Here is a 51,694-nt window from a genome sequence, read left to right as displayed (position 1 = left end):
GGACCGACTGTTGCACCATGCCGTTGTGGTCCAGATCGAGGGCGCCAGCTACCGGTTGCGCAAACATGCTGACCTGATCCCCGAGCACACCCGCGCCCATGCCAACATTGCACCGCCGCTCCCGCCGAAACGGCGCGGCCGGCCACCAAAAAACGGAGGTGCCGATCACCATCGCGGCTGATCGCCGAACCCGCGAGGTGGGGAAATTTGCGCCAGCACTTCCGGGGAAATTCAATCCAGCATTTACATATTGGTCAAGAACGGCCTGAGACCCGGCCACGGCGCGCCACCATCGAATGATCATTGCTATGCCTTCCCCAGTTCGACGGCCCGGTCGCGGCAGGCGGTCATTGCCTTTGCGATCACGTCCCCAAAGCCGTTCTCCTGCATCGAGACAATGGCCGCATGGGTTGTCCCGTTTGGTGACGTGACGCGGGCTCTGAGCACCTCTGGCGCATCTCCCTTGTTGGCCATGGTGGCAGCGCCAAGCGCCGTTTGCAGGGTCAGCGCCTTGACGTCCTCCGGGGACAGACCCAGGGTGGTTCCGGCCCGGATCATTTCTTCGATCATCAGGAAGTAATAGGCCGGGCCACTGCCCGACACCGCCGTGACAACATCTAGAAGGTCTTCACGTTCGACGGTGACGCAAATGCCGAAGGCCTCGATGATGGCTTTAGACGCTGCACATTGTGCTTCGGTCGTGTGTTCGTTTACGTAAAGCCCCGTCGCCCCTAGACCAAGCAGAGCTGGCGTGTTGGGCATGGTGCGGGCGATGGCCACCGGTCCAAAGAAGCTTTCAAGCGATGCAGTCGTAACCCCGGCGGCAATGCTGAGGATCAGTTTGCCAGACAGGTCGGCGTTGATTTGCTTGGCCACAGCGGCAATGACCTGTGGTTTGACAGCAAGCACGATGATGTCTGCGATAGTGGCATCGGCCGCATCCTCTGTCGTGAGGATGCCGTGCTCACTTGCCAGTCGATCTCTCTGTTCGGCATTCGGATCGACAACCGTGATCCGCGAGGGCGCCCACCCACTGGCGATCATGCCGCCAATGATGGCCGACGCCATGTTGCCACCGCCGATTAATGCAATCTTATCCATAGCTCAGAAGCTCGTGATGACGGTCGCGCCGACCGACTGGAACTTATCCATGTTCATCAATGCCTCTGGGGCGGCGTCGATGCTGATCTTGTCGCCGACAAGACGTGCAGGGTTCAGCTTGCCGCTTTCGACCATATCGAGCATTGCGCCATAGCGATGGGCTTGCATCCCGTGGGAACCGAGCAATTCGATCTCTTGACCGACGATCTTGGGCATTGGCACGGCTGGGGCAGCGTGATCACCCAGCATCAGGCCCACCTGGATGTGCTTGCCCCGTGGCCGCAGGCAGAGGATCGAGTTGGTCATAGTGGCGGGATGGCCAAGCGCGTCCAGCGAGACATGCGCACCGCCCTTGGTAATCTCCTTAATCGCCTCGACCACGTCGCCCTTGCCGTCGATGGCTGCGACAGCGCCAAGCTCCTTGGCCAGAGCCAGTTTCGCCGGGTCGAGATCGACCCCGATCACATTCGCCCCCGCCGCGCTGGCAATCATCACAGCCGACAGGCCAACACCACCGCACCCATGCACGGCGACCCATTGGCCCGCGCTGACCTTGCCCTGGTCGATTACGGCCCTGAACGAGGTGGCGAACCGGCAACCCAGACTTGCAGCGGTGGCAAAATCCATCACCTCAGGCAGAGCGACCACGTTCAGGTCAGCCTGATGGATCGGCACATATTCCGCAAAGCTACCCCAATGGGTGAAGCCGGGCTGTTCCTGATGCAGGCACACCTGTTGATGCCCGGCATGACATTCGCTGCAGGATCCACAGCCGCAAATGAACGGCACGGTAACCCGATCGCCTACCTTCCAGTTCTTCACGTCCTTGCCGACCGCCTCGACCACACCAGCCAGTTCGTGGCCGGGGATGTGAGGAAGCTCGATATCGCTATCGTGACCCATCCAACCGTGCCAGTCGCTACGGCACACCCCGGTGGCTTCCACTTTGAGGACGACCCCATGCGCTTCGGGCGCAGGATCCGCCACGTTTACGACTTTGGGGGCTTCTTGGAACTTCTCGAACAGGACAGCTTTCATGGCAGGATCTTTCGGCTTTATCGACTGGCTGAGCGGAAGCTATCACGTGACGGGGAAATTACCTTGCCATTCTGCCCTCATGTGTGATTATTTTGAGCAGAAAGCCCTCAACGTGAGGGGTAATTGAGGTAACTCTTCCCTTGTCCGGTATCGACACAGTCAACGCACAGATTCTCGAACTGCTTCAAAGCGACGGGCGCATGACCAACGCCAAACTGGCTGAGCACCTGAACATGAGCGAAACCCCGTGTTGGCGGCGGCTCAAGAAACTGGAAGAGACAGGCATTATCGAGGGCTACCAGGCCCACCTCAATCGCCGAAAGCTGGGGCTCGGCGTGATGGCCTTCGTTCAATTGAGCTGCTCAGAGCACGATCAGGCCGCGACTGCCGAGTTCCAGCGCATTATTGAGGTCACGCCCAATATTCTCGCCTGCCACAACACCACGGGTGAGGATGATTTTCTGCTTATCGTGGTCGCGCGCGATCTGGATGACTACAGCGCCTTTGTCGACAGCACGTTGCGGCGCTTGCCTGGTGTGACCAGCATTCGCTCGAACCTGTCACTCAAAGAGATGAAGGCGTCTAGTAAGCTGCCTGTGCGTGGTTCAGAGCGATGATCAATGCTCCACTCCGACAGCAGACATTTGTGCGAACGAATTGAAAGGCAGCTTGGTCCGCAGTGTGTAAATTCACCCAGCATCAGATTTCGGCGTCGCAGCGAATGTCCTGTGTGGATGGCTCCTGCATAGCAAGACATTTTTGATCTGATTTGTGCAATTGTCAGAAGCAGTCATGTGTCCGGCCTGTTCGCGCGGTTTCAACCGCTGGCCCTGATGGGTTCCGCAAACCAGGTCCCTTACAGCAATGCGGGCTATGACGCCCGGGACATTCGGCGGGGTGTCCTGGTTTTGGCGGCTGACTTATGNGCAGTGTGTAAATTCACCCAGCATCAGATTTCGGCGTCGCAGCGAATGTCCTGTGTGGATGGCTCCTGCATAGCAAGACATTTTTGATCTGATTTGTGCAATTGTCAGAAGCAGTCATGTGTCCGGCCTGTTCGCGCGGTTTCAACCGCTGGCCCTGATGGGTTCCGCAAACCAGGTCCCTTACAGCAATGCGGGCTATGACGCCCGGGACATTCGGCGGGGTGTCCTGGTTTTGGCGGCTGACTTATGCACCATCATCTCGCGGGTCTTGCTAACTCGTGGTTCCTTTCGTCTCAGGCTGCAGCGTGTGGGTTAAAAGGTTCGTTGCGGGTGAGCACCGCCCAGACGATCCGGGCGGTCTTGTTAGCCATGGCGACGGTTGCGACGCGAGCAGGTTTGCGTTCGAGCAAGGATGCCAGCCACTTGCTGGCGCGTTCGGGGTGTGACCGTGTTTGTCGGACCAATGATGTCATGCCTACGACAAGCAACGATCGCAAATATTGATCACCCATCTTTGTGATCTGACCTAGCTTCTCCTTGCCACCGCTGGACTTGGTCACCGGTGTCAGGCCCAGCCAAGCCGCGAACTCCCGCCCGTTCCTGAACTGATGCCCGTCGCCGATGCTGGCAATGATCGCAGAGGCTGTCACCGCACCAACGCCAGGGACCGTGCGCAGCAGGCGGACACGCGCGTCCTCTTTTGCAACTTGCTTCAGACGTTCTTCGTACCAGCGGACCCGCTGATGCAAAGCCATGAGCTGTTCTGACAGGTTACGGATCACCTCGTTGGCTATGTCTGGCAAGTCGAGCACTTCACCAAGGGTGATATCCTCAGCAAACCCAATCACGCGGGCCAGCCCTCTGGGGATGTAGATACCGAACTCGGCGACCAGACCGCGCAATCCATTAATCAATTGTGTCCTTTGGCGAACCAGTAGGTCACGGGCCCGATGCAGTGAAAGCAGCGACTGCTGCTCGACGGTCTTGATCGCCACAAAGCGCATGGTCGGTCGGGTCACTGCTTCGCAGATTGCTTCGGCATCAATGGCATCAGACTTCCCGCGTTTGACGTATGGCTTCACATACATCGGCGGGATCAACCGAACCTCGTGGCCCAGGGCCGTAAGTTCGCGGGCCCAATGATGGGCGCTACTGCAGGACTCCATGCCAATCAGGCAGGGCTCCAACTTCGCAAAGAAGGGCAGAAACTGCGCCCGTCGCAGGGGCTTATTGAACACCACGTCTTCAGTGGCAGTGATCCCATGGACCTGAAACACGTTCTTGGCCAGATCAACGCCGATTGTGGTAACTTGCATGGGGTGGCTCCTCTCAAAAGCAGATTTAGACACCTGCACTATGGCGCATCGCGACGCCGGTTGAAGCAGGAGCCATCCACCCCATCAGCAATTGCGGGCCGCAGTGCAGCGAAGGAACGCAGTGGCCAAAGGCAACAAAGGGCCGTTCTAACCGCTGGCTTGGGTCAAGGCGGATACTGCGCCGCATCCGAGGTCGGCTGCGAGCCCTCAACCGTCATTGCCTTGGGGGCGGCCCTTCGCTGGCGCAGCACGTCAGTCACAGCCCGGAGCAGACATAGACATGGTGGCGAGTGCCAAAGATGCTGTCCGTGCAAAATTCCATTGTGATTTTCCCGAAAACGGACCTTCGGCAGGGCCCAGCTACCTCATGTGATGCTGCGGGGTGAACCAGCGGCAGCGAAGCTGCAGGAAGCTGCCGGAGCAAAGTTGCGACCTGTGATCGCCCTTCAAGACGTGACCGGCCCACAACTGCCATTCAGCATTAAGCCGCATGTTGCCGCGCGGCCTGTCATACTGGCCATTCGCTGCAGGCGCGAAATTCTGATAACGCCAAATTCACCCTGTGCGGACATCATGGCACTACAGCGCGGACTGTGGCAGCATCCTGGCATGATCGAATTCCGCACTCTCGCCGATGACCATCCCGACCTCGCGCATTCTCCGCTGCTTCGGGGCGCTCTGCTTACTCTGCAATATGCGCAGAAGCACGGATCAATCGGTTTGACCAAAACCAAGGCCTTCAAGCGCGTCTTCGTCCATTGGGCCGTCGAGCATTTCGACTGGCCGGGGAGAAGTGCAGAAGAGATGTTCCGCTACAACAAGGTGATCAATGAGTATGAGTTTCCCCCGCTCGAGGTTTTGCATTTCCTGCTGATCTCCCTGCGCCTGGGACGTCACTTCAAGGGAGAATTTCGGCTGACCAAGAGTGGTACACAACTGGCACAAGCCCCTGGCCGCTTGTTTTCCAAGCTGATCCCATACTTTGTGTTCCGGATCGATCACGCTGCCTATGCGCGCTTCGACGACCGCCCCATAGGAGAATGGGACGTTTGGATGAACGTGATAAACGTAGAGGCTGATCAGGGAACGACCGAGGCTGCTTTGTTCGAAGCCTTCTACGGTGAGCCACAAGATTGGCACACCGCGGAGTGGCGAGAGATGGCCGCGTTCTCATCTTGCGTGCTGCGACCGCTCGGATGGGCGGGGTTGCTACTCGAGACCCGCGAAGACGGCCCTGCCAAGCAGGTGTGTCATGTGTTCAAAAGCCCGCTCTGGCGCAGCGCACTTAACCTTGACTCCGATGACATGCTGCGACCGATGTCCGTTCAGTGACGTGTTCTTCACTGCTCCGAAGATCCAAGGCTGATTGCGTATGATCCGGCCCGTTGCTGCCGTTCACGCACGCAAGCGATGCTGCGCTGCAGCTTCCCAAAAGCTGCCTTTTGCTCAGGCCTGCTAATTTTTGTCATGGATCAGCTTGAAGTATGCTTGTTGTGCGAGATTGAAGCCGCTTCTGAATGTCAGAGCGCGTTCCTGCATCAAGCGTCTTCGGTGTTCGTCACTCGGCCCATGAACAATAGCGGATCTAACATTATAGAATTTCTTCGCTGCGGCGCGAATTGCCGCATTGTGCTCCGCATCGGACGAAAGGAGGTCCGCTAACTCCGATACAAACTTTTTCCCAACATTGTTTCCACGGATTTCGAGCATCAGCTCAATGGACTGCGATACATCTAGAATTCGGTCGTCCAAAGCAAAGCGCCCCTCTCGAGCAAGCGACTCTGACAAACGTCGGCGGACTAATTCAAGTCGCTTAAAAGCTGACGTCTCCCGACGCTCAAAGACGCTAACAGCCTGCTGTATTGCATTCTCATGCAATTTTGGAGGGTTCCGAAAAGGATCGTGTCTCCAGTCGACAGTATCGACATGTACCTTGCTACCCGGACCTCGCAATTTTCCCAGTAGTAAGGTTGCGGCTTGATGAAGGCAGTCATTCACAAGCACAAAAGGGATAATCGGCGTCTGATTAGAAACAGCCAACAACTCAAGAAAACAGAACGCCTCCTCCTCAAAGCCGGGTCTCGAGGGCATCATTTTGTCGCTAGGTTTGTTCATTCGGGCCATGTGTGGCCGCCAGCGAAATGGCCGGACAATTGCTCCGATTTGCCTCCAGTCCCTGCGGTCAACGTGCTCAGGAAGGTAATCACGGATCCAACTTGGCTCGACCCATGCCTCTAGGGATGCGAAAGGCACTACCTTGAGTCCTGACTTCAGTTCTAATGGCCTATCGATTTTTGGTCCGGAGAACAGCAATGCGTCGTAGCCTAGGTCAAGATCACGGGGGACTTCGACGCTCAATGTTGTCATACTTGCGTTTAGAAGCGCGCCGAGTTCTTCCGCCGCACTTTCGAAACCTGATGTTGAAAACTCGCTGGCTCGCTGCATTAAACCAACCACAAACCAGCTCAACCAAGTAAGTGAAGCACCATTGGGCATCTCAACCATAAACTTGTCGTTTCCGACCATAGGTCCGAGAGCCCTGCTCAAGGCTGGGTGAGATCGCAAGATGCCGCGAACCGGATCGAGGGCGGCACGAAGTTTGCGGTAGTATTTAACCTCTTCGTTTCGTGTGGCTTCTAATGAGGTGTCGTAGAGCCAAAGCAGATCATCTTTAGGGTAAGGTGTCTCATCCCTACCGTTAAAGGTAACAACAACGGGATAGCCGTGCCTTCGCCAATACGCTTCCAGGAATGGGCTTTGCACCTCATGCAGAAGGTGAAGTGTATCGACAAGGCGATCACGCCAAGATTTGGTACAGAATGTCATGCTACCGAACTAACAAAAAGGATGGCGTTACAAAACGGCCCGTTCCGGACATAGGTCTGGTCAATGCCATGCTGCAGTGCGGCCCATCAAAGCGGACTTTCACGGCTTTGGTTGGGTTGCGTTAGCACGGTTTCTATTGTTGACCTATGTTTCTCAAGAAAGCTACTTTTCGCACGATCCATTGCTGCCCGCGTTCCCTCTTTTGTTAAAGAAAACGCCTCTTCGGGAAAGATGTCAGCTTGCACAAATTCCTTCCATAGGTCATCGCGCTCTGCTTCGGACCATAAACCGTGCAACTCGCAAATTCTTTCAAATGGGCTACTACGCCCACAGATATGAATAAGCTCATCATACTTTAGATCAGCACGAAGTATCACTTCACTTTGGCGGAACCTGAAATGGAAAAGCGCGTCAGAGCTTTCTCCGTTTCGAACACGGAACTGTTCGGCGGCGCTTTGAAACGACGGATCCTCCCATAGGGCGGGAATGTTCAGCAAAACCTCGTTTGGTTCCGGAATGTGAGAGAAGATGGCTGCAATTGTGCCTTCTCGGGTTGGGTCCTTAAACTCTTGTGCGAACTTTTTGTCGACAGTCCAACTTGCCACGCCTTCCGGAAGGACCCCATTTAGGAACAATGGGCCTAAATCACCACCATTTACAGGGTTGTTTGGCACCAAGAATCTCTTGCGATAACATTGTTCGTTAACGATCTGGAAGTTTTTGGGCAAGTCGGTGTCATCGATTGCCGCTTCTAATTCGCTGGCAATCTTCAAACGCAAGTTGGGCTGCTCTCGCCAACCTTTTTGCCACCGCCCCAAAGCCGAAAGGAACCTCTCACTAAACGCCAATCACTTCTCCTAAACTTACTCACGGCCCATAGCGGACACTAGCCGATGGACCTCGTCGTTGCGGTCCAGCCCGTCATTGCCGCCGTTCGCTGCGGCCGCAAAATCGCACGGAATAGTTAAAGACAGTGTCCTTGGACTTGTCTCTGAATATCAACGGTGAGAACCTCACAGGAGACTCTTCAACAAGATCCACTTGGGCATTGGAAAGAAAACGTATTGAGCAGATCTATAGACGTATCTGGCGCACCAGCTTCCAACGCCGGAGATGAATTTCATGAAGCCTGGGCACTCGGAAACGCCCTGAAACTGCTGGACCCAGCTACAGGCCTTACGGAACTTACAGTCGAGGGTGTCAGGGACGCTGCAGAAACCAATGACGACGCCAATTGGGACGGAGTGGACTGCGCATTATACTTTGACGACAACAAGAACCCTGAAAACACTCGCGTTGAACTTGTACAGCTGAAGTACTCGGTGACTGGTCAGAACAAAAGTTGGACACTGGCTCGTTTTTGCGCATCAACAAAGGCGACAGGCAATAACTCTGTGGCGCGGAGACTTGCAGACGCATTTAAGGGTGCGACTAAGGGCAAAAAACCTGGCCAGTTGGAGGCATCGCTGAGCATTAAACTGGTAACAAACCAGCCTATAGCGAAAAAACTGCAAAGCATTATAGAAAAGGCAAAAAGCAGTGAGTTGCAAGGAGACGATTACGACACGCTAAAGCGAGCAACTGGTCTCGGTAAAAACCAACTAGTCCAATTTTGCCAGTTGCTATCTCTCCAAGGTGGAGAAAGCGCTAGAGCAGAGCTGCGTGAGAAGAATACAAAGGCAATCGCCGAACTTGTTTTGAGCCCAGTCAAAGACATGGCTGACAATCTGCGTGTGCGGATTCAGGAACTGCTTGGTCCGGAAGGGAATAGAGCGGTCAAGCGTGAAACGGTGTTGAGTTGGTTTAACCTCGGAAGAGGCCAAGGCCTGTTTCCTTGCGAACCAGAGCTCGAGTCCCTTTCCGAAGTGGTTCCGCGTTCCGTTACTGAAATTTTTGCCCGTGCGGTAGAAAAGCATCCACTGGTAGTACTGCACGGGAAAGGAGGCTGTGGGAAAACCACGACGGCTAGAAGCCTAGAGGCCTCTTTGCCCCCTGGCTCGAGAACCATAGTTTACGACTGCTACGGCGCAGGCAGCTATCGTGACCCGTCACGGCCAAGGCATAGTTCGTGGCAGGGGTTTACTCAGTTATCTAATGAACTTGCGAGATCGACCAATACTCCGCTGTTCTTTCCGTACAAGGAACAGGAAGACCTTGCTCCCTCGTTCCGCCAGAAGCTCGAAACGGTGGCTGAGATTTTTGGTCGTGAGAACCCTGGTTCACTGTTGGTGATTGTCATCGACGCGGCGGATAACATCGTAACCCACGCAGCGTTACAAACTCCGCCACAAATGTGCTTTGTGGATCAGTTGGTCGCCTTCACAAATATACCCTCCAACGTTCGAATTGTTGTCACCTGCCGCACCTCAAGGCTGTCTAAAATGAACCTGCCTGAGGGGACCAAAAGAATCCTTTGCCCTGCGTTTTCCCTGAGTGAAACAAGGGCAATGGTCGCGCTCCACGGTTTGGAGGGAAGTGAAACTGCGATCGACGATTTTCACGCTCTTTCGCGTAGTATTCCTCGCGTTCAAACAAGTGCGTTAACCGGAACAAAGTCTTTGTCCGATGCGGTCGACTTTCTACGCCCTAATGGGAAGTCGTTGAATGATCTCTTCGATGCAAAGGTTCGCGAGGCATTTGACCGCAGTGGGGTCAACATACGGCGTAGTCTTTGGTGCGCAGCGTTGGACGAGCTTTCAGCCCCAATACCTATTGGAGTATTGTCTCGCGTTTGCGAACTTAACGAAGACGTCGCTGAAGACATAGTGAACGACCTTGCTCCGAACCTACGGTTAGGTGATCGGGGCGTTGAGTTTTCTAACGAGGACTTCGAAGAGTACTCGGAGGCCACTGCCAAAGAGGCAAAGGACAAGGTGCGCTCGGCGATTGCCGACGTTCTTGTATCTGAGAGACTAAACTCAGGTTATGCAGCCTCGCATTTGTTTGACGCGCTGATAGCTTGCGGCAGAAAATCTGAGATGGGTAGTTTTCTTGGGGAAAAGGATGGCACTGCCGCAATTTCGGATCCGATTGTTAGGCGAAGAGTGGATCTTTCACGTCTGCGAGCCGCACTCCACATTGCATCAAATGATCAGGACGAAATAGCAGTTGGAGAGACAATATTCGTCGGAGCCGAAGCGATGCGAGCCTCCGGCAAAGTGGACAATCTAATTTTGGAGAACTCTGATTTATCGGCTCCTTTCCTAGAGGAAACAGTGGGTCTCCTCGTCCTCAATGACCCCGAGAAACGGGGTAGGCAAGGCTCTGTATTGTTCCACCTTGCGCGAGAAAAAGCGAGGCAAGGCAAACTCTTTGAAAGCCGTTTAAACCTTCAGGCCGCCGAAGAGTGGATGCACCAAACATTCAAGGAAGAAAACCGGCGTCACAATTGGAGCACGCAACGACGCGACGTCGTAACAAGGCTATTGACGTTTTTCATGCTTCGAGGATGGTCGCTGGTCGAGCAGGATTGCGATCGATGGACGAATGCCTCTTTCTGTGTAGCTTTGCGTAAATGGGTAATCGCGAAGATTGTGGTCGAGTGCGGCCCTAGCGTGATCGCTAATATCTTGGAGGAGATGAACTTTCGCTACCATTTCCTGGCAGTCAATGCCTTGCGTCGAGCCGGCGCTACTCCCTCACCCGAACAGCTGGAAAACGCCCTCATCGGACTCTCCAAATTCGATTTTGAGATGATTGCGAAAGATGAAGAATTTGGTACCGGACCGTCTCTAATAGCCGAAATAAGGGATGAAATACTGCTCTTTCTCGAGGGATTGGTGCCTACTGGAGAAATTGCAAAGGAAATTCCGAAGTTAATTTTGGATATGCTTCGAAGTGATTGGCCAAAAAGTTTCCAAGGGCTTCATCTAACCTATCCTTACCGCATAGACTTTGCGCTGCGAACAGCCATTTTAACGTCGCATTCAAACAGTGAGGAGCCTGACCTCAAAGCTGTCTTCACTGAACCGGAAAAGCCTAGAGAAGAAGAACAAACTGAGGAAAGCGCAAGGGAATTCAGGCTCGCAAAAGAGCGGTATGATGAGATCTGCGGGTTGCTCCCAGCGTATAAAGCATACGCATCCTTGTTAGGCAGCAGGACAAGTACCGCCGCTAAGCAGTTGGATCAGAAAGTAACCAGCTTGGGTAGCACAAGTAGCAGGAGTTATCACTTTTCATACGTGAAGAGTATTCTGCGCCTCAGAGCGACCGATCTAATGCTTTCGTCTAGGCTGGACCGACCTGCCAAAGTCACTTTCTTGAAGTCCTCTCTGGCCAAAGGAGAGGGCTTTTCTGACCAAGACGCTGAACTGTGTGCGATCACTTTGCACGATCCCTCACTGCAAGCCATAGTTGCCGAAACGTTGGAGCAAAAGTCGGAGGAAGTTCGGAAGCTGCATGCCCGAGCAACCGAAAGATCAGAGTATCTGCTTTCAATAGCACGCGTATTCATGGACTTCTCTAAAGACCATGCATCGGTGATTTTTTCAGACGCGCTGAAGATTGCAGAGGAAGTCGATCTAGAAGCTTTAGACGTGTTACATGCGTTGTGCCGCGTCGTGAAACGGGAGCGCCCAGATACATCGGAAACGAGGGAACTCTTGGGCGCGTTTGCCAGATTAGTGCGGCACGCCGGAGACCTACTGCAATCGGAAGATGGGTTTCCTTTGGAAGAGGCCTTGAAGGCGATCTCCTTATCGAACCCACCTGTTGGCGCTATGACTGCTTCTCGTTGGGGGGATGAAGGGTTCACTACGCGCTGTGATGAGATAACGCTGTTCTCAAGAACTACACTCGACACAGGTTGGCTTAGCGCACCCGGTGGATATACGCTTGCCCAGATCCTAGGAGATGTGCCGCCATCGGTTGAAGGCAGAATTCTGAATGACTTGGGCAAAGTTTCTGAGGACGTAGGGGATGGTTTGTTGAATCATCTCGTTGAACGGAAGATTTTGGAAACAACACCCTACTCTGATGCCCACATTCCCGACAATCTGGAAGAGTTGTGTCGATCTAGGAAATCCACAGCGGCAGCATGGTCCCGGCTTGAACAAATAAGGCATTTTAAATCACTGGCTCCAGCGCCACAAAAACCTGATAGCGAAATAGCCGATCCGATGCGGCCGGAACCAAAGAAGGAAAATCAGAACGATGAAGGCGAAGCTAATTGGGCCTCCGTTGATCCGCTGTCTGCTGATACAATCGCTGAAGCCCAAGAGGTAGATCGAAATGCAAGAGTTTTCGACTACAAAAAACGTCTGCTTGAGTTGCGCACGCGAGTTCGGTTTGCTGATCGGATAAAGCACCTTAGTACATTGGCTCAATGCGCACGGGCATCAAGATGGCCCGACAATGAAATAGAAGCGATCTTTGCTGCTTTGGATGACTGGCCAGGAAGGGCAACAAGCGAGTGGTGCGCAAGCGAACTTCCGAAGTTAACTGTGGATCTTGGCGGCAGAACGATGGGCTATAGTTGGTATCATGGAGAACAGTTCACTGAACTCCAGACCCGCTCTGGGCTACCGCCAGAAGGTCGACGTCAAGTTGTTTTAGACTTGGTTGAACAGAATGCCGCGAAGCTGGGTGCAGCGAGTCTTCTGAAGCTTCTTGCCGAGTACATAAGCAACCTGGAACTGGAAACGGCGGATGAACTATTGGTTCGGCTGATCGACCGCACAGAAGCTCGCCTAAACATTGATGACAACGTGCGTAATCGGAACCTATTTGAGCCACAAAACCTACCCTCAACTCAAAGCGAGATCGTCTCCGCTCTGATTTACAGGTATTTAGGTGATATTGATTCTAGAGTGCGTTGGCAGGCTTCTCACGCACTTTTGACTTCCGTGCAGTTAGGCCTAGCAGACTTGATAAAAGGTGTTTTGGATCATGCTACTGGGCACTTCAATTGCCACTACACTTTCCCTGACTGCCCGTTTCAAGAAATGAACGCTGCCCAACAATTGTCGATGGTGTTGGCTCGAATGTCATCTCATCATCCGGCCATTATTGAGAACCATGAAACCGAAATCTTAAAGCTATGGACTAAGCACCAACCGCACATTCTGATCGGACATTTCCTCGCGAGAGCGCTTGACCAGGCACGACAATGCGGAGCGAATGTAAAGGTGGATCAAGCAAACATAGCGTCAATGAACGGCTCGGCTTCGACGAGGGCGCCGAGATTGAAAGATCACCATTCCCGTGCTTTCGATAGTCACGCCGACCCTGGCTCGAGATTTAGTTTCGACAGCATGGACATAATACCATATTGGTACTCTCCCGCATGCCGGATGTTTGCAGATTTGTCATCCAGTGAGTTGATCCAAGTTGCCGAGGAATGGATCGTGGATCGCTGGGATGGCCACAAAGAGACCAGTCATTGGGTGAATGAGCCGAGAAAGAGCCGTTTGAAAGATGACGACTACGGACTTTATTCGGCGGGGCACGGGTCACGACCGACCATCCATCGACACTCGGTCTATTTACAATGGCACGGCTTACACATGGCGGTTGGCGAACTGATGAAAACACGCCCTTTAGTGGGAGTTGATGACGATCACTATGACACTTTTGAAAGTTGGTTGGAGCGCGATGATACGACCTATCCAACGATCTGGATATCGGACCTTCTAGAAGCGTTGCCACTTTCGAACAGATACTGGGAACAACTTGAACCTAATCGAGAGGAATGGGTTGGTGAAGTGGATGCAGTTGATCCGCTAGCAGAGCTAATTGCGGAAGATGGTAGCCTGGTCCTTTGTCAATATCGCGAGCACGGGATGTATGAGTATGGAAGTCAGGCAGCCCATGGAGAAGTTCGCAGTAAAGCTGCTTTCGTTCCAAGCAAGACGGCTCCCGCGCTTTTGCGTGCTTACGCAGCCACCGAAGACTATTATGATGTTTTCATTCCTGACCTTGACGAATTTGTCGAGGACAAACCAAAGAATCGAGATTTCAGTATAATTCCAGCCATCCAGCGCCCAATGGGCAATCGTGATTCCGGAGTAGACGAAAAAGACCCATGCCGCTTTGATGCACGAGGTATTCAAGCTGCCCCTTCAAGCGCTCTTTTGGATGCTCTTCAAATTTCAGCTGGCGCTTTGTCATCTCCGTCTTGGGGTGTTGCAGAAAATGGGACCACAGATTTGCGCTACCGTACTTGGAGCACTACTCCGAACGACAGCGAAAGGTCTATGCGACATAGATCATATTCCTTTATCGACGGATATCGATTGTGCATCACCAAACATCGCCTTCGAAAGTGCATGGATGAACTAGAATGCGATTTAATAGCAACTTTGAATTTTGAACGTTCAATTGGGAGCGACTATGGCCAAAACAGAAGAAAAAGAGTCGCGCAAAAAAGGGTCGAAGTCATCCGGCTCTGTCGCGACGGAACGTATGAAACGAGATCAGGCGATAGAGGAGCTTGGGCGCACGCTCATCAGTGAACTGGATGACCGTGATATAACAGCAAAGTGGATGGCTGCTTACTTGTCGGAGCAGATGATCGCCTCTGAGGAAGATGCAACACTCAAACAGGAAACTGCTGATCTGATTTTGAAGCTTTGGCGGGAACGACGCCACTACCCTGGCGGAGATCCAATGCAAAGATATGAAAAGGCACTTTCTGCCATGGAGTTACAGCTATCTACTGGTGATCCAGTGTTCCAAATCTGGACGCCATTCGAGCCGCCAAATGACACAAAGTGGGACAAAGTCAGCCTGGCCAGAAAGCTCAAGCACCATACTGAAAGCATAGCTTCTATGTTGGTTAAGGATGTCGTGGCAAAACTAGACCTCGACCAAGATCAACTTGCTGAGGTTGCCGGCATTGCCGACCCAGACGCAGAAACACGCTTTCTAAATGTCTTGAAGATTATTGTCTACGACAAGGAAAAGGGAGAAAATCAAGACGAACCGCAGAGTGAAATTCGAGAGGCGATATCTGATCTTCGACTTGCTCTAGAAGAGCTCGAGACAGTTTTGCAGCAAGAGGTCGTAGATCCAAAGGGAATACACTAACCGAGTTCGGTGCGCACAATCTTGTGGCAATGCAAGCCCAGTGGATTTTTCATCTTCTAACACGGTAGTGCATCATTCAGATTATGTAGCGAAAGGCAGCTTTGCAGGCAGTGTGTTGGGCTATTTGCGAACGCAGCGAATTTCCGCTTCCCGCCCGACCTGCATGTGCTGGCCCGCCAGGCTGGTCGCCAGGCATGGGGCCTCTTTGGGCTGCTAGCACAGCTTGCCGACTGAGGCTAACCGACGCATAACTGTTATGCCTAAGTTACTCGTTCCACATCCATTTAACACATGAAAGCAGGGAGGGCGGTACAAGCTCATAGTCTGGTATCCGTGCATCATAGCTCGCGATATTCCAGTCTACTTCATTCCATTCTACTTCAAATGTTTCAAAGGCAGCTCTCGCATCTCCAGCTTTCAAAGCTCGGTCATGCATGATTACCGCATGACGCCATCAACACGGAAAGAGAACGGGTAAAGCGAGAACGGTGAAGCTGTTGCCGATCCGGTTGCAGCTTTCTTGAAGTCAATACCAGATTGAAGAAGGGAGCCGTAATTGACTCCCTTTTCGATTCGTGAGGTATTCTATGCATCCTCTGACGGTCATGTAATGTTTGAAACTTGATCAAGTATGCGAGAGTACTCTTGTCCGACAGTTTCTTTCTTTCTGTTTACATGAGTCACTCTGAACAGCTCTTCAAGTTCAGCATAGTTTTTCTTTTGAATCCAATATTCCAGGCTGTTCTTGGGATCGGTATCATTAAAATTATCTATCGAATTGCGTTCAATATCCTTCCATACTTCGCCGTATGTTTTTCGAATATTTCTTGGTTCTCTGGACTGGGATCTGGCGGTGAATACGAAGACGATTTTCGCAAGATTACAGGCTTCCAACTGCGAGTCTGAAAGGTTGAAGTGTCTCTGATATACCATTGGAAGGAGGCTAACTAAATCAATTTGCCTAGTGTTTACAGGCATTGCCGCCACAAAGGTGCCGATGATTTCAATCATTTGCCGTATGTCGCGGGCTTCGGTTTTGGTTTCGCTAAAACATTTGGACAAGAATGTTGTAGTATCATACTCCGGCAAGGTCACAAAATTTTCAGAGCTCAATCCATTCCGAAAAAGAGCAAACTCGATCAGCTTGTCCTTAGAGGTATGCTGGAAATGATAGGTCCGATCAACAAAGCGCTTCAGGTAGCGTTCGCCATCAAATTCCGAGCCATATACACCTTTGATAGCATTTGCCAGTTGCTGAGTGTCTGTCCCGAGAATGTAAACGAAGTTCTCAAGGGAAAAGATGTGCTTAACTCGTTCTAGAAGTTCAATCGCGTAGCTCGGTCGGCATCTGTCCAGTTCATCTATGAGGATGAAGATGGGAGATTCTATACCATCTTGGGCGAGAACTTCTCTGCCAAGGTCTTTGAGTTGTTCCTGGAAGTTCTTTTGAACTTCTTTTTGCTGACGAAACTGCGCCAAAACCTCTTCACCAGCGGCATCAACTGCGCTCGTGATCGATTTGCGCATGGCCTCAGTAATCATCTTGCCATGTTCGCCGTCGTCAGCCGAACCTTCGTCGCTTTCTCCTGGGAATAACTCTTTCAGTCCGTCAGCGGCTTCTTGCCCGATGTATCTAGTGACCAAGTGTTTTCCGCCAGAGTAGACCGCTCCACCGATAATCTTTGCAGCGGACTTCCGGAGAGGGGCTGTTTTCTCTAGTGCGGCTTCCGGACCACTAGCTTGCTCTATGTGGCTAGAGAGTTCCGTTTGGATCTCATCCACCACGGTCATGAAAGGATCGTCCGAGTGATCATTCTCCCAAGCGTTCACATAGACAGCTATATGCCCGTGTGCCTCAAGGTGCTGCTTGAAACGATTCAGGAAGAATGACTTACCAGCGCCCCAATTAGCGTCCAAGTTCAGGACGTATGTCCGTGGTTCACCGGCATTTTCACGCAGGTTCAAATGCCCGATGGTGAAGGTTCTGAGAATTTCAGCGTCCTTGGACCTGTTGAGAGCGTCTCCCTCCCAAATATCGGCCACCGTAATTGCGCGTTTTTCTTCCGCCATGCTCGCCCTCGAATTGTTTGCCTTAAGGTAGGCGCGCTGCGAAGTGCGTACAACACGGAATGTACCGTTCACGCACTCGCCACAACCGACGCTAGGTAATGCTGCGGGATCCAGGAACAGCTGCAATGCTGAAGCTGCGCCACGGTGTTGGACCAGGCTTAGGGCGACATCCAGGTGTACTTTGCAGGATTCTGCAAAGCCCGCTTTCTGCGCAACGCTGACATTCCTGCTAAGCCCAGCATCATCTGTGCTGAGCCACGCCATCTCCTACGCCAAGTGGGATGTCCGAATACGGGAAGTTGGCTACCAGCCTTCACGCCTACAGCATGTCTACAAGCAGTAGGAGACACTTAAAGGCTCAGAGCATGTCCCCATAAGCAATTAGGGGTGCTGCTCCTGCTAAGATCGAGACCTCAATAGCCGCACGGCGCAGGTATCGCATGTAGTTGTTAGCCAGCCGCCGAGGGACTTCTTCTGGGCCGGCCGAGTACCGCAATGCTCACAGGTCTTCGCAGCTTCCATCTGGGCCTGAGCTATCCGATAGGCGGAGCGCTCGTTGCCGCCGCGCGCATAGAATCGCAACTCACCCAGCTTCTGTTTAACCTGCTGCGCCCGGAAGCGTGTCAGACCATCCTCACGTATGATGTCGGCGAGATCTGCACTAAGGCGCTCAATCAGAGGATACCAGCCCTCGCCACAGGCGAAGCCCCAAGCGAGGCTTGTCTTCTTGATGCTCCAAGGCGGAGGCCCATACACCTCGGGAAACCTCTCCATGATGCGCTGCGCTTCAACAGTGATGTAATGATTTCGACCGGCCATATGCGGCTCCTTCCAACAAAGTACTACGTTTAAAGAAATTGCTTGTTCAATGAAGAAGCCGAGCCGCCTCCAACGCTTCCCCCCGGGTGAGCATCCGGATGACATGCCGCAAGCTCAACGGCACTGTCTGACCAGAAATCTCCAGCACCTCGACAACGGCCTCGACAGACGCTTGAGCCAACCCGCGCCTGCCGCCCTCACGGCGGGCAAAGGCTACCAGGTCAGGCACCGGGACAGGTGACAGCTTTATGACCTCCAGGCGGCTTAACAGAGGAGCTGGCAAGGTGGTTACGGTGTTGGAGGTCAGCACCCAACTGATCCAGGACATGTCGAACCCGACCTGATAGTAGGGGCATTGCCATGATGCCGCCGAGGATGGCTCCAAGAGGGACAGCAGTCCCTCGGCAAGTCCAAAGCTGTTCCCTTTTGTCGAAGTCGCAACTCCCGCCTTCTCCACCTCATCCACAACGACAATCGGGTTCGCGATCAGGTGCTTCAGGATCGTCATCAAAGGGCGCCCCGGCTGCGCGTTGGACCAGCCTCTCTGAGAGCCCACGATACCAAACGACGCCTGCTCGGCCGTCGCCTCCACACCACAGCGGGGCACGCCAAGTGCGGTGCTCAGCTGACGGGCCCACATGCTTTTGCCGATGCCCGGCGGCCCGTCCAGCAGCACAGGTGGCAGGCAAAAGCCCGCGTCACCTTTGCGGACTGAGCGCCGCATGGACTTCCATAGAAGATCTGTCGCGGGCGCCATCCAGGGCATGTCGGCATGAATTCCGGCAGCGATTTCATCCGCCTGATGCTCTGTCCGGATCCGGATCAGCTCCACACCGTTGCGCAGAACCTCCAAGGCTCTTCGGTCGTCGAGTTTGAGGTGGGAGAGACCTGCGGCCGCTGCCCGCCGTTCCGCCAGCCTGCTCACCCGGCGGTCCACGCGGTCCTGACCTTCGCGCCCGAGACCGATCTGCATCAATTCGGTTTCCCACCGAAGGCGGTCATCACGATCCTCAGGGTCCGGTGGCACGATACCGCGTTCGAGCGCGCGGCGTGTTTTCAGGAACCGTTCCAGGCGCTGCCGAATTGCCCGCCGGTCTTTGTCGGCATTGTGGAACTCTGCTTCGATGAACTTGATCTTGGACATAGCTGGCCCTTTCCCGGCGCGCCGCGCCGTCTGGCACCCGATTGCACACGGTGCGTTCGGGGAAATGAAGGAAAGAACCTGGCCAGGTTTGAGCTTCAGTCCTGCTCAATACGGCCATTTCAGTCAACAGGTGGCGCTGATCTTCGGAGGGGAAACGGATCCCTTCAGCATGCAGAAGGCAGAGATCGCATAAGTCATTGTTTTAAAACAAAACCACCGGCCGAAGATCGGCCGGTGGCAATTAACCTCGTGTCAGAATGGCAGAAAACCCCCATCAATGGCAGTTATTTCTTGGGTCCGTCACAATCAATCAGCTGCTTCCCAAGTCACCCGCACTTGGAATGGCCGCAGCTGCGGCAGGTCATGCAGCCTTCGACCATCTGCATGTCGAACTGGCCGCAGCTCGGGCAGGCCTTGCCGCGCGGCGCGTTCAGGTTCACCACCTGTGCCTGCGGGTCGGACTTCAGGCCCATGCCCTCGCCCTCCAGGAAGCCGGTTTTGACCATGTGGGTCTCGATCACGCCGCCAATCGCCGCCAGGATCGAGGGGATGTACTTGCCCTGCACCCAGGCGCCGCCGCGCGGGTCGAAGACCGCCTTCAGCTCTTCGACGACAAAGGACACGTCTCCGCCGCGGCGGAACACGGCTGAGATCATCCGCGTGAGTGCCAGAGTCCAGGCGTAATGCTCCATGTTCTTGGAGTTGATGAACACCTCAAACGGGCGGCGGTGGCCGTTGATGATGATGTCGTTGATGGTGAGATAGATCGCGTGTTCGCTGTCCGGCCATTTCAGCTTGTAGGTATGGCCCTCAAGGCTCTGCGGGCGGTCCAGCGGCTCTGACATATAGACCACTTCTGCGCTGTCGCTCTCATGCGGCGCCTGCGCGGTCTCGCCCGGTGCCGTGTCTGCGCTCTCGCTGACCGACAGGACCGAACCGGTCACGTCGTTCGGGCGATAGGTGGTGCAGCCCTTGCAACCCTGATCCCAGGCCTGCATGTAGACGTCCTTGAACTCATCAAAGGAAATGTCTTCCGGGCAGTTGATGGTCTTGGAAATCGACGAGTCGATCCATTTCTGCGCCGCCGCCTGCATCTTGACGTGGGCTGCGGGGCTCAGCGTCTGGGCGTTGACGAAGTAATCGGGCAGCGCCGCATCGGCACCGAATTTCTCGCGGTACATCTTCACCGCATAGTCGACCACTTCCTCCTCGGTGCGCGATCCGTCCTTCTGCAGCACCTTGCGGGTGTATGCATAGGCAAACACCGGCTCGATGCCCGAGGACACGTTGCCAGCATAGAGCGAAATGGTGCCGGTCGGCGCAATCGAGGTCAGCAGCGCGTTGCGGATGCCGTGTTCGCGGATCGCTTTGCGGACGTCGTCGTCCATGTTCAGCATATTGCCGGAGTTCAGATAGGCCTCAGCGTCGAACAGCGGGAAGGCGCCCTTTTCCTTGGCCAGGTCCACCGACGCCAGATAGGCGGCGCGGGCGATCGCGTGCAGCCATTCGTCGGTCTGGCGCGCCGCCTCGTCAGAGCCGTATTCCAGTCCCAGCATCAGCAGCGCATCGGCGAGGCCGGTCACACCCAGGCCGATCCGGCGCTTGTTCTTCGCTTCCTGCGCCTGCGCCTCCAGCGGGAACTTGGAGACGTCGACAACGTTGTCCATCATCCGGACCGCAGTGGCGACCAGTTCCTGCATTGCGGACTGGTCCAGCTGCGCGTCACCCTCAAACGGGTTGGCCACCAGCCGCGCCATGTTGATCGAGCCCAGCAGGCAGGCACCGTAGGGCGGCAGCGGCTGCTCGCCGCAGGGGTTGGTGGCGCAGATATTCTCAATGTAGTTGAGGTTGTTGGCCTTATTGATGCGGTCGATAAAGATCACGCCCGGCTCGGCATAATCATAGGTCGCCTGCATGATCTTGTTCCACAGGTCGCGCGCCTCGACGGTGTGATAGACCTTGCCGTCGAATTGCAGCTCCCAGGAGCCGTCGGATTTCACCGCATCCATGAAGTCATCGGTGACCAGCACCGACATGTTGAACATGCGCAGGCGGGCAGAGTCGGATTTCGCGGTGATGAAGTGCTCGATATCCGGGTGGTCGCAGCGCATCGTTGCCATCATCGCACCGCGGCGGGAACCTGCGGACATGATGGTGCGGCACATCGCGTCCCACACATCCATAAAGCTGAGCGGGCCGGAGGCATCCGCCGCCACGCCCTTCACATCAGCGCCGCGCGGCCGGATGGTGGAGAAGTCATAACCGATGCCGCCGCCCTGCTGCATGGTCAGCGCCGCCTCTTTCAGCATGTCAAAGATGCCCGACATGCTGTCCGGCACAGTGCCCATCACGAAGCAGTTGAACAGAGTCACCTGGCGCGCGGTGCCGGCGCCCGCGGTGATGCGGCCCGCGGGCAGGTATTTGAAGTCTTCCAGTGCGCTGTAAAACTTCTCTTCCCACACGTCCGGCTTCTTTTCCGCCCGCGCCAGGTCGCGCGCGATGCGCCGCCAGGTATCCTCGACGGTCACGTCGATCGGCGCGCCATCGGCCTGCTTGAAACGGTATTTCATATCCCAGATCTGCTCGGCGATGGGGGCGGCAAAGCGGCTCATGTGTCGGTCCTTTGAGTCGTTCGGGCTTCATGAAAACGGCTCCGCTGCGGCTGCTTTTTCAGGGCACCGTGGCGAATCCATTTTTGTTAAGGCTTACTTGCAGCAAATGCGTGGAGAAACACAATACCTTGAAGTCAGCGATCCGTAAACTACTATATACTGTCAAAGCTCTGGACGACTCTGTGGGGAACCTGTGGATAAGCGCGTGAATCTTGTGAAGCTTTCGGTCGGAACCGAGAGCGTCGACAGCCTGATGGCCTGGCAGGAGATGCGGCGTGCGGAACTGCCAAAGGGCCTGCCGCGCCACGTCACACGCATGTGGCCCAAGCGCGAGGCGGAGATTTTGAACGGCGGTTCCATCTACTGGGTGATCAAGGGGCTGATCCAGTGCCGCCAGCGCATTCTGCGGCTGGATGAGGTCACCGGCGAAGACGGCATCCGCCGCTGCGCCATCATTCTGGACCCGGAACTGCACCGCACCCACACGGCGCCGAAACGCCCGTTCCAGGGCTGGCGTTACCTGAAAGCTGAAGACTCTCCAGCTGACCTGCCCTTAGGTAAAAAACAAGAGGAGCCGTTGCCGCTGGAGCTGTCACAGGCGCTGGCAGAAATCGGGGTTATCTGAGGCCGTCCGCTCCCCCCGCGGCAGCCTCGCCAGCGCCGGGCGTCAGCCCGGCGCACGGCCCAACCGGAGCGGAAGTATCTCTTGATGCTTCCAGCTCCGGGCGGGAGCGGCCCAGCGGGCAGCACACATCCGGAACAAAGAAAGGCGCTCCCGCCCCCTTTGCAGGCATCAATGATGCCTTGAAGGCGTTGGGCCAAGCCCGCGCGGACGCGCGGGCAGCAGCGCTTACCTGCGGTGTTCCAGCAGATCCAGCAGCGTGTTCAGCGCTGCCTTCTCATCTGTGCCGTATTTCGCCATCCGGCTGCGCCACAGGGTTGCCTGCGACTTCAGCACCAGACCGTCCCCCAGCAGCTTCAGGTGATTGGCCCGCAGCGTTTCGCCGGTGGAGGTGATGTCGGCCACCATTTCGGCGGTCTCGTTCTTCACCGTGCCCTCAGTGGCGCCCTGGCTGTCGACCAGCTGGTAATCCGCCACCCCGGCATCGGTCAGGAACTCCCGCACCAGCCGGTGGTATTTGGTGGCAATCCGCAGCCGGTGGCCATGCGCCGCGCGGAAGGCCGAGGCGGCCGCATCCAAGTCATCCAGCGTGTCCACGTCGATCCAGAACTGCGGCACCGCCAGCACCAGATCGGCATGGCCGAACCCCAGCTCTGCCAACTCCTCCACCTGCTGCTCGAAGCGCGGCAGCTTCTCCTGCACCAGATCGGTGCCGGTTACGCCCAGGTGGATCCGCCCCGCCGCCAGCTCGCGCGGGATTTCACCCGCCGACAGCAGCACCAGCTCCATGTTCGACACGCCTTCGACCGCGCCGGCATATTCCCGGTCCGACCCGGTGCGCGACAGTGTCACGCCGCGTTTTGCGAACCAGTCAAAGGTTTTTTCCATCAGCCGCCCCTTGGACGGCACACCCAGCTTCAGGGTCATTTGCGCGCCTCCTCAAGCTGCAGCATCAGGTCCGGGCGCAGCACGCCGCCCACGGCCGGTATTTCTTCACCGTCGCCCAGCTGGCGGGTCAGCGCATCATAGCGCCCGCCGCTGGCAACCGGCGGCAGGTCCGGGCGTGCCTCGGCATAGAAGCCAAAGACAAAGCCGTCGTAATACTCCATCGAGGTGCGCCCGTAAGAGGCTTCGAAATCGAGGTTCTCCACATCGACGCCGCGCGCCTTCATCGCCGCGGTGCGCGCGTCCAGCCGGTCCAGCGCAGGATTGATCTGCGGCAAGTCCACCGCGATGTCGCGCATCTGCTCGGTGGCAAAGGGCACGGTTTCCCGCACCGCCATCAAGGCTTCCAGCGCCAAGAGCTCATTTTCGGCAATCGGCGGTTCCTTGGCGTCCTCACGCAGGGCATCCACCCGCGCCTGCACCTCTGCCGCGCGGCGCTTGCCGATCTCCACGGCGGAGCCGGTCAGATTGCCCTCGGTCGACAGCAGTTTCCTGCGGCTCTCCGGCACCGGGCTGCGGCCCGCAAACCGGTCCAGCAGGGAGCGGAAGCGGCGCGGCCGCCAGATATGGCGCATCAGCGCTGTCTTGCGCTTGTCCGTGGTGTTCAGCCCTTCGACCGCCGCCATCAGAATGCCGATGTCACCGGTCGCTGCGCGCAGCGGCAACCCGCGCACCTGCAGCGCAAACAGCGAAAACACTTCCGCATCCGCGGCAGCCGCATCGTCGCGTTCGAACACCTCATAGCCAACCTGCAGGTACTCGTTGGGCCGGTCGGGGTCCATTTCCTGACGCCGGAACACCTCGCCCGAATAAGTATAGCGCGCAGGCTCGGCGCCGTGGCGCATATGCGCTTCCACCACCGGCACGGTGAAGTCCGGGCGCAGCATCTGCTCGCCGCGCAAGGCGTCAGTGGTCACATAGGCACGCGCCCGGATGTCCTCACCGTAAAGATCCAGCAAGGTGCCGGCCCGCTGCAGCAGCGGTGTGTCCACCACCTGCGCACCAGCGGCCTCAAACCGGACCCGCAGCTGGGCCGCACGGGCCTGTATGTCGGAACGAAGCGTCATGATCAGCCCTGCCCGTCCAGGATTTCGCGCACCTTGGCGACCAGTTCGGTGCGGGGCACCTCAAACTGGCTGGGGCGTTCCTTCCACTCTTCCAGCGTGGCGCTTTCGGCGATCTTGGCGCCCAGGATCAGGTCCTTGATCTGCACCACACCGTTGGCCTTCTCGTCACCGCCTTCAATCACCGCGACCGGAGAGTTCCGCTTGTCCGCGTATTTCAGCTGGTTGCCGAAGTTCTTGGGGTTCCCCAGGTAAACCTCAGCCCGGATGCCCGCATTGCGCAGCTCCGCCACCATGGCCTGGTAATCCGCCATCCGGTCGCGGTCCATCACGGTAACGACCACCGGCCCGGTGGCCTCAGCCGACAGCCGCCCCTTGGCATGCAGCGCTGCCAGCAGACGGTCGACACCAACAGACACGCCCACCGCCGGCACTTCCTGACCAGTGAAGCGCTTGACGAGGCCATCGTAACGCCCGCCGCCCGAGACCGAGCCGAACTGCCGCTTGCGGCCCTTCTCGTCGAGGATTTCAAAGGTCAGCTCCGCCTCGAACACCGGCCCGGTGTAATAGCCCAGTCCCCGCACGACCGAAGGGTCAATCTCGATCCGATCCTTGCCGTAGCCGCCCGCGGCCAGCAGTTCGCCGATCTGCTCCAGCTCGGCAATGCCGTCCTGACCGACCTTGCTGTCGCCCACGGCAGCACGCAGGTTGGCGATAGTGCCCGCCGCATCCGCCGCCTTGGATGTCAGGAACGCCAGCACCGGCGCGGCCTGATCGTCAGACAGGCCAACCCCGTCGATGAAGGCGCCGGAGGCGTCCAGGCGGCCCTTGGTCAGCAGCTCGCGCACGCCGGCCTCACCCACCTTGTCGAACTTGTCGATGGTGCGCAGCACATCGTCGCGCTTGGCGTCGCCGTCACCCAGACCCATCGCCTCCAGCACGCCGTTCAGAACCTTGCGGTTATTGACCCGCACCAGGTAATCGCCGCGCGGAATGCCGACGGTTTCCAGCGTGTCGGACAGCATCGCGCAGATCTCCGCGTCAGCCGCCATGGACGCAGTACCTACAGTATCCGCATCGCACTGATAGAACTGGCGGAACCGGCCCGGTCCCGGCTTCTCGTTGCGCCAGACCGGCCCCATCGCATAGCGGCGGTAGGGGGTCGGCAAGTCGTTGCGGTGCTGGGCATAGACCCGCGCCAGCGGCGCCGTCAGGTCATAGCGCAGCGCCATCCAGTCTCCGTTGCCGTCCTCTTCAGTCTCCTGCCAGGCAAACACGCCTTCGTTCGGGCGGTCCACGTCGGGCAGGAATTTGCCCAGCGCCTCAACGGTTTCCACCGCAGAGCTTTCCAGCGCTTCGAACCCGTAATGATGATACACACCCGCGATGGCCCGCAGCATCTCGCTGCGCTGGGTCACCTCCGCACCGAAATAGTCACGGAACCCCTTTGGCGTCTGCGCCTTGGGGCGGGGCTGTTTCTTCACTTTGGCCATGTTTGGCCTCCTCACGGGTAGCGGTTTCACTCGCGTGGCGGTCTAACGGATGCCGCCCCGCGCGGCAAGGCTGCGAAGGGTCCAGCGCCTGCTTCCTTTTGCCCGAAATTCTCATCTTCAATATGCGCGCCGCTTGGTGATGGACGCAGCCCGCCAAAGCGCCTATCTAGGCACATCCGCAATCAAAGGTGTGAGCCATGCAGCATCTGGAAGAGCAAATCGCCCATCTGACCCGCAGCGTGGACGAGATGAGCGACGTGATCGCCCGCCAGCAGCAGGAGATCGACGTGCTGACCCGCCGTGTTGCCATGCTGATGCAGCGCGAAGCCACCCGCGAACAGGAAGGCACCGGCGGCGTGGTCTTCGCCGACGAACGCCCGCCGCATTACTGACGCCTGCGCCCAAAACAACGGTTTCCCTTGATCCAATCGCCCGCGCCGCGCAGGCTGTCACATGTGTATTCTGTGACAAGTGATTGGGGGAAAACGCCATGGCACCATCCAACGACCCGGTGGAATTCGTCGAAAAGGCCGTCGATAAACTGCATGCGCGCATGTTCTACTACCTGAAAACCGTGTGGAAACGCATCCGCGCCCTGCTCACCCCGCTCAGCAAATTCCTGAAAAACGTGATCTCCGGCGCCAAATCCCTCGCCAAGACCGTCGGCAAGGCCGCGGTAAAGCAGGTGACCTCAGCCGCCCAGTTCATCCTGAAACTGATCGACCGGGTGGAGCTGACGCTGAAAAACCTGGTGAAGCTTGGCAAGCGCATCCTCGACACCATCCGCAAGAACAAGGACCGCTCCCGCGTCATCCGCATCCTGAAGACCGTGATCCGCAAATACGTCGAAATGATCCGCCAGGTCTGGGGCTGGGTCCAGGAAATCTGGGACGAGCTTGGCGTGCTCGACACCGCACTGTCCATCATCAGCCGCTTTGCCAGCGTCCTGCAACTTATCTTCCGCTGGATCCGCGACGTGACCGGCATCCTGGACGCGGTCAAGAAGGCCAAGGCGCTGTTGAAGAAAGTGGTGAAAACCCTGCGGCTGGAGGTGAAGCAGGCCATCCGCCTGCTCAAAGACGTTGCCAAGCTGCCGGTGCCCAAGGAGGCGTAACGCCAGCAAAGGGCCTGCGGCAGCCCGTGGGACGGCGCCTCCACGGTTGTGTTTGGCAGTGTATCCCGGACAAGTCCGTAGAACGTCTCCGGCGGAACGCCCAACTTATAGTTGATTAATTGCTAAGATTGAGTATCGTAATATCAGCGGGTTCGCCGGAATTACCTGGTGCTTTGAACAGGAGATGATGGGCGGGTTAGTGGACGGTCAGGCATCGGATCTTGGCCTAAAGCGACTAATCAACACAGGCCGGGGCCCGCGCTACCGGAAGCGGTAGCCATAATGTTCAAAAATCTTCTTTTGCTCAGGTAATAAACCGATTTCGTCTACTTTGTGTGGCTGCAGGACAAGCCCCGTGTTACAAACGGTCCCTTCGTCTCTTGCCATAACACAAGCAAGCATTTCTGCGCAGATTGTTGACCACTTCTTCGAACCGGTCTCAACTGACTGATAGAAAGCACTGGCCGCTATGTCTGCGAGCTGGAGGCCTGCATTCATGTAGTGAGGCACATATTCTACCAACCTGAAGCTAAGTGTTCTGAAATCCATTTGGTATTTTCTGAGGTAGGTTCGACCAGCATAATTCTGCGCTCTCAGCAGTTCCCAATAGGCTTTGGTCTGCCCATAGGAGTGACCTCCTCGCGCACTGAAGATCACTTTGATTTTTCCCGGGCGTCCAAGTTTCTTGGTAGAGTTTTTCGCGCAGAAAACTGTAACTCTTTCCATCAGTATTCTAACAACCCAATTGTAGAACCACTGTTTCCCACCGGCTACTTCGGCCCTTACGTTGCTGTAGCCACGCATGTTCTTTTTGTTTGAACATACTGTGAAAACCCGAACTGGTAAGTTAGCCAATAGCTCTGACGCTGCTGCCTGTTTTGAAGGGCTCAGTTTGCGAAAGTGCAGAGTAGATGACTGCGTCGCATCAATTCGTTGCCGAATTTGCAGTAACCAATCGCGGCATTTATCTTCATCCTCCGCCCGAACCAAGAGTCCAGAAATCACCAACCATTCGGAAGCACCATTTTCGTCAATAGGCTTCACACGTTTCAGACCGTCGTCGCCGGCCTCATCAATGAATAGAACATAGTCGTAGTTCAGATCGGAGCTCTCCATAATGGAAAGCTCAACCTTTGAAATTTCACTCTGTCAACCCAAAGGTGAAAGCGCCTCGCTGAACACCCTCAAATCTCCTCCACATCCATCACCCCGTCGAGCGACTTCAGCGCGCCCTTGATCTGCGGGTTGATCGGGAAGGGTTGGCCCAGATCCATCTCCACATCGCCGGGCAGGCCGGGATCCTGCAGGTACATGTAAACCTCGCCGCGCGACGCATTGCGGGCCGCCGCCTTGGCGTCCTCCAGCACCTGCGCAACGGTGCCGACGGCCGCCGCATCGCTCAGGTACACACGCAAGGAACTGCGCCCTGCGTCAGCAATGGCGCTGTCCACCGGCCCGACCGAGCGCACCAGCAGTTTCAGCTGGTCGCTCTCCATCGTCGCCTCGGCGGTGATCACCACCTTGGCGCCGGTCTCCAGAAACTCGCGGCTCTTCTCCAGCACCTCGGAGAACAGCGTCACCTCATAAGCGCCGGAGGGATCGCTGAGCTGTGCAAAGGCAAAGCGGTTGCCGCGGGCGGATTTACGCTCCTGCCGGCCGGCCACAACGCCGCCCATCTTGGCCATGAACGGCCCGCGTTCGGCCTTGGCTGTCACCTCGTCCAGTGTCATCACCTTCTTGCGCTTCAGCGCGGGCATGTAATCGTCCAGCGGGTGGCCCGACAGGTAGAACCCGATCGCCTTGAATTCCTCAGACAGGCGCTCGGCCGGCAGCCAGTCCGGAACCGACGGCAGCCGCGGCTCCGGCAGGTCCTCACCCGCTTCGCCGAACAGCGACACCTGGCTGGAATTGCGTTGGTCATGCACTGCGGCGGAGTAATCCACCAGCGCGCCCAGGCTCTCAAACACCCGGCGGCGGTTGCTGTCCAGCTGGTCAAAGGCCCCTGCCCGCGCCAGCATCTCCAGCGGCCGCTTGCCGACTTTCTTCAGGTTCACCCGGCGGGCAAAGTCGTAGACGTTGACAAAGGGACGCTCGCGGCCGTCCTCGTTTCGTGCCTTGGCCACCAGCCGCATCACGTCCAGGCCGACATTCTTCAGCGCGCCCAGCGCATAAACCAGCTCACCGTTCACCACGTTGAACGTCGCCAGCGAGCGGTTGATGCAGGGCGGCACGTATTTGAGCCCCAGCCCTTTTTTCACTTCCTCGAAGTAGATCGCCAGCTTATCCGTCAGATGGATATCGCAGTTCATGACGCCGGCCATGAACTCCACCGGGTGGTTCGCCTTGAGCCAGCCGGTCTGGTAGGACACCACCGCATAGGCCGCGGCGTGGGATTTGTTGAAGCCGTAGTTGGCGAATTTCTCCAACAGGTCGAAAACCTCGGAAGCCTTCTTCTTGTCGACCCCGTTTTCCGCCGCGCCCTTTTCGAACTTCGGGCGTTCTGCGTCCATCGCCTCCTTGATCTTCTTACCCATCGCCCGGCGCAAAAGGTCGGCGCCGCCAAGGGTATAGTTCGCCATCACCTGGGCGATCTGCATCACCTGCTCCTGGTAGACGATGATGCCCTGGGTTTCCTCCAGGATATGATCGATCAGCGGGTGAACCGAAGTGATCTCGCGCTGGCCGTTCTTCACCTCGCAGTAAACCGGGATGTTTTCCATCGGACCGGGGCGGTACAGCGCCACCAGCGCCACGATGTCCTCGATACAGGTGGGCTTCATGCGCTTCAGCGCATCCATCATGCCGGTGGATTCCACCTGGAACACCGCCACCGTCTTGGCGCGGGAATAGAGGTCGTAGGTGACCTTGTCGTCCAGCGGAATGGCGTTGATCTGGTTCTCCGCGCCCTCCGGCGGTTCGTACAGCCGGGTACCGTCCTCGGCGATATGCAGGTCGCGGCCCGACTGGAAGATCAGGTCCATAGCGTTCTGAATGACGGTCAGGGTCTTGAGGCCGAGGAAGTCGAACTTCACCAGCCCGGCCTGTTCCACCCATTTCATATTGAACTGGGTGGCCGGCATATCCGAGCGCGGATCGCGGTAAAGCGGCACCAGCGCATCCAGCGGCCGGTCGCCGATCACCACGCCTGCGGCGTGGGTGCCAGCGGAACGCAGCAGGCCTTCCACCTGCTGGCCATAGGTCAGCAGCCGGTCCACCACCGGCTCGTTGCGAGCCTCCTCGCTCAGGCGCGGCTCTTCCTTCAGCGCGTCGGCAATGGACATCGGCTTCACGCCCTCGACCGGGATCAGCTTCGACAGCCGGTCCACCTGTCCATAGGGCATCTGCAAGACCCGCCCCATGTCGCGCACCGCCGCCTTGGACAGAAGCGCGCCAAAGGTGATGATCTGCCCCACCTTGTCGCGACCGTATTTCTCCTGCACGTATTTGATGACCTCCTCGCGCCGGTCCATGCAGAAGTCGATATCGAAGTCGGGCATCGACACCCGTTCCGGGTTCAGGAAGCGTTCGAACAGCAAGCTGTAGCGCAGCGGGTCAAGGTCGGTAATCGTCAACGCATAGGCCACCAAAGAGCCCGCACCAGAGCCCCGCCCCGGCCCCACCGGAATGTCGTGGTCCTTGGCCCATTGGATAAAGTCGGCAACGATCAGGAAGTAGCCGGGGAAGCCCATGCCCTCGATGATGCCCAGCTCGAAATCGAGCCGCTCCTGGTATTCATCGACGCTCACCGCATGCGGGATCACCGCCAGGCGCTGCTGCAGGCCCTCGTTGGCGATGCGGCGCAGTTCGGCCACCTCGTCATCGGCGAACTTCGGCAGGATCGGGTCGCGCCGGTACGCCATGAAGGCGCAGCGCTTGGCGATCTCCACCGTGTTTTCAATCGCCTCCGGCAGGTCGGCAAACAGCGCAACCATCTCCTCCTGGCTTTTGAAATAATGCTGCGCGGTCAGCCGCCGGCGCGGCTCCACCTGATCGACATAGGCGCCCTCGGCGATACAGATCATGGCGTCATGCGCCTCGAACATCTCGGTGTTCGGGAAATATACATCGTTGGTGGCGACCAGCGGCAGGTCCATGGCATAGGCCATCTCCACATGGCCGCGCTCGGTTTGCTTCTCCGCCTCCGGTTGGCCGTGCTCACCCGGATGGCGCTGCAGCTCGACATACAGGCGGTTCGGGAAGACCGCCTTAAGCCGCTGCATCAGTGCCTCCSCCGCCGGCCGCTGCCCCATCTGCAGCAGCCGCCCCACCGGCCCGTCCGGCCCGCCGCTGAGACAGATCACGTCACCGGCGTTCTCTTCCAGCTCCTCCAGCGTCACATGCGGCAGCTCGCCCCCCTGCCGCAGATACAGGCAGGAGTTCAGCTTCATCAGATGCTCATAGCCCGCCTCGCTCTGCGCCAGCAGCACCAGCGGCGCGGGCGGTTTGGGTCGTTCGCCTGGCGCCGGTTCAGTGAACCGCAGGTCCACCTGGCAGCCAATGATCGGCTGCACCCCGGCGCCGCTTGCCGACACCGAGAACTCCAGCGCCGAGAACAGGTTGTTGGTGTCCGTGACCGCAATCGCGGGCATCTCGTGCTTCTTGCAGAGGTCCGGCAGCTTCTTCAGCCGCACGGCGCCTTCCAGCAGCGAGTATTCGGTATGGGTGCGCAGGTGAATGAATCGGGGAGAGCTTGTCATGGCGCCACGCTATCTTATTGACACGCAGAGGTGAAAGAGCGATCTGTGCGCTGAACACCTGCCAAAACCGGTGCGGTGGGCACTGCATTTTATCCGTTTTGTTGAAACTCTTTCGCATCCAGCGCGTAAAGCCTTCGCAAATTTGCGGATAAAACGCATAAAAATTAACGGCCTACCCGCAAGCACCGCAATTTTCTTGCTTTACAGAATACTGCAGCGCAGCACCGGTTTTCCTTGCTTTGGCAACAGACCGCTCCCTAGGCTGCTGACAGCAAGCAATAAAACAGCCCGCTTTCCTCTCTGCGCCGCATCGAGGGGACGGCACACCGGGTCAACAGGGTAAAGCGGCGGTATCGGGAAGATGCGAAACTCGCAATGCAATGTGGGTCAGCTTGACCTGTGCCCAGGGCCGATGCAGCCCGGCGCACACAGCACTGCTGCCATTCCATCCAGGTTCCCGGCCGCCATACCCCTGAAATCGCAGGGCATTTGCCCAAACACTATTCCCATGGCGGAAAACCGGCAGTATCCCTTGGCGGCACTGCAAACGGGCATCCGCAATGAAACGGATACCGGGATGCCCGCCGCGGCGGCGGCTGACTGGGGGATCAGAACAATGAAAGAGGACCGGCGCACGTGACTGTACCACTGTTGAGCCTTCAGGGCCTGACCAAGGCCTACCCCGGAGTGGTGGCAAATGACACCGTCTCCTTTGACATCGGCGAGGGCGAAGTACATGCCCTGCTGGGCGAAAACGGCGCCGGCAAGTCGACCCTGGTCAAGATGATCTACGGGTTGGTGAAACCCGACAGCGGCAAGATGCTGCTGCGCGGCCAGCCTTATGAGCCCGCTGAGCCGCGCCAGGCGCGGGCTGACGGCATCGCCATGGTGTTCCAGCACTTTTCGCTGTTCGACGCGCTCAACGTGGCCGAAAACATCGCGCTCGGCATGGAAAACCCGCCCGAGATGCGCGACCTCGCCGCCCGCATCCGCGAGGTGTCGGAAACCTACGGCCTGCCGCTCGACCCTTACCGCACCGTCGGCGACTTGTCGGCAGGCGAGCGCCAGCGGGTCGAGATCATCCGCTGCCTGCTGCAGGACCCCAAACTGCTGATCATGGATGAGCCGACCTCGGTCCTCACCCCGCAGGAGGTGGAGATCCTGTTCAAGACCCTGCAGAAACTGCAGTCCGAGGGCACCTCGATCCTCTATATCTCCCACAAGCTGGAGGAAATCCGCACGCTGTGCGACCACGCCACCATCCTGCGGCTGGGCAAGAACGTCGGCGAATGCACCCCGTCTGAGACCTCCGCCCGCGACATGGCGGAGATGATGGTCGGCAGCACCCTGCAGACCCCCGAACGCGGCAGCCGCGAGTTCGGCGCCGTGGCAATGGACATCTCCGGCCTGTCGGTGCCGGCGCCCTCGGCCTTCGGCACCGCGCTCAAGAACGTGCATCTGACCGTGCGCAAGGGTGAGATCCTCGGCATCGGCGGTGTGGCCGGCAACGGCCAGGACGAACTGCTTGGTGTGCTGTCGGGCGAAACCCTGACAGAGGCCGACGCGGTGAAGCTGCACGGGGAACCGATCGGCAAGCTCGGCCCCACCGCGCGGCGCAGGCTCGGCGTGCTGGCCGCGCCGGAGGAACGCCTCGGCCACGCCGCCGCCCCGGACATGAGTCTGACCGAAAACGCCATGCTCACCGGCTCGGTGCGCGAAGGGCTGGAGAAGAACGGTTTTCTGGATTGGGGCGCCACCAAGGACTTTGCCGAGCGAATCATCAAGGCGTTTGACGTCCGCACCCCCGGGCCCGGCAATGCAGCGCGGTCTCTGTCCGGCGGCAACCTGCAGAAATTCGTGATCGGGCGGGAAGTGCTGCAGGACCCCGACGTGCTGGTGGTGAACCAGCCGACCTGGGGCGTCGATGCCGCCGCCGCCGCCGCCATCCGCCAGTCGCTGCTTGACCTGGCCGCCAAGGGCGCCGCGGTGATCTGCATCAGCCAGGACCTGGATGAGCTGATGGAAATCTCCGACAGCTTTGCCGCCCTGAACGAAGGCCGCCTCAGCGCCCCGCGCGAGGCCGCGGGCCTGACGGTGGACGAGATCGGCCTGATGATGGGCGGCGCCCACGGCATGGAGGTGGCGCATGTCTAACCCGCCGGCTCACGCCAAGGGCAGCACCCGGCCCGGCGGGGTGGAAGCGAGGCGCCCGCCGCGTGGGGGGCGCAACGGGCGCAGCCCGGCCTACGGCCAGGCAGGGGAGTCCATTCTGCACAGTCTGAAAACTGAAGAAACAAAAATTTTGAAACAGGGAGCCGTCTGAATGATCCGGCTTGAGAAAAGACCGCAGCCGTCGCGCGCCTGGTCGATGGCCACGCCGCTGGTGGCGGTGATTGCCACCATGATCGTCGGCGGCCTGCTGTTCGCGGCACTCGGAAAACCGCCGGTTGAGGCGATCCGCACTATTTTCTGGGAACCGCTGTTCGGCGAGTTCGCCTTCTACTACCGCCCGCAACTGCTGGTGAAGGGCGCGCCGCTGGTGCTGATCGCCATCGGCCTCAGCCTCGGCTTCCGCGCGGGCATCTGGAACATCGGCGCCGAGGGCCAGTACATCATGGGCGCCATCTTCGGCGCCGGGGCCGGCCTTGCCTTCTACCCCTCCGAATCCTTCCTGATCTTCCCCTTCATGGTCATCGCCGGCGCATTCGGCGGCTGGATCTGGGCAATGATCCCGGCGGTGCTGAAAACCCGCTTCGGCACCAATGAAATCCTGGTCTCGCTGATGCTGGTCTACGTGGCCGAGCAGTTCCTCGCCTCGGTCTCGCTGGGCCTGTTGAAGAACCCCGAAGGCTTCGGCTTCCCTGGCTCCCGCAACCTGCAGTCCTGGGATGCCGCCCATAACGCCGAGCTGATCGCAGGCACCGGCATGCACTGGGGCGTGGTGGCGGCGCTGATTGCGGTGATCTTTGCCTATGTTCTGCTGAACCGCCACATGACCGGCTACCACATCCGCCTGACCGGCGAGGCGCCCCGCGCAGCCAAATTCGCCGGTGTGAACCCTACCCGCCTGGTGCTGTTCTGCCTTGGCACCTCCGGCGCGCTGGCAGGTCTTGCCGGCCTGTTTGAGGTCTCCGGCCCCTCCGGCCAGATCAGCATCGACTTCAACGTGGGCTACGGCTTCACCGCGATCATCGTGGCCTTCCTGGGCCGCCTGCACCCCGTCGGCATCCTGCTGGCCGGCGGGCTGATGGCGCTGACCTATATTGGCGGCGACATCGCGCAGTCGAACCTGCAGCTGCCTGCAGCCGCCATTCAGGTCTTCCAGGGGATGCTGCTGTTCTTCCTGCTGGCCTTCGACCTGCTCACCAATTTCCGCATCGCAATCGGCAAGCCGGAGGTGGCGTAACATGGATCTTTCTGCAATCAACCCGGTCCTGCTCATCGCCTCGCTGATGGTGGCGGCGACTCCGCTGCTGCTGGCGGCCATTGGCGAACTGGTAGTCGAAAAGGCCGGCGTCCTGAACCTCGGGGTCGAGGGAATGATGATCGTCGGCGCCATCGCAGGCTTTGCCACCGCGGTGGAAAGCGGCTCGCCCTTCCTCGGCTTCATCGCCGCCGCCATCGCTGGCGCGGCGCTGTCGATCCTGTTTGCCATCCTCACCCAGTTTGCCCAGGCCAACCAGGTCGCCTCCGGCCTGTCGCTGACGCTGTTCGGGCTGGGTCTGTCGGCGCTGATGGGGCAGTCCTATGTCGGCATCAAGCCGCCGCAGATGGGCGACATCCACATCCCGGTCCTGAGCGACCTGCCAGTCGTCGGCCCGATCCTGTTCGGCCATGACATCATCCTCTACTTCGGCATCGCTTTGACCGCCGCGGTCTGGTGGGTGCTGAAATATTCCCGCCTCGGCCTAGTGCTGCGCGCGGTGGGGGAAAACCACGACGCCGCCCACGCGCTGGGATACAAAGTGCTGAAAATCCGCCTGCTGGCGATCATGTTCGGCGGCGCCTGCGCGGGCCTTGGCGGCGCCTACATCAGCCTGATCCGCGTCCCGCAATGGACCGAGGGCATGACCGCCGGCATCGGCTGGATCGCGCTGGCGCTGGTGGTGTTTGCCAGCTGGAAACCCTGGCGCGCACTGCTGGGTGCCTATCTCTTCGGCGGCGTCACCGTGGTGCAGCTCAATCTGCAGGCAGCAGGCGTTGCCATTCCGGTCGAGTATCTGGCAATGTCGCCCTATCTGATTACAATCATTGTGCTTGTTATCCTTTCGGCGGACAAAAGCAGCGCACCTGCCTCGCTTGGCCGCAACTTCCACGCCTCCCGCTAGACGGGGGGCTTTTCACTGCCCCCTGCCCGGGGCCAAAAGATCAAACTGGGGAGAACCTGATGAAACTGACCAACCTTCTGACCAGCGCCGCCGTGGCGCTCGGCCTGGCCGCAGGCGCGGCGATGGCCGACACCACCAAAGTGGGCTTTGTCTATGTCGGCCCCGTCGGCGACGGCGGCTGGACCTATGAGCACGACCAGGGCCGCAAGGCGGTTGAAGCCGAGTTCGGCGACCAGGTCGAAACCGTCTATGTGGAAAACGTCGCCGAAGGCCCGGACGCCGAACGCGTGATGACCCAGATGGCGCTGGAAGGCGCTGACCTGATCTTCACCACCTCCTTTGGCTACATGGACCCGACCATCAACGTTGCCAAGAAATTCCCGAACGTGAAGTTTGAGCACGCCACCGGCTACAAGCGCGCCGACAACGTCTCGACCTATTCCGCCCGCTTCTATGAGGGCCGCGCGGTGCAGGGCACCATTGCGGGCCACATGACCGAGAGCAACATCGTCGGCTACATCGGCTCCTACCCGATCCCGGAAGTGATCCGCGGCATCAACTCCGCCTATCTCCACGCCAAGAAGGTGAACCCCGACGTCCAGTTCAAGATCGTCTGGGCCTTCACCTGGTTCGACCCGGCGAAAGAGGCCGACGCTGCCAAGGTGCTGATCGAACAGGGCGCTGACGTGATCCTGCAGCACACCGACTCCACCGCGCCGCAGGCCGCCGCACAGGCCGCAGGCAACGTGATCACCTTCGGCCAGGCCTCCGACATGTCGGAATACGCGCCGAAACCGCGGGTCTCCTCGATCATCGACAACTGGGCGCCCTACTACGTCGCCCGCACCAAGGCCGTGATCGACGGCACCTGGGAGTCGGTTGACACCTGGGACGGCATCGGCGCCGGCATGGTTGGCATCGGCGAGATTTCCGACGCGGTTCCGGCCGAGGTGAAAGAAGCCGCGCTGGCAATCAAGGACGCGCAAGCCAACGGCACCTACCACGCCTTCACCGGCCCGATTAACAAGCAGGACGGCTCCGCCTGGCTGGCAGAGGGCGAAACGGCCGATGACGGCACCCTGGCCGGCATGAACTTCTATGTCGAAGGCATCGAAGGCGACATCCCGCAGTAAGCGGCTCCTCCTATGACACTCAAAGGCCCGCCACTTGGCGGGCCTTTTTTTGTTGCCGCAAAACGTCTGATCTCAGCAAAGCCTGCTGACACACCTTGTCACTGCCCTGATGTACTCCCCGCTCCACATGCCCGCGGGAATCTGCACGCGGCGCGCTCAAGCACTTTGGAGAACACTCTTGAAACTCAATTACTTCGTTGTCGGTACAAACAACATGGACGCCGCAGTCAAATTCTATGACGCGCTTTTTGAAAACCAGGGATTCACCCAGGTCCGGCCCAGTGGCCGCATGACCTACTGGCTGAAGGACGATTTCGCCTTTGCCGCCGCCCTCCCCTTTGACGGCGCACCTGCCAGCAATGGCAACGGAACCATGGCGGGCTTCAGCCTCGGCTCCGCTGAAGAAGCCGCCCGGCTGCACCAGAAGGCGATCGAACTGGGCGGCACCTGCGAAGGCGCACCGGGGCAGCGCGGGCCGCGGTTCTCGGCCTATGTGCGGGACCTGGACGGCAACAAGCTCTGTTTCGCGGACTGAGCACTCTACAATGGCAAAAGGCGGACACGCGGGCCCGCCTTTCCTACTCTCTCGGCAAGACTTGCCTCAGTGGCCTGACAGCACCAGCGTCTGCACCGGCATCAGCAGAAGGCGCAGCCGCAGGCCCGCCGCATGCACGACCCCGATGGTGTCCACCACATGCAGGAACGCCCACTCAGCGGTGCCGATGCTGTCGTCATGCTCCAGCCGCTCATGGTTGCTGGTATAGACATTGGCCAGGCAATTGCTGCCCGGCGGCAGCGCCTCGGCAGTGCCCTCGTAAAGCGGCTCCATGAACACGGTGATGGTGCCGGGCGCCCGCATGTTGCTCAAATCGCGCAGCTCATCCGTCGGGCGCAGCTGGCCAGTGGCGATCACATCCTGCACCTCGACCACAACCATCGGGATCACCGTGAAGGGTTTGGTCATGCAGCCGATCTCACCGATCATGCCAGGCTTGATCACCTGTGCCGACATCTGATTGAACCCCGCCTGGAAGCGGTTCCTGCCAGAGGCCAGCGGCACCAGAATGCCCGCTGGACGCAGCACCGGGCTGACATAGTCGCCGGGCTGCAGCGCGAACTGTTCCACCCTGCCGTCGACACCAGCACTGATCAGCGTTTTGTCCAGTTCCGCCTGCGCCAGCTGCAGCTGCGCTTCGGCACTGGCCATCTGGGCCGGGATCAGCACCTCGATCTGCTGCTCCACTGCCGCTTTCTGCGCCTGCGCTGCCTCAACCGAGGCCGCACGCTGGTCCACCAGATTTTCCAGCCGCTCGATCTCAGCCGGGCGCACCGCACTGGAGCCCTGATCACGCAGTGTCTGGTTGCGCTCCAGATCGTCGCGCGCTTGCGCCAGCGCCGCCTGCGCCTGGGCAATGCCCGCGTCCGCCTGGGCCAGATCGGTATCGGCCAGCTTGCGCGAGGCCTCCACCTGGGCAATCGCCGCCCGAGCGGATTCCAGCGCTGCCTTCTGCGAAAGCCCCTCCAGCCTCAGGATCGGATCGCCCGCCTTCACCTCCTGGTTGTTGACGACATAGACCTCGGCCACCCGCCCGCCGACCTGCGGCAGGATGGTGACAGTGCGGAAGTAGGAGGCCACCGTATTGGTCGCCGGATGGAAGTAGAACAGCGTGGTCAGCACCATCAGGGTCAGCATCACGCAGGCCGTCAGGCCCCAGCGCAGCTCGTACCAGATGGAAAACAGTGTCAGCTCCTGACCAACCCGCTTGCCCTGCACAAAGCGGCGGAACAGGAAGTCGGGCAGGATGGTGACCAGCGCGCACAGAAGTGTCTCAATCATGGTTCAGTGCCCTTCTGCCACGGGTTCGCCTTGCACGGGCGCAGGCGCGTCCGGTTTCTCCGGCTGCGGATCGGGATCGCCACCGCCCTGCACCGCGGGCGGCTCAGGCTCCCGCCCCAGGCCGCGCACCGCATCGGCAATGGACCTGAGCGGTGCCGCCAGATCCGGGATCTGGAAGCCCGCCATCAGGATCGCAGCCACCCAGAAGATATTGTTGTGGGTGAACAACGCCAGCAGCGCCAGAATGCCGACCAGCTGGAACTGCGGGTGATTGCTCTTGTGCGCCATCTTCTCCGGCAGCGCGTGCAGAGTGAAATAAGCAACCCCGATCAGCAGGATCAGGGTGATGGTAAACACCGCCATGAAGGTAAAAAGGAAATCGCTTCCGTCCGCTGCAGTGACATAAGAAGGAATATGCCCCGCAGCCATCGGATGTGCATTGGGCGTGGTCATCGTCCGTCCCCCGTTTGAATTTCTTTTCTTGAACTGCATCCGATAGTTGCACTGCCCGGCCCGTTGACCAAGCATTTTGTCTGGCCGGCGCCGGAATTGCCCTTTGCCTGCCCTTCCTTGCGTGCCACTCTCCCGCCATGACACAGAGCCCGCGCACGCCCCTAACCAGCCCTGATGGCACCCCCGCCAGCCGCTTTGCCTTTGGCTGCATGCAGTTCGGCGGCCGCGCTTCCTCGGCGCAGTCGGCAGAGATGTACGCCGCCTGCCGCGCCGCAGGTATCACCCATTTCGACACCGCTTGGGTCTATACAGATGGCAGCTCGGAACAGATCCTCGGCCGCCTCATCAAGGCAGAGCGGGAGCAGCTTCTGATTGCCACCAAGGCCGGTTACGAGGGCGGCGCCGGCGCCGCCAACCTGCGCACCCAATTGGACGAAAGCCGCCGCCGGCTGGATCTGGACATGGTCGATGTCTTCTACCTGCACCGCTTCGACCCGCACACCGACCTGCGCGAAACCATGGACTGTTTCGCGGCACTGAAGGCAGAGGGCCTGATCCGCTATGCGGCGCTGTCGAACTTTGCCGCCTGGCAGGTGATGAAGGCACAAATCGCAGGCCTCGCCTCCGGCCTTTCCATCGACGTGCTGCAGCCGATGTATTCGCTGGTGAAACGCCAGGCAGAGGTGGAAATCCTGCCGATGTGCGCCGACCAAGGCATCACCGCGGTGCCCTATTCGCCCCTGGGCGGCGGACTGCTGACTGGAAAATACGCCGCTGGCGGCACCGGCCGCATCACCGAGGACAAGGGTTATGGCATCCGCTACAGCCCGGCCGCCATGCACGAAACGGCCACTGCGCTGACAGAGCTTGCAGCGCAGCGCAGCACCCACTCCGCCACCCTCGCCGTGGCCTGGGCCGCTGCCCATCCTTCCGCGCCGGTGCCGATCATCTCTGCCCGCAATGCGGAACAGCTTCAGCCCTCGCTGGCAGCGCTGGACTGCGCGATGGACGCAGACCTCTACCGCGCGATTGAGGCACTCAGCCCGCGGCCTGCCCCCGCCACCGACCGGCTGGAAGAACAACAAGACGACAAGGACTAGACCCATGCAGGATTTCATCGTCATCGGCGGCGGCATGGCCGGCACCAGCGCCGCTGCCCGGCTTGCGCAGCTGGGCAGCGTCACCCTGCTGGAGATGGAGGACGCGCTTGGCTACCACTCCTCCGGCCGCTCCGCCGCGCTGTTTGAGGAAAACTACGGCCACGGCCCCACCATCGACCTGAACCGCGCCAGCGCCGCGCACCTGCGCGAAAACGGCTACCTGTCGCCGCGCGGGCTGATGCTGGTCGGAGCCAAGGACGAAGGCGATCTCTTTGCACGCGACGTGGATGAACTGGGCATGGCCACGCTGGAGCTGGACGAGGCCCGCGCCATGGTGCCGATCCTGAACCCGGAGACCGTCGGCTTCACCGCCATCAGCGGCGCGGCAGAGGATATCGACACCGACCGGATGCTGCAGGACTTCGCCAAATCCCTGCGCGCCGCAGGCGGGCAGACTGTGACGAAGGCCCCGGTGACTGCGGTCACCCGTACTGCAGACGGCTGGCAGGTCACCGCGGGCGGCGAAGCTTATGAGGCACGCAATCTGGTCAACGCCGCGGGAGCCTGGGCCGATAAAGTCGCGGCGCTGGCCGGGGTGGCCGCTATCGGCCTGCAGCCTAAGCGCCGCTCTATGGCCCGGCTGCCTGCCCCCGGCGGCCATGATGTCAGCGGCTGGCCAATGCTGATTGGTGCAGGCGAGACCTGGTACGCCAAACCCGACGCCGGCAAGCTGCTGGTCTCCCCCGCCGATGCCGATCCGGTGGAACCGCATGACGCCTATGCCGACGACATGGTGCTGGCTGAGGGGCTGGCGCGCTACGAGGAAATGGTGACAGAGCCTGTCACGCGGGTCGAAAGCAACTTTGCCGGGCTGCGCAGTTTTGTCGCTGACGGCACCCTGGTGCTGGGGCCGGACCCGGATCAGCCGGATTTCATCTGGTGCGCCGGTCAGGGCGGCTACGGCATCATGACCGCCCCCGCCGCCTCGCAATTGATTGCCGATCTGGTGGCTGGCCATGCGCCGGGGCTGGATGCCGCCACCGTCACCGCGCTGTCGCCCGCACGGCTGCGCTGATGCCGGTGCGCTCCGTTCCCGGCGCGGCCTCTGTCGCGGAACCGCAGGGCCGCAAGCTGTTTGCCCCCTCCGCCGCCCGCAACAGCAGCGCCATCTGCGATCTTCTTGCTGATGCGGCCCCTCCGCAGGGCTGTGCCCTGGAACTCGCCAGCGGCACCGGCCAGCATGTGATTGAATACGCGGCCCGCCTGCCCGGCCTGATGTGGCAGCCATCGGAGGTAGACACCATCCGCCGCGCCAGCATCCAGGCCTATGCCGATGAGGCAGCCCTGACCAATATCGCCCCGCCTATCGATCTGGACGCCACCGCCCCCGGCTGGGGCGCGGATCATGCAGGCCAGGACCTGATCGTGCTGGTGAACCTGCTGCATCTGATCAGCGAAGGCGAGGCCCGCACCCTGATCCGCGAGGCCGCTGCCGCCCTCGCCCCCGGCGGGCGTTTTGTCATCTACGGCCCCTTCATGCGCGGCGGAGACCTCATCAGCGAAGGCGACCGCGCCTTCCATGCCGCCATCACCGAGCATGATCCTGAGACCGGCTACAAGGATGATACCGATGTGATTGGCTGGCTGCACGCCGCCGGACTGGAGCTGGTTCAGGCAGTGGAAATGCCCGCCAACAACCTGGCGCTGGTTAGCCAGAAATAGCGCCACAAGGGGTTTACTATAGCAGCGGTTTAGAACCCGACTTGGAAGGACCAGTTTTCGACGACCTGATACGTTTCCCTACTTCCGTGTACAGCTGACTTCCCACGCAGTGTCGCGCCGAAGCATCCCTCAGTCACACTCAAGGCTCTGGATCTTTCAATTTCCATTGCCAAACCGTCCCACAAGCACGGGGCGAAGTTGCCGGGATAGATGAAACTCTCTTCATCCGCGGGATCGTATTCCACAATGTCACCGATACGGACAAACAGCAGTTTTTGATATCCGAACAGATTCCGGAAGACGTTTTTGCGGACCAGCACGGCTTCACTGTCGTCACTGCAAGGCTCCCCGCACAATTCTCGCGGCCCTTCAATTTTTTCGAGCTGAGACCAGTTCAGAACTACAAACAACTGAACCGCCGCTTGCCCAAGCTCTCCCTCATAAAACGCAGTTCGCCTATGGAGCTGGATTCCAGCCTGCTCAGGGTCCACGCCCCCGTACACCGCTTCCGGCGCCCCGAGCAGTTTGACCGGTCGACCGGCCCACAGAAAACTCCCGTACCAAAGTACTGCGAATATCGTGCAGCCAAGCACTAACTTCTTCTGCGGAATTCCGAAAATGCGTTTTGTCATAAGAACTCCTTGAAACACGCCGAAATTGCGCAGACACCCCTCTGGTGTCAACGGTCTCACAATCTTCAGCCGCCGCCTCGCACTTCCTGCAGCCCCTGCACCACCTGGTGGATATGCTCCCGCGCCGGATTGTCGGGCAGATAGAGCACCCGGCAGCTCAGATGGATCTCCGGCGCGTCCTCCACCGCGTGCAGCGTCCCTGCCGCCAGCGCCTCTGCTGCCATATAGGCCGGGAAGTACCCCATGCCGCCGCGTTTCTGCAGATAGCGCAGCCCCATCAGCGCATTGCCCAGCACGATGTGCTGGCGGCTGCGGGCGGGCAGAACATCGTGCAGCTGCGCATCGTACTCCGCGCCGAATTCCAGGTTGATGAACAGGGGCAGCGCATCCTGCCCCAGCTGCAGGGGACGGTCCGCGACCAGCGTCAGCCGCTCCGGCGGCAGTTCCTCCGCCGCCAGCCGGGTGCCCGCGGGCACCTCGTTCACGATCGCCACGTCCAGCAGCCGCCGCGCCACCGCCTCGCCCATGTTCATCGCGTGATCATAGTTCAGCGTGAAGGGCACCGTGCCTTGCACCTCCTCCAGCCACACAGCCACATCGACCAGCAGCGGATCCCAGACCGACAGCTGCGCCCCCAGCCGCAGCGGCACCTGCCCCTGCAGGCTCGCCTTCAGATCGCCGGAGACAAACTCCCATGTCCGCATCATCTGCTCGGCATAGGGCAGGAACTGCCGCCCCGCCGCGCTCAGCCTTGTGCCGCCGGGTCCGCGGTCAAACAGCGGCGTGCCCAAGCTGTCCTCCAGCGCCTTGATCCGGGCGCTGACCGCGGTCTGGGTCACATTGAGCGCCCGCGCCGCGCCGTGAAAACTGCCCGCGGTCTCGATCGCCAGAAAGGTTTTGAACGCACTGATCTGCATAGTGATCATTATTTATGCTCAGATTGAGCAAATCAATTCGTTTTCCTGCTCACACCGAAATCGCTACCCTGCCAGCAGATCAACCAAAGGACCCGCGCCATGCTGGACAAAAGCCACAAGCCAACCTGGACCAGTTTCGAAGACGCCACCGCCGCCGACTGGGCTGCGGTGGAGAAATACGAGGAAGCCTACAACGCCGCCCTGCCGGACCGCATCCTCGACGCCATCCGCTCATTGGACGAGGACTGGACCCCCTACCCAGTTAACCGCTACCAGCACAGCCTGCAGGCCGCGACCCGCGCCTGGGAGGACGGCGCCGATGACGAGATCATCGTGGCCGCCCTGGTGCACGACACCGGCGACATCCTGTCCCCCTACAACCACGGCGAGCTGTCTGCGGCGATGATGAAGCCCTATGTCAGCGAGAAGACCTACTGGATCCTCAAGCACCACTGCGTGTTCCAGGGCTTCTACTACAACCACCACTTCGGCGGCGACCGCAACGCCCGCGACAAATACCGCGACAGCCCCCATTGGGAGGACTGCCGGTATTTCTGCGAAAAATACGACCAATGCGCCTTTGACCCGGAATATCCGACCAAGCCGCTGGAGTTCTTCGAGCCGATCCTGCGCAAGGTGCTGTCGCGCGGCTGGGGCCACATGGAGCTGGCTGAAACCGCCGAGGGCTGACACGCCGGGCGCTGCCGCCCTGTATCCCTTTCCTGGCCTGGTCCAGGCTGCGCCCCTTCCGGCTCCCCCCAGCCGGAAGGGGCGCTGTCATTCGCGTGACCCCCGCGCAGGCCCGGCTAGGGGATCCACCCGGTTTCTGGCATACTGGCGCTCTCTGCCGCATGGAGGATGACCGCAATGCCGGATGCCAGCGCGCTGATCGGATCCTGGCGCATGATCTCGTGGACCCGCACCTCTGCCGCCACCGGGGAAACCGTGGACGCTCTCGGCCCGTCTCCCATCGGCTATATCGCCTATCACCCGGACGGGCGGATGATGGCCACCGTGTTCCGGCGCGACCGGATAAGCCAGAGCGGCGAGGGCTGGAGCACAGAGGAGAAAGCGGCGCTGTTCGACGATATGCTGGCCTATGTCGCTTCCTACACGCTGGAGGACAACCGGGTGGTCCACCACGTGGAAGGCGCCTGGAACCCGGACTGGGCGGGCGATCTGTCCCGCCCCTTCACCCTGGACGGCGACCGGCTGAGCATCGGCGGCGCGCCGGGTGTGGACCCGGCGACCGGAGAGGACGTGATCTACAACATGGAATTCCGCAAGGTTGGCAGCCAGCCGTAACGGCCCGGCGGCTCACACCCGCTTGCTGCACGTCGCGCGGGCGGACGGCCCGGCCGGAGTCAGCCCTCCCCCGCCTGCCAGGCCTGCATGACTTCCCGCACATGGGCACGGCGACCGCGGGCGACAGGAACTTCCGTGCCATCTGCCAGCAGCAGCACGTCGCTCTGACCGCCGCGCCTCAGCCCTGCAACCGCGTCACGGGCCACCCACCAGGACCGGTGCGGCTGCAGGCCCGCGTCCTGCGGCATCTGCGCAAGAAGATCGGCCAGCCGCCCGCGCAGGGTCAGCTCGCTGTCTCCCGCCGATACCCGCAAGTAGTGCTCCTCTGATTTCACATAGCGCAGCTGCTCCAATGCGAATTTCTGCCCGCCGACAACGACCGCAGTCCCGTTGAGCCCTTCGGCAGCGCCGCGCAACGGCTGAACGGGCTGCTCCGGCACAACCGGCGCGGGCCGCGGTTCCACTGGCGGTTCGCAGCCCGGCCGCTTGCGCCGGTATAAATCCAGCCCCAGTGCCGCGTCCGCCTGCGGCAGGATGAACACGAACATCAAGGTCTCGAAGATATAGCTCAGGGCGATGTTGTAGGGCAGATGCTGCAGCAGGACCCGCCTGCTGAACTCCAGATCTGCAAACCCCGACGCCAGTGCCAGCACCAGGAACGTGACCACCGCCATTGCAGTCGCATTCGGCACCAGCCGCAGCAGCCGTATCCTCCGCCCGCCCGGCGCCAGCGCCAGCCAGCCCAGCAGCACCGCCGCATAGACAGATACAAACGCGGCCACGCAAACCATCCAGATCAGGATGTTGACCTGCAGCGGCATCCCTGCCTCGCGGTATCCATGCGTGTCGAACGCAACCAGCAGCAAGACCACCGCCGCGGCGTATTTCAGAAACACCCCGCTGCGTAAAACCATCATCATTTCATGTACCGTGAACTGCGGCGGTTCACCGAACATGTCAAAAAGCTGCATTTCGCGGCTTTGGAGATTGTCCTTGATCGTCCCCAAACCTATCAGCCCCCCGTTATCAGGTTACCTGTTGATGAGTGGCCGGAGACGGCTTCTTTCCTTGTATTGCCGCACAAAGGAAGCTGTCTCCGCGCTCACCCGTTCACCTTCGTCTATTCCTTTCCCCGTCAATGGCAGATGCAGAATGCGCCAGTTTGTTCCAGCAGATTTCGAGAAGGCCGCCAGCGACCTTGACCGTCTCAAGGAGGTCTATTTCGCAGCCGGCGCAGACCCGGCTGCGCGCGACACCGCCGAAGCGGCCCTGGCCGCGGCCATGCGCTGGATCAGCATTGCTCTGGACAGTTACACGCCCCGGGACTGAACCGCCTGCCCGCGCCACGGCTGAGCCCCGCCGCCGCCCGATAGGCACCAGCCCTGCCGCGGCGGGGCTCCGTTTCTGAGGTCTGAGGCCATTCCAATCCATTCCTTGATCTTAGCCAGAGGCATTCCGGAATGTGAATGGGTAAATACATGTTTTTGCAGGGAAACTGGCAGGTTTTTCCCTCTGGCGGTTTCCACAGATTATGGTAAAATCCGCCACAATCACCCCGCATGTGAAACCATTGTTCTCAGCAGCGCAGTGCTTGCGGAGCACAACAGTGCACCCGGATACGGCGGCACCCTCTGTCAGAACCTTTGCACGTCCCGCGGCCCTTGGGGCACTGAATGCCCCTGCCCACACAGCCCCCAGCTCAACGCCCGGCAAGGCGCGCGGCAAGGAAATCCACGAAAGCGCGCGTTTTCGGCTCCAGCTGGCGCCGTTCGGCATAGACTGCACTGACAGGCGTGCCTGCAGGCAGCGAGGGAAACCCGTCAAGCAGGGCAACAAGACCACCGCGTTCCAGCTCCTTTCCGGCAATCCACTCCGGCAGCATGGCGATCCCGCATCCGGATATGGCCAGCGATTTCAGGAACTCCAGCCCGTTCGCTTGCACCGGCCCGCTGACGGGCACCTCGCAAGGACCGTCCGGCGTGGCAAACCGCCAATGCGTCCGGCCGGCAGACGTGCGGAATGACAGGCACTGGTGCCCAGCCAAATCCAAAGGATGCGCCGGTCTTCCGTGTGCTTTGACGTAAGCCGGGCTGGCGCAGAGCTGCGACCGGCTTTCGAACAGCTTGCGGGCGACCAGGCTGGAATCCTTCAGCTGCCCCATGCGGACCGCAAGGTCGATCCGCCCATCGACCAGGTCGCTGAGAGCTGAAGAAAGCAGCAACCGCACCTTTACCTCCGGATATTCCTGCAGGAACGCGGGCAGCAGCGGTGAAATCAGTGCGACAGCCAGATCCGCCTCCGCGGTCACTGTCAGCACACCGGCGGGCGCACCGGTCATTCGGGCGATGCCGCGGCGGGCCGCCTCCAGCTCTTCAGCAGCCCGGCGCGCATGGCGGTAATACAGCTCGCCCGCCTCTGTCAGGCTTTGCTTACGGGTGGTGCGCTGGAACAGCCGGGCGCCCAGCGCCTGCTCGAGCTGCTGGATCTGGCGCGCCACCGATGACGGCGCGACCCCAAGCACACGCGCCGCGGCTGAGAAACTGCCCTCCTCGACCACGCAGACAAACAGATTGACGCTTCCATCCTGGCTCATTTGTGCAGCTTCCGCATAAATCCTTTGCAATTCAATGCATTTTTGCGAAGCCTGCCCGCCCTCATATTGCTCCTGCGAAAAACACGCATTCCCTCAGACAGGAGACCCGGAATGACCAAACTGCTGTTTATCAAGGCCTCGCCCCGCGGCACCAGCTCAAAGTCCGCTGCGCTCGCCAATGCCTATCTGGCCAGGCTTCAGGAAAGGGCACCAGACCTCGATGTGGACGTGCTGGATCTGTCCGCTGAACCCCTGCCGGATTTCGACGGCAACAAGGTTGCCGCCAAGATGAGCGTGATCACCGGCCAGGAGCACGATGCCTCCCAGCGCACCGCCTGGGACGAAATCACCAGCATGGCCCAGCGTTTCATCAGCGCCGACATCTACCTGATCGCCGCACCAATGTGGAATGGCAGCATTCCCTATAAGTTCAAGCAGTACATCGACCTGATCCACCAGCCCGGCCTGCTCTGGGGGCTGGATCCCGAAACCGGGTACTTCGGCCTGCTGAAAGGCAAACGGGCCGTGCTGGCGCTGACCAGCGGCGCCTACGGGCCGGATATGCCATCGCCTGCCTTCGGCATCGACTACCAGTCCGCCTACTTGAAGTTCTGGCTGAACCAGGCCGGAGTGGAGGACATCGCGGAACTCCGCTTCCAGCCGACGCTGCTGACAGCCGACCCGGAGGCCGGTTTCCAGGCCGCTGCCGCCGAGGCGGCAAAGCTGGCCTCCTGAGGGTTGCGCCGCGCATTGCGCGCCGCCACGGGGGCCAGGCAGGCCGCGCCTGCGGCGCGGCCTGCCTGGCCCAACCGGACCCTGCGGATTTCATATCCGCGGGCGGACGGGCGGGAGCCTCCCGCGCGGCCCTTCAGATCACTTGCGGGAGGCCGTCCCCATCAATACCGGCATGGCCTGGCCGCCGCCGCCCATATCAAACACCTGTTCCACACGGATACCGCCAAGGCCGGCCAGGTGCAGCCCCTCCCGCACCTGTTGCAACGTCAATCCGGAGGCACCCGCGTCGCGCGCCAGCCAGTCCCATTGCACAAACATCCCGCCGCTGTTCAAAAGCCCCGCCAGTTGCGCCACAGCGCCTGGATAGTCCGGCAGGAAGCTGCAGACAGAAGACGCGCAGATCAGGTCAAAGCCCGTGAGCCCCTCCCCGGCCCCGTTGCCGTCCAGGATGTCCGTATGGAGCGCCCTGACATTTGGCAGCGCTTTCCCGGCAAGCACCGCGATCATCCGCTCCGAGGTATCAACGGCTGCAACTTCCTGCACATGCGGAGCCAGTTTCCCGCTCAGCAGCCCTGTGCCGCAGCCGAAATCAAGCACCCGCTTGTCCTGCCAGCCGCCTCCGGTGATGCCTGCATAAGCGTCGAGCGCGGCAAAGGCCCGGTCCGCATAAAGCCGGACATCGCTGTTGCCGTCCCATCCGTCCGCATAGTCGTTCCAATCGCTGCTCATATACCCGCGTGCCCGGCCTTGATGTCTCAGGCCCGGGACCATGGCGGGACGTGCAGGCACCGTCAACAGGAAGCGGCTGGGCGGCAAAGAGTAAGGCGGTCCGCAGGGCGGCGTAAGCCTGCGCTGCCTTTGCCCCAAGGCTGGCAACAGGAACCCGCAGCCCCCAGATGTTGAGCCGGAACCTGTGCCGGTTTACAACCATATTGACGGGCCAGACTTCCGGAAAGGACTCTCAGCATGATTGCCTATGTCACTGTCGGTGCTGATGACATTGCGCGGGCAAAACGGTTCTATTCCGCGCTGCTGCCGGCACTTGGCTACGCGCTGGAGGAGGGGCCCGCGGGATTGAGCTACACGCTGCCAGTTGCACCGGGCCAGTCACCTGTTCTGCCGGATTTCTATGTCAAACCAGCCTTCGACGGGCGCCCGGCCTCAGCCGGAAACGGGTCGATGGTCTCATTCCAGGCCCGCAATCAGCAGCAGGTGCGCGAGCTGCACGCCGCGGCGCTTGCCGCGGGCGGCTCAGACGAAGGCCCGCCAGGGTTCCGCGCCGCCTACGGACCGCGCTTCTATGTCGGCTACCTGCGCGACCCGCAGGGCAACAAGATCGCGTTGTTTTCAAGTGATCCGGACGAGCCGGGACGGGACGGATAGGAGGGGTTTCTGGCCAGTGGAGCTCCCGCGGGCAGACGCGAGATCGGCATGCGAAATAGCATCGTCGCGAACGCAACTTCCTCTATCTGATATCGCTCTCAAAAGAACGGTAGAGACTTTTGCAATTCCTCAACGGCATGTTAACCCCCTAGCCATCACAAAGGAATGCAACACAACTTCGAGCAGTCAAAGGATTATTCGACAAGTTCTTACGCACTACTCAAGGCCAATCATTATCACAGCTACAATCGAGAGAAAGTCAATGAAAACTCAACGCACTGGTGCAGCAATCTTACCAACGCTGGCAGCAACTCTTCTTTTTCTAACTGCGGCACCAAGCCTGAGCGCCACGCCGACCGAACGCTCCTGTGACTTTGTTAACTCCTTTCAGAAAAGCAAGGCTGGCGCGACCAGGGCTTTGCGCAGCATTTTTCACTATGTCGATGAACAAACGCTAAAATCTTTGGACGCGTCAATCAGCGGGCTGCCCGAAAAATTTGAGGATGGGCAGGTCGCCGAAATCGGCAATATTGGCAACCTCTATGTGGAGCATTTTGTTGTTCTCAATTCAGCTGATGTGGGAAGCGTCTATGTTCGGATTGTTTATGAAAAGGGGCATTGTTGCAGAACTCTCTCGTTGGAGGATTCACAACACGAATCCATGGGGTTAGACGGATGTCATGAGCAAGCCCAAGCCCGCCCGCTACCGCACGACGAACTGGTCCGCCTACAACGCTGCGCTCCGCAAGCGCGGGTCTTTGCTGATCTGGCTGGACAAGGAGATGGCCTGGTACGCGCCGCATGAGGGCCGCCCTGGGCGCCCGCCGGTGTTCTCGAATGCGGCGATCCAGTTCTGCTTATNTAGACGGATGTCATGAGCAAGCCCAAGCCCGCCCGCTACCGCACGACGAACTGGTCCGCCTACAACGCTGCGCTCCGCAAGCGCGGGTCTTTGCTGATCTGGCTGGACAAGGAGATGGCCTGGTACGCGCCGCATGAGGGCCGCCCTGGGCGCCCGCCGGTGTTCTCGAATGCGGCGATCCAGTTCTGCTTATCGATCAAGGTGCTGTTCAAGCTGCCGCTCAGACAGACCGCCGGGATGGTCGCCAGTCTGCTGCGGCTCGCGGGGCTGGACTGGCCCGTTCCCGACTATTCGACCTTGAGCCGAAGGCAGAAGACCCTGAAGGTGCAGATCCCTTATCGCCGTGCAGACGGGCCGCTGAACCTGCTTGTCGACAGCACCGGCATCAAGTTCCTCGGAGATGGAGAGTGGCAAGCCCGCAAGCACGGTGTTCAGCGACGCCGCCAATGGCGCAAGGTCCATCTGGCCATGGATACCGCCACATCCGACATCCGCGCGGTCGAGTTCACCTCCAGCCGGGAAGGCGACAGTCCCGTCCTGCCAGAACTTCTGAACCAGATCCCGGACGGCGAAGACATCGGCACCGTGACCGCAGATGGCGCCTACGACACCCGCCGCTGCCACAGTGCCATCATCGCACGCGGTGGCACGGCTATCATCCCGATCCGCAAGAATGGCCGAGCGTGGAAGGAGGATTGCCCAGCCGCCCGGGCCCGCAACGAAACCCTGCGCGCCACACGTCACTACGGCCGGGCGTTCTGGAAACGATGGACGGGATACCACACCCGCAGCCGCGCAGAAGCCAGGATGCGCTGCCTCAAGGCCTTCGGCGAGCGCATCGCCGCGAGAGACCCAGATAGCCAAACCGCTGAAATCCACATC

Annotated in this window: 42 protein-coding genes and 2 pseudogenes; 22 read left to right on the top strand and 22 right to left on the bottom strand. The window is 59.5% G+C overall.

The genetic code is table 11. The features are described from left to right. The 3 genes and pseudogenes from A9D60_RS27235 to A9D60_RS27355 form a co-directional block, all read right to left on the bottom strand. Window positions 1-304: pseudogene (locus A9D60_RS27235) on the bottom strand (hypothetical protein); the annotation flags it as partial. Window positions 305-306: 2 nt separating this feature from the next. Next, complete coding sequence (gene proC, locus A9D60_RS14315; protein WP_065268219.1) at window positions 307-1,101, bottom strand: pyrroline-5-carboxylate reductase; 795 nt, start codon at window positions 1,099-1,101, stop codon at window positions 307-309. 3 nt (window positions 1,102-1,104) lie between these two features. After that, window positions 1,105-2,139: a zinc-dependent alcohol dehydrogenase family protein gene (locus A9D60_RS27355; RefSeq protein WP_065268218.1), complete on the bottom strand. Its 1,035-nt coding sequence runs from the start codon at window positions 2,137-2,139 to the stop codon at window positions 1,105-1,107. Between the two features lie 140 nt (window positions 2,140-2,279). Here A9D60_RS27355 and A9D60_RS14305 point away from each other — a divergent pair, with 140 nt between their 5' ends. Further along, on the top strand, window positions 2,280-2,756 hold the full coding sequence (locus A9D60_RS14305) for an Lrp/AsnC family transcriptional regulator (RefSeq protein WP_083194205.1): 477 nt from the start codon (window positions 2,280-2,282) through the stop codon (window positions 2,754-2,756). Window positions 2,757-3,358: 602 nt separating this feature from the next. Here the strand turns inward: A9D60_RS14305 and A9D60_RS14300 are convergent. Then, a complete protein-coding gene (locus A9D60_RS14300; protein ID WP_065268217.1) occupies window positions 3,359-4,381 on the bottom strand; it encodes an IS110 family transposase in 1,023 nt (340 codons plus the stop codon). Window positions 4,382-4,990: 609 nt separating this feature from the next. Here A9D60_RS14300 and A9D60_RS14295 point away from each other — a divergent pair. Beyond that, window positions 4,991-5,713 carry a hypothetical protein gene (locus A9D60_RS14295; protein WP_065268220.1) on the top strand — a complete coding sequence of 241 codons (723 nt, stop codon included), beginning with the start codon at window positions 4,991-4,993 and terminating at the stop codon, window positions 5,711-5,713. A 123-nt stretch (window positions 5,714-5,836) separates the two neighbouring features. Here A9D60_RS14295 and A9D60_RS14290 read toward each other — a convergent pair whose 3' ends face one another. After that, window positions 5,837-7,207, bottom strand: coding sequence for a HEPN domain-containing protein (locus A9D60_RS14290; RefSeq protein WP_141117928.1), 1,371 nt, complete (start codon window positions 7,205-7,207; stop codon window positions 5,837-5,839). Window positions 7,208-7,293: 86 nt separating this feature from the next. Further along, window positions 7,294-7,980 (bottom strand): hypothetical protein, encoded by a 687-nt coding sequence (locus A9D60_RS14285; protein WP_217492064.1) that lies wholly within the window; start codon window positions 7,978-7,980, stop codon window positions 7,294-7,296. Window positions 7,981-8,271: 291 nt separating this feature from the next. Between A9D60_RS14285 and A9D60_RS14275 the strand changes: the two genes are divergently transcribed. Together A9D60_RS14275 and A9D60_RS26615 are read left to right on the top strand one after the other, a co-directional pair. Next, window positions 8,272-14,658: an ATP-binding protein gene (locus A9D60_RS14275; RefSeq protein ID WP_141117927.1), complete on the top strand. Its 6,387-nt coding sequence runs from the start codon at window positions 8,272-8,274 to the stop codon at window positions 14,656-14,658. After that, window positions 14,609-15,232, top strand: coding sequence for a hypothetical protein (locus A9D60_RS26615; protein WP_065268212.1), 624 nt, complete (start codon window positions 14,609-14,611; stop codon window positions 15,230-15,232). The genes A9D60_RS14275 and A9D60_RS26615 overlap by 50 nt, the downstream gene beginning before the upstream one ends. 603 nt (window positions 15,233-15,835) lie before the next feature. Here A9D60_RS26615 and A9D60_RS14265 read toward each other — a convergent pair. The 4 genes from A9D60_RS14265 to A9D60_RS14250 form a co-directional block, all read right to left on the bottom strand. Next, window positions 15,836-17,566 carry a KAP family P-loop NTPase fold protein gene (locus A9D60_RS14265; RefSeq protein ID WP_083194204.1) on the bottom strand — a complete coding sequence of 577 codons (1,731 nt, stop codon included), beginning with the start codon at window positions 17,564-17,566 and terminating at the stop codon, window positions 15,836-15,838. 135 nt (window positions 17,567-17,701) lie between these two features. After that, complete coding sequence (locus A9D60_RS14260) at window positions 17,702-18,121, bottom strand: hypothetical protein (protein WP_065268210.1); 420 nt, start codon at window positions 18,119-18,121, stop codon at window positions 17,702-17,704. 46 nt (window positions 18,122-18,167) lie between these two features. Then, window positions 18,168-19,265 carry an AAA family ATPase gene (locus A9D60_RS14255; RefSeq protein WP_065268209.1) on the bottom strand — a complete coding sequence of 366 codons (1,098 nt, stop codon included), beginning with the start codon at window positions 19,263-19,265 and terminating at the stop codon, window positions 18,168-18,170. A gap of 326 nt (window positions 19,266-19,591) precedes the next feature. Beyond that, window positions 19,592-21,877: an adenosylcobalamin-dependent ribonucleoside-diphosphate reductase gene (locus tag A9D60_RS14250; RefSeq protein WP_065268208.1), complete on the bottom strand. Its 2,286-nt coding sequence runs from the start codon at window positions 21,875-21,877 to the stop codon at window positions 19,592-19,594. A 193-nt stretch (window positions 21,878-22,070) separates the two neighbouring features. Between A9D60_RS14250 and A9D60_RS14245 the strand changes: the two genes are divergently transcribed. Then, window positions 22,071-22,502, top strand: a complete 432-nt coding sequence (locus tag A9D60_RS14245; RefSeq protein WP_065268207.1) for a DUF1489 family protein — start codon at window positions 22,071-22,073, stop codon at window positions 22,500-22,502. Window positions 22,503-22,727: 225 nt separating this feature from the next. On the opposite strand, the gene hisG is transcribed toward A9D60_RS14245, so the two are convergent. From hisG to hisS, 3 genes are read right to left on the bottom strand one after another with little or no spacing between them, the layout of a single operon-like run. Then, window positions 22,728-23,426: an ATP phosphoribosyltransferase gene (gene hisG / locus A9D60_RS14240; protein WP_065268206.1), complete on the bottom strand. Its 699-nt coding sequence runs from the start codon at window positions 23,424-23,426 to the stop codon at window positions 22,728-22,730. Continuing rightward, window positions 23,423-24,511, bottom strand: a complete 1,089-nt coding sequence (locus tag A9D60_RS14235; protein ID WP_065268205.1) for an ATP phosphoribosyltransferase regulatory subunit — start codon at window positions 24,509-24,511, stop codon at window positions 23,423-23,425. Before A9D60_RS14235 ends, hisG begins: the two co-directional genes overlap by 4 nt. A gap of 2 nt (window positions 24,512-24,513) precedes the next feature. Further along, the gene (hisS, locus tag A9D60_RS14230; protein WP_039148607.1) at window positions 24,514-26,001 is read right to left on the bottom strand and encodes a histidine--tRNA ligase; all 1,488 of its coding nucleotides are present in this window, start codon (window positions 25,999-26,001) and stop codon (window positions 24,514-24,516) included. Between the two features lie 197 nt (window positions 26,002-26,198). Here hisS and A9D60_RS14225 point away from each other — a divergent pair, with 197 nt between their 5' ends. Together A9D60_RS14225 and A9D60_RS14220 are read left to right on the top strand one after the other, a co-directional pair. After that, window positions 26,199-26,393: a SlyX family protein gene (locus A9D60_RS14225; protein WP_019294798.1), complete on the top strand. Its 195-nt coding sequence runs from the start codon at window positions 26,199-26,201 to the stop codon at window positions 26,391-26,393. Between the two features lie 98 nt (window positions 26,394-26,491). Then, complete coding sequence (locus tag A9D60_RS14220) at window positions 26,492-27,115, top strand: hypothetical protein (RefSeq protein ID WP_065268204.1); 624 nt, start codon at window positions 26,492-26,494, stop codon at window positions 27,113-27,115. A 261-nt stretch (window positions 27,116-27,376) separates the two neighbouring features. Here A9D60_RS14220 and A9D60_RS14215 read toward each other — a convergent pair whose 3' ends face one another. Both A9D60_RS14215 and dnaE read right to left on the bottom strand, forming a co-directional pair. Continuing rightward, entirely contained in the window at window positions 27,377-28,231 is an 855-nt protein-coding gene (locus A9D60_RS14215) for a DUF3800 domain-containing protein (protein WP_065268203.1), read from the bottom strand. A gap of 68 nt (window positions 28,232-28,299) precedes the next feature. Next, a complete protein-coding gene (gene dnaE, locus A9D60_RS14210; protein ID WP_065268202.1) occupies window positions 28,300-31,812 on the bottom strand; it encodes a DNA polymerase III subunit alpha in 3,513 nt (1,170 codons plus the stop codon). A gap of 636 nt (window positions 31,813-32,448) precedes the next feature. On the opposite strand from dnaE, the gene A9D60_RS14205 reads away from it, so the two are divergent. From A9D60_RS14205 to A9D60_RS14185, 5 genes are all read left to right on the top strand, one after another. Further along, the gene (locus A9D60_RS14205) at window positions 32,449-33,966 is read left to right on the top strand and encodes an ABC transporter ATP-binding protein (protein WP_065268201.1); all 1,518 of its coding nucleotides are present in this window, start codon (window positions 32,449-32,451) and stop codon (window positions 33,964-33,966) included. 169 nt (window positions 33,967-34,135) lie between these two features. Beyond that, the gene (locus A9D60_RS14200; RefSeq protein WP_065268200.1) at window positions 34,136-35,218 is read left to right on the top strand and encodes an ABC transporter permease; all 1,083 of its coding nucleotides are present in this window, start codon (window positions 34,136-34,138) and stop codon (window positions 35,216-35,218) included. Between the two features lies 1 nt (window position 35,219). Further along, window positions 35,220-36,140, top strand: coding sequence for an ABC transporter permease (locus A9D60_RS14195; RefSeq protein WP_065268199.1), 921 nt, complete (start codon window positions 35,220-35,222; stop codon window positions 36,138-36,140). A gap of 59 nt (window positions 36,141-36,199) precedes the next feature. After that, window positions 36,200-37,273, top strand: coding sequence for a BMP family ABC transporter substrate-binding protein (locus A9D60_RS14190; protein WP_065268198.1), 1,074 nt, complete (start codon window positions 36,200-36,202; stop codon window positions 37,271-37,273). A gap of 127 nt (window positions 37,274-37,400) precedes the next feature. Continuing rightward, window positions 37,401-37,808: a VOC family protein gene (locus tag A9D60_RS14185; RefSeq protein ID WP_368072347.1), complete on the top strand. Its 408-nt coding sequence runs from the start codon at window positions 37,401-37,403 to the stop codon at window positions 37,806-37,808. A 66-nt stretch (window positions 37,809-37,874) separates the two neighbouring features. On the opposite strand, the gene A9D60_RS14180 is transcribed toward A9D60_RS14185, so the two are convergent. Together A9D60_RS14180 and A9D60_RS14175 are read right to left on the bottom strand one after the other, a co-directional pair. Further along, complete coding sequence (locus A9D60_RS14180) at window positions 37,875-39,110, bottom strand: HlyD family secretion protein (RefSeq protein ID WP_065268196.1); 1,236 nt, start codon at window positions 39,108-39,110, stop codon at window positions 37,875-37,877. A gap of 3 nt (window positions 39,111-39,113) precedes the next feature. Then, window positions 39,114-39,563: a hypothetical protein gene (locus A9D60_RS14175; protein WP_065268195.1), complete on the bottom strand. Its 450-nt coding sequence runs from the start codon at window positions 39,561-39,563 to the stop codon at window positions 39,114-39,116. 137 nt (window positions 39,564-39,700) lie between these two features. Here A9D60_RS14175 and A9D60_RS14170 point away from each other — a divergent pair, with 137 nt between their 5' ends. From A9D60_RS14170 to A9D60_RS14160, 3 genes are read left to right on the top strand one after another with little or no spacing between them, the layout of a single operon-like run. Beyond that, window positions 39,701-40,663, top strand: a complete 963-nt coding sequence (locus A9D60_RS14170) for an aldo/keto reductase (protein ID WP_065268194.1) — start codon at window positions 39,701-39,703, stop codon at window positions 40,661-40,663. Window positions 40,664-40,667: 4 nt separating this feature from the next. Further along, window positions 40,668-41,738 carry an NAD(P)/FAD-dependent oxidoreductase gene (locus tag A9D60_RS14165; protein ID WP_065268193.1) on the top strand — a complete coding sequence of 357 codons (1,071 nt, stop codon included), beginning with the start codon at window positions 40,668-40,670 and terminating at the stop codon, window positions 41,736-41,738. Next, window positions 41,738-42,385 carry a DUF938 domain-containing protein gene (locus A9D60_RS14160; protein WP_065268192.1) on the top strand — a complete coding sequence of 216 codons (648 nt, stop codon included), beginning with the start codon at window positions 41,738-41,740 and terminating at the stop codon, window positions 42,383-42,385. Before A9D60_RS14165 ends, A9D60_RS14160 begins: the two co-directional genes overlap by 1 nt. 29 nt (window positions 42,386-42,414) lie before the next feature. Here the strand turns inward: A9D60_RS14160 and A9D60_RS14155 are convergent, their stop codons facing one another. Further along, window positions 42,415-43,017 carry a hypothetical protein gene (locus A9D60_RS14155; RefSeq protein WP_065268191.1) on the bottom strand — a complete coding sequence of 201 codons (603 nt, stop codon included), beginning with the start codon at window positions 43,015-43,017 and terminating at the stop codon, window positions 42,415-42,417. Window positions 43,018-43,082: 65 nt separating this feature from the next. Beyond that, window positions 43,083-43,934 carry a LysR family transcriptional regulator gene (locus tag A9D60_RS14150; protein ID WP_254656698.1) on the bottom strand — a complete coding sequence of 284 codons (852 nt, stop codon included), beginning with the start codon at window positions 43,932-43,934 and terminating at the stop codon, window positions 43,083-43,085. A gap of 99 nt (window positions 43,935-44,033) precedes the next feature. Here A9D60_RS14150 and A9D60_RS14145 point away from each other — a divergent pair, with 99 nt between their 5' ends. After that, complete coding sequence (locus tag A9D60_RS14145; RefSeq protein WP_065268189.1) at window positions 44,034-44,624, top strand: HD domain-containing protein; 591 nt, start codon at window positions 44,034-44,036, stop codon at window positions 44,622-44,624. A 177-nt stretch (window positions 44,625-44,801) separates the two neighbouring features. Continuing rightward, window positions 44,802-45,239 carry a lipocalin-like domain-containing protein gene (locus A9D60_RS14140; protein WP_065268188.1) on the top strand — a complete coding sequence of 146 codons (438 nt, stop codon included), beginning with the start codon at window positions 44,802-44,804 and terminating at the stop codon, window positions 45,237-45,239. A 59-nt stretch (window positions 45,240-45,298) separates the two neighbouring features. Here the strand turns inward: A9D60_RS14140 and A9D60_RS14135 are convergent, their stop codons facing one another. Beyond that, on the bottom strand, window positions 45,299-46,210 hold the full coding sequence (locus A9D60_RS14135; RefSeq protein ID WP_141117926.1) for a LytTR family DNA-binding domain-containing protein: 912 nt from the start codon (window positions 46,208-46,210) through the stop codon (window positions 45,299-45,301). 181 nt (window positions 46,211-46,391) lie between these two features. Here A9D60_RS14135 and A9D60_RS26610 point away from each other — a divergent pair, with 181 nt between their 5' ends. Beyond that, a complete protein-coding gene (locus A9D60_RS26610) occupies window positions 46,392-46,568 on the top strand; it encodes a hypothetical protein (RefSeq protein WP_175392966.1) in 177 nt (58 codons plus the stop codon). A gap of 370 nt (window positions 46,569-46,938) precedes the next feature. Here the strand turns inward: A9D60_RS26610 and A9D60_RS14130 are convergent, their stop codons facing one another. Beyond that, entirely contained in the window at window positions 46,939-47,832 is an 894-nt protein-coding gene (locus tag A9D60_RS14130) for a LysR family transcriptional regulator (RefSeq protein ID WP_065268186.1), read from the bottom strand. Window positions 47,833-47,943: 111 nt separating this feature from the next. On the opposite strand from A9D60_RS14130, the gene A9D60_RS14125 reads away from it, so the two are divergent. Continuing rightward, a complete protein-coding gene (locus A9D60_RS14125) occupies window positions 47,944-48,567 on the top strand; it encodes an FMN-dependent NADH-azoreductase (RefSeq protein ID WP_065268185.1) in 624 nt (207 codons plus the stop codon). Window positions 48,568-48,705: 138 nt separating this feature from the next. On the opposite strand, the gene A9D60_RS14120 is transcribed toward A9D60_RS14125, so the two are convergent. Continuing rightward, window positions 48,706-49,296, bottom strand: a complete 591-nt coding sequence (locus tag A9D60_RS14120) for a class I SAM-dependent DNA methyltransferase (protein ID WP_065268184.1) — start codon at window positions 49,294-49,296, stop codon at window positions 48,706-48,708. Window positions 49,297-49,533: 237 nt separating this feature from the next. Between A9D60_RS14120 and A9D60_RS14115 the strand changes: the two genes are divergently transcribed. From A9D60_RS14115 to A9D60_RS14105, 3 genes and pseudogenes are all read left to right on the top strand, one after another. Continuing rightward, window positions 49,534-49,950: a VOC family protein gene (locus A9D60_RS14115; protein ID WP_065268183.1), complete on the top strand. Its 417-nt coding sequence runs from the start codon at window positions 49,534-49,536 to the stop codon at window positions 49,948-49,950. 680 nt (window positions 49,951-50,630) lie between these two features. Continuing rightward, window positions 50,631-50,811 (top strand): annotated as a pseudogene (locus A9D60_RS14110) (transposase); the annotation flags it as partial. A gap of 13 nt (window positions 50,812-50,824) precedes the next feature. Further along, window positions 50,825-51,694, top strand: an 870-nt coding sequence (locus A9D60_RS14105; RefSeq protein ID WP_065268181.1) for an IS5 family transposase, incomplete at its 3' end; no start/stop codon positions are given.

The organism is Leisingera sp. JC1, assembly GCF_001679925.1.
GTDB lineage: Bacteria > Pseudomonadota > Alphaproteobacteria > Rhodobacterales > Rhodobacteraceae > Leisingera.
This window is presented reverse-complemented; position numbering and strand designations above follow the sequence as displayed.

What these genes read in the sequence shown, in the direction of transcription:
- proC (WP_065268219.1), bottom strand. Translation starts at nt 1,101, where the DNA reads ATGGATAAGATTGCATTAATCGGCGGTGGCAACATGGCGTCGGCCATC.
- A9D60_RS27355 (WP_065268218.1), bottom strand. Translation starts at nt 2,139, where the DNA reads ATGAAAGCTGTCCTGTTCGAGAAGTTCCAAGAAGCCCCCAAAGTCGTA.
- A9D60_RS14300 (WP_065268217.1), bottom strand. Translation starts at nt 4,381, where the DNA reads ATGCAAGTTACCACAATCGGCGTTGATCTGGCCAAGAACGTGTTTCAG.
- A9D60_RS14295 (WP_065268220.1), top strand. Translation starts at nt 4,991, where the DNA reads ATGATCGAATTCCGCACTCTCGCCGATGACCATCCCGACCTCGCGCAT.
- A9D60_RS14290 (WP_141117928.1), bottom strand. Translation starts at nt 7,207, where the DNA reads ATGACATTCTGTACCAAATCTTGGCGTGATCGCCTTGTCGATACACTT.
- A9D60_RS26615 (WP_065268212.1), top strand. Translation starts at nt 14,609, where the DNA reads ATGAAACGAGATCAGGCGATAGAGGAGCTTGGGCGCACGCTCATCAGT.
- A9D60_RS14265 (WP_083194204.1), bottom strand. Translation starts at nt 17,566, where the DNA reads ATGGCGTGGCTCAGCACAGATGATGCTGGGCTTAGCAGGAATGTCAGC.
- A9D60_RS14260 (WP_065268210.1), bottom strand. Translation starts at nt 18,121, where the DNA reads ATGGCCGGTCGAAATCATTACATCACTGTTGAAGCGCAGCGCATCATG.
- A9D60_RS14255 (WP_065268209.1), bottom strand. Translation starts at nt 19,265, where the DNA reads ATGTCCAAGATCAAGTTCATCGAAGCAGAGTTCCACAATGCCGACAAA.
- A9D60_RS14250 (WP_065268208.1), bottom strand. Translation starts at nt 21,877, where the DNA reads ATGAGCCGCTTTGCCGCCCCCATCGCCGAGCAGATCTGGGATATGAAA.
- hisG (WP_065268206.1), bottom strand. Translation starts at nt 23,426, where the DNA reads ATGACCCTGAAGCTGGGTGTGCCGTCCAAGGGGCGGCTGATGGAAAAA.
- A9D60_RS14235 (WP_065268205.1), bottom strand. Translation starts at nt 24,511, where the DNA reads ATGACGCTTCGTTCCGACATACAGGCCCGTGCGGCCCAGCTGCGGGTC.
- hisS (WP_039148607.1), bottom strand. Translation starts at nt 26,001, where the DNA reads ATGGCCAAAGTGAAGAAACAGCCCCGCCCCAAGGCGCAGACGCCAAAG.
- A9D60_RS14225 (WP_019294798.1), top strand. Translation starts at nt 26,199, where the DNA reads ATGCAGCATCTGGAAGAGCAAATCGCCCATCTGACCCGCAGCGTGGAC.
- A9D60_RS14220 (WP_065268204.1), top strand. Translation starts at nt 26,492, where the DNA reads ATGGCACCATCCAACGACCCGGTGGAATTCGTCGAAAAGGCCGTCGAT.
- A9D60_RS14215 (WP_065268203.1), bottom strand. Translation starts at nt 28,231, where the DNA reads ATGGAGAGCTCCGATCTGAACTACGACTATGTTCTATTCATTGATGAG.
- A9D60_RS14200 (WP_065268200.1), top strand. Translation starts at nt 34,136, where the DNA reads ATGATCCGGCTTGAGAAAAGACCGCAGCCGTCGCGCGCCTGGTCGATG.
- A9D60_RS14195 (WP_065268199.1), top strand. Translation starts at nt 35,220, where the DNA reads ATGGATCTTTCTGCAATCAACCCGGTCCTGCTCATCGCCTCGCTGATG.
- A9D60_RS14190 (WP_065268198.1), top strand. Translation starts at nt 36,200, where the DNA reads ATGAAACTGACCAACCTTCTGACCAGCGCCGCCGTGGCGCTCGGCCTG.
- A9D60_RS14185 (WP_368072347.1), top strand. Translation starts at nt 37,401, where the DNA reads ATGCCCGCGGGAATCTGCACGCGGCGCGCTCAAGCACTTTGGAGAACA.
- A9D60_RS14180 (WP_065268196.1), bottom strand. Translation starts at nt 39,110, where the DNA reads ATGATTGAGACACTTCTGTGCGCGCTGGTCACCATCCTGCCCGACTTC.
- A9D60_RS14175 (WP_065268195.1), bottom strand. Translation starts at nt 39,563, where the DNA reads ATGACCACGCCCAATGCACATCCGATGGCTGCGGGGCATATTCCTTCT.
- A9D60_RS14170 (WP_065268194.1), top strand. Translation starts at nt 39,701, where the DNA reads ATGACACAGAGCCCGCGCACGCCCCTAACCAGCCCTGATGGCACCCCC.
- A9D60_RS14165 (WP_065268193.1), top strand. Translation starts at nt 40,668, where the DNA reads ATGCAGGATTTCATCGTCATCGGCGGCGGCATGGCCGGCACCAGCGCC.
- A9D60_RS14160 (WP_065268192.1), top strand. Translation starts at nt 41,738, where the DNA reads ATGCCGGTGCGCTCCGTTCCCGGCGCGGCCTCTGTCGCGGAACCGCAG.
- A9D60_RS14155 (WP_065268191.1), bottom strand. Translation starts at nt 43,017, where the DNA reads ATGACAAAACGCATTTTCGGAATTCCGCAGAAGAAGTTAGTGCTTGGC.
- A9D60_RS14150 (WP_254656698.1), bottom strand. Translation starts at nt 43,934, where the DNA reads ATGCAGATCAGTGCGTTCAAAACCTTTCTGGCGATCGAGACCGCGGGC.
- A9D60_RS14145 (WP_065268189.1), top strand. Translation starts at nt 44,034, where the DNA reads ATGCTGGACAAAAGCCACAAGCCAACCTGGACCAGTTTCGAAGACGCC.
- A9D60_RS14140 (WP_065268188.1), top strand. Translation starts at nt 44,802, where the DNA reads ATGCCGGATGCCAGCGCGCTGATCGGATCCTGGCGCATGATCTCGTGG.
- A9D60_RS14135 (WP_141117926.1), bottom strand. Translation starts at nt 46,210, where the DNA reads ATGCAGCTTTTTGACATGTTCGGTGAACCGCCGCAGTTCACGGTACAT.
- A9D60_RS26610 (WP_175392966.1), top strand. Translation starts at nt 46,392, where the DNA reads ATGCGCCAGTTTGTTCCAGCAGATTTCGAGAAGGCCGCCAGCGACCTT.
- A9D60_RS14130 (WP_065268186.1), bottom strand. Translation starts at nt 47,832, where the DNA reads ATGAGCCAGGATGGAAGCGTCAATCTGTTTGTCTGCGTGGTCGAGGAG.
- A9D60_RS14125 (WP_065268185.1), top strand. Translation starts at nt 47,944, where the DNA reads ATGACCAAACTGCTGTTTATCAAGGCCTCGCCCCGCGGCACCAGCTCA.
- A9D60_RS14120 (WP_065268184.1), bottom strand. Translation starts at nt 49,296, where the DNA reads ATGAGCAGCGATTGGAACGACTATGCGGACGGATGGGACGGCAACAGC.
- A9D60_RS14115 (WP_065268183.1), top strand. Translation starts at nt 49,534, where the DNA reads ATGATTGCCTATGTCACTGTCGGTGCTGATGACATTGCGCGGGCAAAA.